General features: G+C 46.9%; 50 protein-coding genes, 1 rRNA gene and 1 pseudogene (2 of these 52 only partly in view). 18 read left to right on the forward strand and 34 right to left on the reverse strand.

All coding sequences use genetic code 11. The features are described from left to right. The 7 genes from DNHGIG_RS07120 to DNHGIG_RS07150 all read right to left on the reverse strand — a co-directional run. On the reverse strand, positions 1–177 hold the 5' portion of the coding sequence (locus tag DNHGIG_RS07120) for an adenylosuccinate synthase (RefSeq protein WP_282199020.1). Its footprint begins 1,107 nt before the window's first position; only the first 177 of its 1,284 coding nucleotides appear in the window; it begins with the start codon at positions 175–177; its stop codon lies off the left edge, out of view. 184 nt (positions 178–361) lie between these two features. Further along, entirely contained in the window at positions 362–1,099 is a 738-nt protein-coding gene (locus DNHGIG_RS07125) for a hypothetical protein (RefSeq protein WP_282199021.1), read from the reverse strand. Further along, complete coding sequence (gene dnaB, locus DNHGIG_RS07130; RefSeq protein ID WP_282199022.1) at positions 1,096–2,433, reverse strand: replicative DNA helicase; 1,338 nt, start codon at positions 2,431–2,433, stop codon at positions 1,096–1,098. Before dnaB ends, DNHGIG_RS07125 begins: the two co-directional genes overlap by 4 nt. Before the next feature lie 26 nt (positions 2,434–2,459). Then, the gene (gene lonC / locus DNHGIG_RS07135) at positions 2,460–4,403 is read right to left on the reverse strand and encodes a Lon family ATP-dependent protease (RefSeq protein WP_282199023.1); all 1,944 of its coding nucleotides are present in this window, start codon (positions 4,401–4,403) and stop codon (positions 2,460–2,462) included. A gap of 3 nt (positions 4,404–4,406) precedes the next feature. Then, on the reverse strand, positions 4,407–4,850 hold the full coding sequence (rplI, locus tag DNHGIG_RS07140; RefSeq protein ID WP_282199024.1) for a 50S ribosomal protein L9: 444 nt from the start codon (positions 4,848–4,850) through the stop codon (positions 4,407–4,409). A 120-nt stretch (positions 4,851–4,970) separates the two neighbouring features. Then, positions 4,971–5,285: a MazG-like family protein gene (locus DNHGIG_RS07145; protein WP_282199025.1), complete on the reverse strand. Its 315-nt coding sequence runs from the start codon at positions 5,283–5,285 to the stop codon at positions 4,971–4,973. Positions 5,286–5,346: 61 nt separating this feature from the next. Further along, the gene (locus DNHGIG_RS07150) at positions 5,347–6,252 is read right to left on the reverse strand and encodes a LysR family transcriptional regulator (protein WP_282199026.1); all 906 of its coding nucleotides are present in this window, start codon (positions 6,250–6,252) and stop codon (positions 5,347–5,349) included. A 201-nt stretch (positions 6,253–6,453) separates the two neighbouring features. Between DNHGIG_RS07150 and DNHGIG_RS07155 the strand changes: the two are divergent. After that, positions 6,454–7,745, forward strand: a pseudogene (locus tag DNHGIG_RS07155) (amino acid permease). Between the two features lie 566 nt (positions 7,746–8,311). Here DNHGIG_RS07155 and DNHGIG_RS07160 read toward each other — a convergent pair. Next, positions 8,312–9,538 (reverse strand): MFS transporter, encoded by a 1,227-nt coding sequence (locus tag DNHGIG_RS07160; RefSeq protein ID WP_282199027.1) that lies wholly within the window; start codon positions 9,536–9,538, stop codon positions 8,312–8,314. A 79-nt stretch (positions 9,539–9,617) separates the two neighbouring features. Here DNHGIG_RS07160 and DNHGIG_RS07165 point away from each other — a divergent pair, with 79 nt between their 5' ends. Together DNHGIG_RS07165 and DNHGIG_RS07170 are read left to right on the forward strand one after the other, a co-directional pair. Then, on the forward strand, positions 9,618–10,487 hold the full coding sequence (locus DNHGIG_RS07165; RefSeq protein ID WP_282199028.1) for a LysR family transcriptional regulator: 870 nt from the start codon (positions 9,618–9,620) through the stop codon (positions 10,485–10,487). A gap of 197 nt (positions 10,488–10,684) precedes the next feature. Then, positions 10,685–12,061 carry a dipeptidase gene (locus DNHGIG_RS07170; RefSeq protein ID WP_282199029.1) on the forward strand — a complete coding sequence of 459 codons (1,377 nt, stop codon included), beginning with the start codon at positions 10,685–10,687 and terminating at the stop codon, positions 12,059–12,061. A gap of 75 nt (positions 12,062–12,136) precedes the next feature. Here DNHGIG_RS07170 and DNHGIG_RS07175 read toward each other — a convergent pair whose 3' ends face one another. Beyond that, positions 12,137–12,904: an HpcH/HpaI aldolase family protein gene (locus tag DNHGIG_RS07175; RefSeq protein ID WP_282199030.1), complete on the reverse strand. Its 768-nt coding sequence runs from the start codon at positions 12,902–12,904 to the stop codon at positions 12,137–12,139. Between the two features lie 277 nt (positions 12,905–13,181). Here DNHGIG_RS07175 and DNHGIG_RS07180 point away from each other — a divergent pair, with 277 nt between their 5' ends. Continuing rightward, positions 13,182–14,588 carry a peptide MFS transporter gene (locus tag DNHGIG_RS07180; protein ID WP_282199031.1) on the forward strand — a complete coding sequence of 469 codons (1,407 nt, stop codon included), beginning with the start codon at positions 13,182–13,184 and terminating at the stop codon, positions 14,586–14,588. A 179-nt stretch (positions 14,589–14,767) separates the two neighbouring features. Here DNHGIG_RS07180 and coaA read toward each other — a convergent pair whose 3' ends face one another. From coaA to DNHGIG_RS07225, 9 genes are all read right to left on the reverse strand, one after another. Next, on the reverse strand, positions 14,768–15,733 hold the full coding sequence (gene coaA / locus DNHGIG_RS07185) for a type I pantothenate kinase (protein WP_282199032.1): 966 nt from the start codon (positions 15,731–15,733) through the stop codon (positions 14,768–14,770). A gap of 187 nt (positions 15,734–15,920) precedes the next feature. Beyond that, positions 15,921–16,412, reverse strand: a complete 492-nt coding sequence (locus tag DNHGIG_RS07190) for a single-stranded DNA-binding protein (protein ID WP_282199033.1) — start codon at positions 16,410–16,412, stop codon at positions 15,921–15,923. A gap of 79 nt (positions 16,413–16,491) precedes the next feature. Further along, positions 16,492–17,592 (reverse strand): redox-regulated ATPase YchF, encoded by a 1,101-nt coding sequence (gene ychF / locus DNHGIG_RS07195; protein WP_282199034.1) that lies wholly within the window; start codon positions 17,590–17,592, stop codon positions 16,492–16,494. Positions 17,593–18,383: 791 nt separating this feature from the next. Then, positions 18,384–19,280 (reverse strand): phosphogluconate dehydrogenase (NAD(+)-dependent, decarboxylating), encoded by an 897-nt coding sequence (gene gnd, locus DNHGIG_RS07200; RefSeq protein WP_282199035.1) that lies wholly within the window; start codon positions 19,278–19,280, stop codon positions 18,384–18,386. Positions 19,281–19,430: 150 nt separating this feature from the next. After that, on the reverse strand, positions 19,431–19,676 hold the full coding sequence (locus tag DNHGIG_RS07205; RefSeq protein WP_282199036.1) for a DUF3892 domain-containing protein: 246 nt from the start codon (positions 19,674–19,676) through the stop codon (positions 19,431–19,433). A 139-nt stretch (positions 19,677–19,815) separates the two neighbouring features. Beyond that, positions 19,816–21,837, reverse strand: coding sequence for a molybdopterin-containing oxidoreductase family protein (locus tag DNHGIG_RS07210; RefSeq protein ID WP_282199037.1), 2,022 nt, complete (start codon positions 21,835–21,837; stop codon positions 19,816–19,818). A 5-nt stretch (positions 21,838–21,842) separates the two neighbouring features. Then, the gene (locus DNHGIG_RS07215; RefSeq protein ID WP_282199038.1) at positions 21,843–22,046 is read right to left on the reverse strand and encodes a DUF951 domain-containing protein; all 204 of its coding nucleotides are present in this window, start codon (positions 22,044–22,046) and stop codon (positions 21,843–21,845) included. Positions 22,047–22,353: 307 nt separating this feature from the next. Further along, positions 22,354–23,244, reverse strand: a complete 891-nt coding sequence (locus tag DNHGIG_RS07220) for a mechanosensitive ion channel family protein (protein WP_282199039.1) — start codon at positions 23,242–23,244, stop codon at positions 22,354–22,356. Positions 23,245–23,313: 69 nt separating this feature from the next. Further along, on the reverse strand, positions 23,314–23,892 hold the full coding sequence (locus tag DNHGIG_RS07225) for a CvpA family protein (protein ID WP_282199040.1): 579 nt from the start codon (positions 23,890–23,892) through the stop codon (positions 23,314–23,316). Positions 23,893–24,035: 143 nt separating this feature from the next. On the opposite strand from DNHGIG_RS07225, the gene yyaC reads away from it, so the two are divergent. Both yyaC and DNHGIG_RS07235 read left to right on the forward strand, forming a co-directional pair. Next, on the forward strand, positions 24,036–24,689 hold the full coding sequence (gene yyaC, locus DNHGIG_RS07230) for a spore protease YyaC (protein ID WP_282199041.1): 654 nt from the start codon (positions 24,036–24,038) through the stop codon (positions 24,687–24,689). Positions 24,690–24,753: 64 nt separating this feature from the next. After that, positions 24,754–25,011, forward strand: coding sequence for a YkuS family protein (locus DNHGIG_RS07235; RefSeq protein WP_282199042.1), 258 nt, complete (start codon positions 24,754–24,756; stop codon positions 25,009–25,011). Between the two features lie 148 nt (positions 25,012–25,159). Here DNHGIG_RS07235 and DNHGIG_RS07240 read toward each other — a convergent pair whose 3' ends face one another. The 5 genes from DNHGIG_RS07240 to DNHGIG_RS07260 all read right to left on the reverse strand — a co-directional run bounded on the left by DNHGIG_RS07240 (position 25,160) and on the right by DNHGIG_RS07260 (position 29,848). Continuing rightward, positions 25,160–25,663 (reverse strand): DUF4446 family protein, encoded by a 504-nt coding sequence (locus DNHGIG_RS07240; RefSeq protein ID WP_282199043.1) that lies wholly within the window; start codon positions 25,661–25,663, stop codon positions 25,160–25,162. 117 nt (positions 25,664–25,780) lie between these two features. Continuing rightward, the gene (locus DNHGIG_RS07245) at positions 25,781–26,479 is read right to left on the reverse strand and encodes a DUF554 domain-containing protein (protein WP_282199044.1); all 699 of its coding nucleotides are present in this window, start codon (positions 26,477–26,479) and stop codon (positions 25,781–25,783) included. 550 nt (positions 26,480–27,029) lie between these two features. Then, positions 27,030–28,166, reverse strand: coding sequence for an aminotransferase class V-fold PLP-dependent enzyme (locus DNHGIG_RS07250; protein ID WP_282199045.1), 1,137 nt, complete (start codon positions 28,164–28,166; stop codon positions 27,030–27,032). 84 nt (positions 28,167–28,250) lie between these two features. Next, positions 28,251–29,093: a ParB/RepB/Spo0J family partition protein gene (locus tag DNHGIG_RS07255; RefSeq protein WP_282199046.1), complete on the reverse strand. Its 843-nt coding sequence runs from the start codon at positions 29,091–29,093 to the stop codon at positions 28,251–28,253. Beyond that, entirely contained in the window at positions 29,090–29,848 is a 759-nt protein-coding gene (locus DNHGIG_RS07260) for a ParA family protein (protein WP_282199047.1), read from the reverse strand. Before DNHGIG_RS07260 ends, DNHGIG_RS07255 begins: the two co-directional genes overlap by 4 nt. Before the next feature lie 1,174 nt (positions 29,849–31,022). On the opposite strand from DNHGIG_RS07260, the gene DNHGIG_RS07265 reads away from it, so the two are divergent. Continuing rightward, a complete protein-coding gene (locus tag DNHGIG_RS07265) occupies positions 31,023–32,237 on the forward strand; it encodes an MDR family MFS transporter (RefSeq protein ID WP_282199048.1) in 1,215 nt (404 codons plus the stop codon). 95 nt (positions 32,238–32,332) lie between these two features. Here DNHGIG_RS07265 and DNHGIG_RS07270 read toward each other — a convergent pair whose 3' ends face one another. Beyond that, positions 32,333–33,604 carry a dicarboxylate/amino acid:cation symporter gene (locus DNHGIG_RS07270; RefSeq protein WP_282199049.1) on the reverse strand — a complete coding sequence of 424 codons (1,272 nt, stop codon included), beginning with the start codon at positions 33,602–33,604 and terminating at the stop codon, positions 32,333–32,335. Positions 33,605–33,813: 209 nt separating this feature from the next. Here DNHGIG_RS07270 and DNHGIG_RS07275 point away from each other — a divergent pair, with 209 nt between their 5' ends. Genes DNHGIG_RS07275 through DNHGIG_RS07285 form a run of 3 tightly spaced genes read left to right on the forward strand, consistent with a single transcriptional unit; the run spans position 33,814 to position 37,111 of the window. Then, positions 33,814–34,824 (forward strand): DctP family TRAP transporter solute-binding subunit, encoded by a 1,011-nt coding sequence (locus tag DNHGIG_RS07275; RefSeq protein ID WP_282199050.1) that lies wholly within the window; start codon positions 33,814–33,816, stop codon positions 34,822–34,824. Continuing rightward, positions 34,821–36,431 (forward strand): ATP-binding protein, encoded by a 1,611-nt coding sequence (locus DNHGIG_RS07280; RefSeq protein ID WP_282199051.1) that lies wholly within the window; start codon positions 34,821–34,823, stop codon positions 36,429–36,431. Before DNHGIG_RS07275 ends, DNHGIG_RS07280 begins: the two co-directional genes overlap by 4 nt. Beyond that, a complete protein-coding gene (locus DNHGIG_RS07285; protein WP_282199052.1) occupies positions 36,431–37,111 on the forward strand; it encodes a response regulator in 681 nt (226 codons plus the stop codon). Before DNHGIG_RS07280 ends, DNHGIG_RS07285 begins: the two co-directional genes overlap by 1 nt. 131 nt (positions 37,112–37,242) lie before the next feature. Here DNHGIG_RS07285 and noc read toward each other — a convergent pair whose 3' ends face one another. The 9 genes from noc to rpmH form a co-directional block, all read right to left on the reverse strand. After that, a complete protein-coding gene (noc, locus tag DNHGIG_RS07290; RefSeq protein ID WP_282199053.1) occupies positions 37,243–38,082 on the reverse strand; it encodes a nucleoid occlusion protein in 840 nt (279 codons plus the stop codon). 864 nt (positions 38,083–38,946) lie between these two features. Then, complete coding sequence (rsmG, locus tag DNHGIG_RS07295; protein WP_282199054.1) at positions 38,947–39,684, reverse strand: 16S rRNA (guanine(527)-N(7))-methyltransferase RsmG; 738 nt, start codon at positions 39,682–39,684, stop codon at positions 38,947–38,949. After that, positions 39,662–41,560, reverse strand: coding sequence for a tRNA uridine-5-carboxymethylaminomethyl(34) synthesis enzyme MnmG (gene mnmG, locus DNHGIG_RS07300; protein ID WP_282199055.1), 1,899 nt, complete (start codon positions 41,558–41,560; stop codon positions 39,662–39,664). Before mnmG ends, rsmG begins: the two co-directional genes overlap by 23 nt. A 77-nt stretch (positions 41,561–41,637) precedes the next feature. Then, positions 41,638–43,017: a tRNA uridine-5-carboxymethylaminomethyl(34) synthesis GTPase MnmE gene (gene mnmE, locus DNHGIG_RS07305; protein ID WP_282199056.1), complete on the reverse strand. Its 1,380-nt coding sequence runs from the start codon at positions 43,015–43,017 to the stop codon at positions 41,638–41,640. Positions 43,018–43,696: 679 nt separating this feature from the next. After that, positions 43,697–44,320, reverse strand: coding sequence for an RNA-binding cell elongation regulator Jag/EloR (gene jag / locus DNHGIG_RS07310; protein ID WP_282199057.1), 624 nt, complete (start codon positions 44,318–44,320; stop codon positions 43,697–43,699). After that, complete coding sequence (locus DNHGIG_RS07315) at positions 44,317–45,051, reverse strand: YidC/Oxa1 family membrane protein insertase (RefSeq protein ID WP_282199058.1); 735 nt, start codon at positions 45,049–45,051, stop codon at positions 44,317–44,319. Before DNHGIG_RS07315 ends, jag begins: the two co-directional genes overlap by 4 nt. Continuing rightward, a complete protein-coding gene (yidD, locus tag DNHGIG_RS07320; protein ID WP_282199059.1) occupies positions 45,051–45,302 on the reverse strand; it encodes a membrane protein insertion efficiency factor YidD in 252 nt (83 codons plus the stop codon). Before yidD ends, DNHGIG_RS07315 begins: the two co-directional genes overlap by 1 nt. After that, positions 45,295–45,669, reverse strand: a complete 375-nt coding sequence (gene rnpA / locus DNHGIG_RS07325; protein WP_282199060.1) for a ribonuclease P protein component — start codon at positions 45,667–45,669, stop codon at positions 45,295–45,297. Before rnpA ends, yidD begins: the two co-directional genes overlap by 8 nt. Before the next feature lie 95 nt (positions 45,670–45,764). Continuing rightward, positions 45,765–45,899, reverse strand: a complete 135-nt coding sequence (gene rpmH / locus DNHGIG_RS07330; protein WP_282199061.1) for a 50S ribosomal protein L34 — start codon at positions 45,897–45,899, stop codon at positions 45,765–45,767. Between the two features lie 647 nt (positions 45,900–46,546). On the opposite strand from rpmH, the gene dnaA reads away from it, so the two are divergent. From dnaA to gyrA, 7 genes are all read left to right on the forward strand, one after another. Beyond that, a complete protein-coding gene (gene dnaA, locus DNHGIG_RS07335) occupies positions 46,547–47,902 on the forward strand; it encodes a chromosomal replication initiator protein DnaA (RefSeq protein WP_282199062.1) in 1,356 nt (451 codons plus the stop codon). Positions 47,903–48,099: 197 nt separating this feature from the next. Further along, positions 48,100–49,236 carry a DNA polymerase III subunit beta gene (gene dnaN, locus DNHGIG_RS07340; RefSeq protein WP_282199063.1) on the forward strand — a complete coding sequence of 379 codons (1,137 nt, stop codon included), beginning with the start codon at positions 48,100–48,102 and terminating at the stop codon, positions 49,234–49,236. A 33-nt stretch (positions 49,237–49,269) separates the two neighbouring features. Further along, positions 49,270–49,488 (forward strand): S4 domain-containing protein YaaA, encoded by a 219-nt coding sequence (gene yaaA / locus DNHGIG_RS07345; protein WP_282199064.1) that lies wholly within the window; start codon positions 49,270–49,272, stop codon positions 49,486–49,488. Between the two features lie 7 nt (positions 49,489–49,495). Continuing rightward, the gene (gene recF, locus DNHGIG_RS07350) at positions 49,496–50,620 is read left to right on the forward strand and encodes a DNA replication/repair protein RecF (protein ID WP_282199065.1); all 1,125 of its coding nucleotides are present in this window, start codon (positions 49,496–49,498) and stop codon (positions 50,618–50,620) included. 5 nt (positions 50,621–50,625) lie between these two features. After that, complete coding sequence (gene remB / locus DNHGIG_RS07355; protein ID WP_282201375.1) at positions 50,626–50,895, forward strand: extracellular matrix regulator RemB; 270 nt, start codon at positions 50,626–50,628, stop codon at positions 50,893–50,895. Between the two features lie 191 nt (positions 50,896–51,086). Then, entirely contained in the window at positions 51,087–53,003 is a 1,917-nt protein-coding gene (gene gyrB / locus DNHGIG_RS07360) for a DNA topoisomerase (ATP-hydrolyzing) subunit B (RefSeq protein ID WP_282201376.1), read from the forward strand. A 61-nt stretch (positions 53,004–53,064) separates the two neighbouring features. After that, the gene (gyrA, locus tag DNHGIG_RS07365) at positions 53,065–55,527 is read left to right on the forward strand and encodes a DNA gyrase subunit A (RefSeq protein WP_439647765.1); all 2,463 of its coding nucleotides are present in this window, start codon (positions 53,065–53,067) and stop codon (positions 55,525–55,527) included. A 484-nt stretch (positions 55,528–56,011) separates the two neighbouring features. On the opposite strand, the gene lepB is transcribed toward gyrA, so the two are convergent. Then, positions 56,012–56,590 (reverse strand): signal peptidase I, encoded by a 579-nt coding sequence (gene lepB, locus DNHGIG_RS07370; protein ID WP_282199067.1) that lies wholly within the window; start codon positions 56,588–56,590, stop codon positions 56,012–56,014. Positions 56,591–56,928: 338 nt separating this feature from the next. Between lepB and DNHGIG_RS07375 the strand changes: the two genes are divergently transcribed. Continuing rightward, positions 56,929–57,671: ribosomal RNA gene (locus DNHGIG_RS07375) — 16S ribosomal RNA — on the forward strand; it runs 807 nt beyond the window's last position.

Raw genomic sequence — 57,671 nt, forward strand, 5'->3', positions numbered from 1 at the left:
AATTCCGGAGGGAATTAAATGCAATTTGAATACCTTGCCGCTGATCGATATGGTGTGACCTGCGTTATTCCCGCCTTGATAACGGGCAACGACATCCGCTTTCTCGGCGAGAAAATCGGTAATCTTCCCTTTTCCCTCGTCTCCCCATTGTGTGCCGACGACCACTACTGTTGCCATCCTCAAGACACCTCCATATATTTCATAAGTTCCCCCAAGCAGGGACACTTTTACTCGCACCTTGAAACTACAGATTGAGTGTAACAAGGGGGAGAGCTCCTGTCAATAAAAAACCGAACATTTCTTATTCCTAAAAAAATTTTGTTCGTATTTTAAATCATGATGACAAGAAAAAAGCGACTCCCTAACGAGAGCCGCGATAATACCTCCACACGACACGGCTGGGTGAATCCACGATGATGCGATACTCTCCTAATCGTTCATAAAACTCGCGCATTTCTCCCGCATTGGAAGGATTGCCGTATGAAGCAAGGTCAAAGAAAGGCGGCCCGAACCACCACGTTTTGTAAACCACATACCCATCCGCTCGGGCAGCGGCCATCGAATCGGTGAACGCGGATGGGATATCGTACACATATGCAAATTTCGCCCAAAATATGAATGCCAAAGCAAGCGGAACGGCGATCAGCACGAAGAGCGAACGCCGGAGAAAACGTGTCCAGGCCGAGCGTGTCGTTCTGCTTTCCCGTTCAGACCCTCTTTTCTTCGTGCGAGACGTTCTGCTTAAACTTCCCGTCGTCTTGACATCGACCGCAACCGAAACGGAAATCTCGTTGGCAGACGAGGCCATTTCCAGAAGCGCTTGCTTTTCTTCTTCCGTCAACAAGTCCTGTACAGTGACGGTAAGCAACGGGAGACCCGACGTTTGAACGGACTCGTCTGACAACTCCCTACTGAGGGAATCTTTCTGTTCAGGCCGCCGCCGTACCGATGTCTCTGTTCCGGCGGTTTTCACTTCTTTCTTCCAAATCCATTTCCACCATCGCCTGTTTCGCTTGCGTCCGTGTGTTTCCTTGCGAGAAGGCAAGGGCATCCCGGGCTTCCAGACCATCAGGCGCTCTTCTTGAACATCTTTGCTCATGCCGGTGTCCTCTCCAGGGAAACGAACTTATTAAAGTTCTTCAAAAATACCAGTTCCACTTTGCCTGTTGGGCCATTCCTCTGTTTAGCGATAATAATCTCGACGATATTTTTCTTTTCCGATTCCGGATCATAGTAATCATCGCGATAAAGAAAAGCGACGATGTCCGCATCCTGTTCGATAGACCCCGACTCACGCAGGTCTGACATCAACGGGCGTTTGTCCTGCCTTTGTTCGACTGAACGGGATAATTGCGATAACGCGATCACAGGCACGTTAAGTTCACGGGCGATCATCTTGAGCGTCCGTGAAATCTCGGAGACTTCTTGCTGACGGTTATCCCCTTTTCCGCGCCCTTGAATCACTTGCAAAAAGTCCATCAAGATCAACCCCAACCCGTGTTCCGCCTGCAATCTTCTACATTTGGAACGGATCTCGCTCACCGTAACGTTTGGTGTATCGTCGATGAAAATCGGAGTTTCCGACAAGGTTGCGATCGCCATCGTCAATTTGGGCCAATCATCCTCTTCGAGGAAACCGGTGCGCATCCGCCCTGCATCCAGATTCGCCTCCGCACAAATGATCCGTTGCACCAACTGCTCTTTCGACATCTCCAGAGAGAAAATCGCAACAGGATAGCCTGCCTTGGCGACATTTTGCGCCACGTTCAAGGCAAACGCGGTTTTCCCGACGGACGGGCGGGCAGCCACGATGATAAAATCGGATTTCTGCCACCCGCTGGTCATTTTATCGAGATCGGGATACCCCGAAGGAATGCCGCTGACACCGCCCCGGTTGTTGTAAAGATATTCAATGCGCTCGAACGTGGTCATGAGAATATCGCGGATGGGGGTGAATCCGCGAGTGGTCGTCTTTTCTTGTGCGATTTCAAATATGCGCCGTTCTGCATCATCGATCAATTCGCTCACGGTTGAACTGCCATCGTACCCGCTGGAAGCGATTTGTGTCGCCACGCGAATCAAACGGCGCAAGACCGCTTTCTCATGAACGATGTTCGCATAGTAATCGACGTTTGCGGAAGTCGGAACCGCATTGGCGAGTGTCGCCAAATAGGAAACACCGCCGATCTCTTCAAGCTGATTGTTGTCTTGCAAATAGGCGGTTACGGTCACCAGATCCACCGGCTCTCCCTGGTCGCCAATGGCACACATCGCCGAAAAGATCCGCTGATGGCTCGTACGATAAAAATCTTCCGGCTGCAGAACCTCCGTAACGGTTGTCAATACATCCGGGTCGATAAGAATGGCCCCTAGTACCGCCTGCTCTGCTTCTATATTTTGGGGTGGTACGCGCTCAATCAATGCTTCTTCCATCTGACCGCCCCCTCTGCCATTCCCATTCAGCTTGCCTGTACCATGCTTTCCCCAAATACAATCTGTAAGACTTCTTCGATCTCCTTGACAGCGAAGACTTCCAAGCCCGATGTATCGGCTGGGACATCCCGTTTGTTCTCAAAAGGAACGAGTACATGCGTCATGCCCGCCTGGCGTGCAGCAAAGATTTTCTCAAAGACGCCGCCCACAGGTTTGATTTTCCCTTGAATGGAAATCTCTCCAGTGACCGCCAGATTGTGCGGGATCGGTTTACCAGTGATCGCGGAATAAATGGCGAGGAAGATCGCCACGCCCGCCGACGGCCCATCGATGCGGCCGCCGCCCACCGCGTTCACATGGATGTCATAATCGGATAGTTCAACTCCAGAGACGAGCTTCAATACGGCCGCCGCATTGAACACGGAATCTTTCGCCATCGAACCGGCCGTATCATTGAATCGCAATCGCCCTTTTCCTTTTTCCGTTGCGTGAAAAGCGACCGCTTCAATCTCGATCACGGAACCTATAAAACCGCTCACTCCGAGTCCGTTCACGCGCCCCACTTCGAACCGGACAGACGGCTCCTGCGGCACATACGGATGCAAGCGACTCGCACGAATCACCTCTTCGAGATCTTTTACACCAACTACGATCCGGTCTTCACCCCGTTCTTCTTTCAGGCGATACAATGCCAAACTGTGCGCATCTGCAAGGAGGTTGACCGCCTTTCGCCCTTCGATCGTGTATTGGGCAATCAACTTTGCGACCCCGTCTTCGAGTTGGACATGCAGCCTTTCCGCTGCACCTTGGACGATTTTCTCCACCTGTGCAGGCACGAGCGGTTCGAAGAAGATTTCGGTGCAACGGGAGCGCAAAGCAGGATTGATCTCATGGGGAGCACGCGTGGTTGCTCCGATCAAAATAAAATCTGCCGGCGCTCCCTCTTCGAACAGCTTGCGAATATATTTGGGGACATTCGGATCATCCGGATCATAATAAGGCGAATCGAAATAGACCCGCTTGTCCTCTAACACTTTCAAGAGCTTGTTTTGCAGAATGGGATCCATTTCCCCAATTTCATCAATGAAAAGAATGCCGCCATGCGCCTCGGTCACGAGCCCCAGTTTCGGTTCTGGAATGGCCGTGTCGGCTAGATCCCTCCGCGCACCCTGATATATGGGATCATGCACGGAACCGAGCAAAGGGTTGGTGATATCGCGGGGATCCCAGCGGAGCGTTGTTCCGTCAACTTCCACAAAAGGGGCGTCTTCGGAGAAGGGCGATCCCGAATGTTTGGCAGCCTCCCGCAATGCGATTCGTGCCGCCGTCGTTTTTCCGACTCCGGGCGGGCCGTAGATCAGAATATGCTGCGGATATGGAGAGCAAAGCTTCGATAACAAAGCGCGGAGCGCCTGTTCCTGTCCAACGATCTCGCGGATCTCTTTCGGACGCATCAATTCATACGTAGTCTTGGCGAGTTTGGTCTGCTCCAGCTTCTCCAGTTGCGCATATTTTTTCAAGGTCTGTGCGTTTTCCGGCCCGTTCGATTCTTTTAATACCTGCGAACGGATTTCCTGAATATATTCTTCATGACGTTCCTGCACCCGTTCGTTCACGCGTTTCTCAAGCTGCTCCTCCACCGTTTTGCGGGCGAGAAGATCTGCGATCGCCTCTTCGATCTCATTGAGTATCTCGGGTATCTTGTCTGCCTTGGGTTTTTCTTCAAGTGTCGGGTTTTCAAAAACGATGCGCTGAAGTGCAAGCACCCGATCCTCTATATGTGACGATCGCATCAACGTTAACGCATCCAAACGGCCGGCGCGAAGAACCAGCTTATCCGCTCCGTATAACGAACTAAGCACTCCGAATAAGGCGGTTACCTGCCGGCGTACAGCCTCTTCATTCGCCAGTTTTTCATGCAGTTTGCTGTTCGGAATGATCATGAGCTTCTGCAGTAACTTTTTTAACATGACCTACTCCGCCTTTACGTGCACACGCAATTCCGCCGTCACTTCCGGATGCAATTTCACAGGAACAATTGTGGTTCCGAGCGCTTTAATCGGTTCATCCAGTTGAATTTTGCGCTTGTCGACCTGAAGATTCATTTTCGAGAGGGCTTCGGCGATCTGCTTCGCCGTCACTGAACCGAACACACGGCCTCCTTCTCCCGCTTTCGTAGAAATGGTGACAACCGTCTCGGCGAGAACTTTGGCCAAACGTTTCGCATCTTCCAATTGTTGTGCAGCTCGTTTCTTTTCATGTTCCGCTTGTGCTTTCAATTTATTTAGATTGGCCGGTGTCGCTTCAACAGCCAATTTTTTCTTAAACAGAAAGTTCACCGCGTATCCTTCGGAGACTTCTTTGATTTCTCCTTTTTTGCCTTGACCTTTCACATCTTCAAGAAAAATAACTTTCATGTCAAACCCTCCCCAACATCACGTCAACACGATTCCAGAAATCGTGCCATCTATCCATACTAACAGTTATACCATGTACGAAACGAGAAGACTTCAAGGAAATAGGTCCAAACCTTGCATTCATCGCCTGTTTTGGAAGTGTTCTTCAAGCTGCGATAGCTCTCCGTACCATTCTTCCAACTGATGGCCGGTCTCTTTGCTCTGCGCGAGCTTTTCCAATATTCGACGGTCCAATTGCGCGAAGCTGATGCCAATCCGTTGGGCCAAAAGGTAAGCGGATATGACGATATTCGCCAAACACTCCGACAGCAGCGACTCGCTCCCTCTCACAAAACCGCGAAAAAGACCGGACACATTGTCGAGAATCTCCAGTTTCAACCATTCAATCAGCTTTATATTTTTCGCAATATCCATATCCTGCTGGATGTCACGCATACAATGCCCCCTCACTTATCTCCTACCTATTCCACATCAACGGGCAAAATCCTGCAGTATTTTATGACTTTGCTTGCCTCCAGGTTTCCGCATGTCGGCGGACGAGAGCGATAAATTCTCGCAAAGCGGGAGACATCCATTTTCCTTTGTGATAGATCATCTGGGTGGCGATCTCGTACGTACTGTCATCCCAAGCCAATGCGGCAATCTTCCCGTCACGCAATTCATCCGCCACAGTGATCAAAGGAAGAAAGGAAATCCCGAGCCCGCACATCACACAATTCTTGATCGCTTCTATATTCCAAAACTCGAGACTGGTCACCGGATGAACCCCGTTCTGCTTTAAATGCTGTTCAAAGAGATCGCGATAACTGCATCCCTGTTCCGTATGCAGGATCGTTTCCTCTTTCAAATCATTGGGTTCGACTCTAGCTCTTCGCGTTAATGGATGATCCGGCGGACCAATGAGCGTCATCTTCTCGATCACCAATGTCTCCTTATGCAGATCCGGCGAAGGAGACTCCGGTTCAAGGAGAAAGGCAACATCGATTTGTCCGTTGCGAATCTGGTTCGGTAATTCCCAGCACAATCCGGGCTTTAACACAATTTTCACTTGGGGAAAAAGCTTCCTGTATTCTCGTATGACTTGCGGCAAACGGTAAGCCGCCAATGACTCGGGAGCCCCGATCGTCAATACTCCAGTAGGGTGTGTATAGGCATGCACCTCTTCGATAGCCGTTTGATGCAATTTCATCATCTCCCGGGCGTAAGGCAGAAGTCGTTGTCCCGCTTCGGTCATTACAATTTTTTTACCGAGTCGATCAAATAGCGGCGTGCCGAGCTCCTCTTCAAGCGCCTGAATCTGTGCGGTTACACTGGACTGCGCATACCCGAGTATCTCGGCGGCACGCGTAAACCCGCACACTTCGGCGACCACCATGAACGTGTTGAGTTGTCGCAACTCCATAAACCATAACCCCCACTGTCATTCGATGACTCGCTTGTTTCGAAACGGATGCTTTCGGATGGAAAAAACACCGCTCGCAAACATATCTTCCATCGAAAAAAGCGATTATTTTTATCGAAATCATTCATTTCCTTAATACATTATAGCTCTGATAAGATGAACGCAGTGAAAGCAAATTTTTGACGAATGGGGTTTTTACAGATGGAAAAACGTACACATTTGCATGCGTCGATCGGATTACCTCAAGCGATCGCTCTCTATATCGGGGCCGTTCTCGGTTCCGGTGTCTTGCTTGTCCCCGGTCTCGCTGCAGAAATCGCCGGTCCGGCTTCCTTGCTGGCATGGGGATTGATGGCCGTCTTTGTTTTGCCGATGGCTCTGTCGATGGGATTACTGGCTGCCAAGTTCCCCCATTCGGGCGGTGTATCCCATTTTGTGACAAAAGCATTTGGGGCCAAAGCGGGAACGTGTGTCGGCTGGTTCTTTCTCATGTCTGTGCCCATTGGTGCTCCCGTTGCCGCATTGACGGGTGCCGGTTATTTATGTGCAGCCATGGGATGGGGAAGAACGTACAGTTGGGGATCGCCATTGTCATTGTCGTTATCGGGTTGGTCACCAATCTCGTCGGCATGAAAATCGCTGGACAAATCCAGATCGCCGTCGTCGCCTCGATCATCGCGGTCTTGGTCACGGCGGTCGCCGGGGCCGTTCCTCACATGAAAACGGCCAATTTCACCCCTTTCCTCCCTCATGGATGGATCAGTGTAGGGCAGGCTGCCGCGATTCTTTATTGGTGCTTTATCGGTTGGGAGGCCGTTTCCCATATGTCCGAAGAGTTCGTCGATCCGGAACGGGAAGCGATCCGTGGAGTCACGATCGCGTCCATCATTGTCAGTGCGCTCTATTTTCTGACCGCACTGGCGACGGTGGGAACGCACAGTTACGGAAAAGCGACATCCAGCGCCTCTCTCGTCCTTGTCATCGAACGAATTTTCGGCACGGGCGGTGCTCTTATCGCTGGAATGACCGGTGTGTTTATCTGTACAGCGACCATCATCGCCTATATCGGTGCCGCTTCTCGTCTCGCCTGCTCGTTGGCGCGAAGCGGGAACGCTCCAAGAACGCTTGCCGTCCTCTCCGCGAAATACCGTACTCCCCTTGGCGGGATCGCTTTTTTAGGCATTTGTTTCGAGATCGTCTTTACACTATACGGCAGTGGATTCATCTCTTTGACCACATTGATTCAACTTCCAAATGCTACGTTTATTCTTACATATCTCGCCGGATGTGCGGCAGGAATCCGTCTCTTGAAGGGACATCCTTGGGGCGTATGGATCAGTTGGCTTTCCTTTTTATTGACCGCCGCCATCTTTCCTTTTGTAGGCTGGGCGGTCTTCTACCCGCTCTTGATCGTGGCATGCCTCATTCTTGCAAATATGGGAATCAAGAAAAAACGAGGGATCGTTGGAAATGAAAGCCCATTCGGCCAATAGAGTAAGAATCTTTGGCCGGGTGTAACACTTTGCGTGAAACAGCGACTTTGAAAACGAGTGCTTGGGTGGATGTATCGCTTTGCGCTTGGGTTCGGAGAAGGTCGTCTTTGAGGTATATGCTTTGCGCTCATGCTCCGTGAAGGTCGTCTCGCATGGAATATTATTCAAATGTTGCGAGACGACCTTCAAAGTCGCTATTACGCGCAAAGCATATACCCCTTTACGAGAGCAATAGGAAGCGGAACGACCTTCAACTCACCTCTGCGCTGCAAAGCGATACATCCACCCAAAAGCCACTCTGTTGTATTTGGCAGCTTTAAATCTCTCATCCTGTACAAGAATTTTTTCATTTTCTGATGGCGTCGCCGCTTGCGGCATGGGGGACTACTTTGAAGGTCGTTTCGACTCCTTTGGAACGTTAAATGGGCATATGCTTAGCGTGTATCAGCGACCTTCACGGAGCATGAGCGCAAAGCATATACCCAGCAAGACGACCTCCACGAAGAATGAACGCATCGCATATATTTCGTACAAACAATGATATCGTTTGGCGGCACTATCTTTGTTTAGGAAGTACGGCGGCCAAGGAGACATGCCGCGATGATCAAAAGCACGTCTAAAGAAACCCACGCGATCCGATATGAATGCCAATCGACGACGAGACCGAATAAAACCGGTGCAAGAACAATCGCAAATTGATTGAGTGTTAAGGCGTAACTGACGGTCAACCCCTCCGCGCCTGGAGATGCGTGTTCCGTCACAGCTAAAAGAAATGAACTGAACCAGCCGATACCGAAGAACCCCAGCCAGGCACAAAGGAACATGAAGAACCATATAGGGGTTCCGGGAGGTATGAAAACGAGAACGGTTACCGCTAAAATGGAAGCCCAAATGGATGCTTGCAACGAGTAACGATAATGACTTCCCCAGAATGTATCGCATATCCAAGCGAGGATCACGCGCCCCGCCATGCCAAACAATAATGCCACCGAAAGTGCTTGCCCCGCTCTCAAAACAGATAGATGCAGTTGGTTTATACAATAAGGCATCAGGTGACCGACAAGAATCATTTGAAGGGAGACCAGAATGACTCCTGTTATGAAAAGGGGCAGGAGTTGTTTGTTCTTCATGATCATGAACAACTTTTCTTTAAATGAATAGGGTTTCCTCTTCTGTTTTGACAATTTTTTCGGGGGATCACGGTACATCAACAGAAAGAGAAGGCCTCCCAAAATGGAGAGAATCGCTTGAACATATACAGCTCTTTGCCATCCGAAGTGCAGAGATATATAAGGAATGAGAGCTCCCGCCAACGCACCTCCTATAGGAATACCCGCTTGTCGTATTCCCATGGCTAATCCTCTTTCCTGTTTTTCGAACCAAGTGATGACAACTTTACTTCCTCCAGGCTGGGCTGTTCCATACCAGATTCCGACCGCTCCTAATAGAAAGAGAATCCCTATATAATTCTGTATAAAAGGGATCGAAAAGGCTGTGAATCCGAGAAAAATCGAGCCGAGGCCGATCAACAGGCGTTCGCCGTATTGGTCAAGAGCTTTCCCCACCAACAACATGGAGAGAATGGGACCAATTTGAACCGAAGAAAGTAACAGACCCACTTCTGTAGAAGTTAAACCCGCTTCACTTTGCCAGATTGCAGACAACGGACTGATTCCATATGTCACGAAAGTGGCGGACGCTTGTGCCCAGGTCGCTATGGCTAAAATGATCCATCGGTATGATGGAATTGACGCTTTCTTATTGGAATCGAAAACTTTCAGACGCACTTTCACTTGAATCTCCTTCTCTTTTCTCTTAATTCTCGATTCGTACGCGAGTCATAAACGATGATTCAAAAAAGGGGATTTCCATATGGATATCAATGACCTTCGTATCTTTTACGCGGTTGCTAAACATTTAAGCATGACAAAAGCAGCTGAAGAACTGAATTATGTGCAATCGAACGTGACCAACCGCATCCATATGTTAGAAAAAGAAATTCAAGCCCCTTTGTTTTACCGTCACAATCGTGGTGTGACATTAACATCGGTAGGAGCAACATTGCTCTCTTACACCGAAAAAATCTTATATCTCTTAGATGAGGCACATAAGGCGGTCATGAATTCTGCTGATCCCTGTGGTCCTTTATCGATCGGGGCATCGGAAACCACATTGGCTGTACGACTCCCCAGGGTTTTGAACGATTATCTTCAAGCCTATCCAAAGGTAGATGTATCGGTAATGACCGGAACCACGGATGAACTCATTGATCGAGTGCTTACTTATCAAATCGATGGCGCTTTTGTTGTCGGGCCTGTTGAACACCCTGCTATCTTACAAAAAGAGATTCTGAAAGAAGACCTGGTTCTCATTCAATCTTCGCAACTTCAACAGACTTGCGAAACGAATCTGAGCCAAAAACCGATGATCGTCTTCGCTCGAGGTTGCACGTACAGGGCCCTCTTGGAACAGTATTTACGTCACTTGGGAATCCGCCCCAAAAGAATTATGGAATTTACCACGATTGAAGGCATTCTTAGTTGCGTAAAATCGGGGCTCGGGGTTTCTATCGTAGCGAAATCCCTTGTGAAAGGTCTTGAAAACGACTTGACGATTCATCCCATGCCTGCCCCATACTCGTGTGCGACAACAGTTTTTATCCGGCGTCATGATTCTTACGAGAGCCCGGCATTGAAAGCATTTCTTGAACTCGTGGATCGACATTTTCATTCTTCCAATTAATCAAAAGGAGACATTCCCCTCCTCTGCATTAATTACTTTCTGAAAAACATGGTAATCGATCAGAAACTTTTTTAAAATTTATTGAAACTGATGCCCGGTATCATTACGAATGAACCCGTGATACTGCAAGAGAACCCACGCATCAAGGATAGAAAAGAAAGAAAGGTATATAATGGAGTCGAAGGAGGTAGAATTGAATGGATCCACGTATTGAAGAGTACCTTAGCGAAAATCGGGAACATCATCTCGATGAACTCAAGCAACTCCTTGCTATCCCAAGCGTCAGCGCGCTTCCCGAACATAAGCAAGATATACAACGAGCGGCTCAATGGTTGGCGGAATCGTTGAAACGGGCTGGAATGGAACAGGTAAAAGTGATGCCGACAAAGGGCAACCCTGTCGTTTATGGAGAATGGTTGAAAGCGGAAGGTAAACCGACGGTGCTCATATACGGACATTATGACGTTCAGCCTGTCGATCCTCTTGAACTGTGGGAAACACCTCCGTTTGAACCGGACATTCGCGATGGGCAAATCTTCGCCCGTGGAGCGAGCGACGACAAAGGACAAACTTTTATGCACATCAAAGCTTTGGAAACGATTCTTCGGACGACGGGTTCTCTTCGGTTGAACTTCAAGTTCTGCCTGGAAGGAGAAGAAGAGATCGGAAGTCCCAATCTCGAGGAATTTGTAGCTGAACATAAAGATCTTCTCGCAGCGGATGTGCTCGTTATTTCTGACACGTCTATGCTCGGCAGAGGAAAGCCGGCCATCTGCTACGGGCTTCGGGGCCTTTGCGGCCTACAAATCGACGTAACAGGAGCAAAAGCGGATCTCCACTCCGGACTCTTCGGGGGAGCCGTACAAAACCCGATTCATGCTCTCGTCGAATTGTTGGCATCCATGCGCAACAAAGACGGGCAAATCACCATCAACGGCTTTTACGACCGTGTACTGCCTTTGACGGAAGAGGAAAAAGAGGCGTTCCGCGCCTTGAATACCGATGAAGAGCAAACCCGTAAAGATCTCCAGGTACCTGACTTGTTCGGCGAAAAAGGATACACGATGGTAGAACGTACCTGGGCGCGTCCCACCCTGGAAATCAACGGGATTTATGGCGGCTTTCAAGGGGAAGGAATCAAAACGGTGATCCCCTCACAGGCGCATGCAAAGATCACATGCCGTCTTGTACCCGATCAAGACCCAGAGGAAATTCTCGCTCTCATCGAAGAACATGTTCGTACACATACACCCCCCGGGGTTACCGTCGAAGTCAAGCGGTTTGACAAAGGGCGCCCTTTCATAACCCCGATCGATCATCCGGCGATCCAGGCGGCTGCACGCGCATATGAAAAAGTATTCGGTGTCACACCCGCTTTCACGCGTATGGGAGGATCGATCCCGATCGTGGAGACATTCGACCGCCTTCTTCATCTCCCGATCGTCCTTATGGGATTCAGTTACCCGGACGATAACTTCCATGCTCCGAATGAGCATTTCCATTTGGAATGCTTCGATAACGGCTTGAGAACACTCTGCTATTATTGGTATGAACTGGAACAGGCGATCGGATGAACCCTTTTCGCTATACAAGATCGCGAATACCAAAAAAAGTGACGGGAAAACCCCGCCACTTTCTTTTTTATGAAATTAACCTTCCTTCAGTTGTTCCGCCAATTCCTTCGCCCCTTTCACCAGAAGCTCGATATCGATGGAACAATTGATGTATTGAATCCCCAACGCGGCAAACTCTTTCGCCGCTTGTACGCTCGCTGCGTGAATCCCCAGAATTTTACCGCGGGAACGAACGCGCTTGACCACCCATTGAAGCGTTCTTTGGAACAGAGAATCATCAAAGTTTCCAGGAATACCTAATGATTGTGAAAGATCCGCTGGCCCAATGTAGAACACATCAACCGAGTCGCCCGATATATCCAAGATCTCATCCAATCGTTCAACCGCTTCTTTTGTCTCGATTTGTAACACAAGCAATGTCTGTTCATTGCTGACAGAAGCGAATTCGTGAAAACCCAGTTTTCCATAACCATCCGCACGGCATGCTCCCCCCATTCCTCGCTTGCCGAGCGGATGAAAACGTGCCGCTTTAATGACTTGTGCCGCTTCTTCTCCATTATTGACTTGCGGTATGATCACGCCGGAAGCCCCCATATCTAGTGTCCGACCGATCAAACTCCCTTCTTTTCCCGGTAACCTGACAATCGCCGGAGTATTAACCGCTTTCGCCGCCAATAACAGATTCCCTAGTTCCCCCGTACCGATTGGCCCATGCTCCATATCTACATGGATGAAATCAAACCCGCTTTGCCCTAAAACTTCCATTACGATCGGATGGGGAATCCTCAGCCATGTCCCGTATAACGTTTCTCCTGCACGGAGTCGTTCTCTGATCGCATTCATCGTTCGAACCTCCTTTGTTAAGTAATGAAAATTTCATTTTTTAATAAGTTTCGATTTACTTATTCTATACCAAAAACGATTGCTGCAAGTATTTTTTATTCAATTAACTTATATTTTCAGTTAAAATATTTATGTATTTATGTTATTTTTTTAGTATAAAAATTGTAAAGTTTTTTTGTTAGGATATGAAGGAGGAGACTACATTCCAATATCTCTGTCTCATGTATCAAAAAATGTATTAAAAAGTTGAACGAAAACGCAGTAAGGGGGCAATGAAATGGAAGCAGCTTTAAAACTAGAACCGGCAGGGCAGCAACAGATGGAAGAGCAGCCATCAAAAAAGAAACATCCGCCGGGATTATACTTACTTTTTTTCACCGAATTATGGGAACGATTCAGTTACTACGGAATGAGGGCACTGCTCACTCTCTATCTGACGACAGCGTTGGTCAGCGGTGGGCTTGGATTTAAAGAAAGTACAGCCGTAAGCATTTATGGATTTTATACGGGCTTCTGTTATTTCACACCGTTAATCGGAGGTTATTTGACCGACCGTTTTATTGGCAGGCGAGTGGCCATTACCATCGGCGGTATCATCATGGCACTCGGTAACTTTGCTTTATTTGCGGAACACAGCAAATGGGGCTTGTATTTGGGACTTCTTTTATTAATTATTGGAAACGGATTCTTTAAACCGAACATTTCCACTCTCGTTGGAGAATTATACGAAGAACATGACAAGCGTCGAGATGCCGCGTTCACAATTTTCTACATGGGAATCAATGTAGGCGCATTTTTTGCACCGCTCGTTTGCGGATATCTGGCGGAAGATTACTTTAAAACAACCGTGAATGGAATTGTACAATACGGTTTTAAATACGGTTTCTTGGCTGCATGCATCGGAATGATCATCGGACAACTGTTATTCAATCTTCTCGGCGATCGTTACCTCGGCGACATCGGTAAAGTTTCAGCCGGTACATCCGCGAAAAAGAAGATGTCCGGATCTACAGCGAAAACGCCTTTAACAAAGAAAGAAAAACAAAGAACAGCCGTGATCGTCATTTTGACTTGCTTCGTCATCTTCTTCTGGGCAGGTTTTGAACAAGCGGGAAGCTCTCTAACCATTTATACGGAGAAATTTGTGAACAGACACGCATTCGGTTGGGACGTTCCAACATCCTGGTTCCAGTCATTAAACCCGTTATTTATCATCTTGCTGGCACCCATGATCTCTGCTTTGTGGGTGAAACTTTCAAACTCGAAAAAAGGTGATTTAAAAATCCCCACAAAAATGGGCCTTGGCATGATCCTGCTTGGTTTGGGTTACATGGTGCTTCTTCTCGCGGTGATGCGGACGGGAAGTGACGAACAACATATCATCATGAAAGCCAATATGTTGTTTATCGTGTTTACGTATTTCTTTCATACAGTCGGCGAATTATTCTTGTCGCCCGTAGGCTTATCGATGGTCAGCAAACTCGCTCCGGTACGATACGCTTCTCTTTTGATGGGGGTCTGGCTCTTAAGTACATTCGTCGCTAACATTCTTGGCGGTCAATTAGCTTCCTTCACGCAATCTTTAGGGTATTTCGAAATTTTCAGCCTCATCGGATTCATGGCGATGGGTCTCGGCGTGATCCTATTGTTGATTTCAAACAAGTTGACAAAAATGATGGAGTAGAAAGAGAAGGGCGGGATACTCTCTTTTCAAGAGGTATGCCCGCCCTATTCGTTTCCATAACTGAAGCTTTTTTCATGGCGACGTTTCATCCAATCATTTTTAACGGAAGCAAGAAGTGGATACATGAAAGCGCACACAAAAAAGGCCACAGCATGTCTTTACGATGGCTAGACATTCGCTCATAACTTGCGCAACTTCACTTCTTTGACTGAATGATCCGGTCCTTTTTCCAGGATTAAATCTGCCCGGAACCGCGTAGGAGAAATATTTTCCCGCAAATTGACACCGTTAATCTCGTTCCAAATCTGCATCGCCACTTCATCGACTTCTTCCATGGCAAGATTCGCATAGCGATGATGAAAATAAGAATTCGGATTTTGGAACGCGGTTTTCCGCAACACTCTGAACCGCTCAACGTACCAACGGGTGATATCGTTTTCATCTGCGTCAACGTAAATGGAGAAGTCAAAGAAATCGGATACAAACACACTTGGCATATGCCGTTGATTTCCGTATCCTGCTGTTTGTAAAACGTTCAGTCCTTCGATAATCATGATATCAGGCTGCCGGATGACCTGCACTTCATTCGGTAATATATCGTACGCCAAATGAGAATATACAGGTACGGTGACTTCCGGTACCCCCGATTTCACGTCTGCTACAAACCGAATCAAACGTTTGAGGTCGTAACTCTCAGGAAAACCCTTTCTTTTCATCAAACCTTTTTCTTCCAGTATGCGGTTCGGATACAAGAAGCCGTCAGTCGTTACAAGATCGACTTTCGGATGATTCGGCCAATGTGACAGCAACGCTTGTAAAATTCGTGCCGTGGTGCTCTTGCCGACGGCTACGCTTCCCGCAATACCAATGATATAAGGAACTTTCTGGTTCTTGTTCCCGAAAAACGTATTGGTTGCATCATACAGGTTTTGCGTTGCGGCCACATAAAGATTCAACAACCTGGAAAGTGGAAGATAGATGTCTGAAACCTCTTCTATCGATAGATTCTCATTAATTCCCTGTAATTTAAGCAAATCCGCTTCCGTCAGCGACAGGGGAGTGGATGCACGCAACTCCTTCCATTCTTCGCGGCTGAAGGTGATAAATGGGGAGAATTTTTCGTCTTTTGTAGGAACCTTAATCATGTTTCTGCTCCCCTTTCAAGGACACTCATTTACGATAGCTCTAATTTACAACTAAAAACAGATGACGTAAAGTCCATTCCAGGATTGGGATATCGTTTTTTTAGTAAGACCCCCAGATCTTTTAAAAATAATAGCCCTTGTGACTCAAGGGCCGAATAGATAGGATCGATTTCACGCTGTATGTTCTTTAAAACGGCAAATCATCATCCGATATATCGATCGGCTTGCCGTCATCGACAAATGGATCGTTGTAATGAGGTTGTTCACGTACCGGAGGGCGACTTGTCCCGTAACCTGTACCTCCACCCATTCCTGGTTCGTCCATTCCGAATCCCATACCGCCACCGCTCATCGACGATTCAGCACGATCGAGGAAACGGATATTGTCGGCGACCACTTCTGCGACACGAACACGCTGCCCTTCCCGGTTTTCATAACTGCGGATTTGCAGGCGGCCTTCAACGGCAGCCAGACGCCCTTTGCGCAGATATTGCGCCGCCAATTCCGCCAACTTTTGCCAGGCGACGATGTTGATAAAATCGGTTTCACGCTCTCCCATCTGGTTTGCACGCGGACGATCGACGGCGAGAGTGAAGGAAGCCACCGCGGTACCGGAAGGCGTATAACGCAACTCAGGGTCAGCCGTTAAACGTCCGATAAGAATGATCCGGTTTAACATGTTAATCCCTCCTTTATATTATAAGTATAGTCCCGGAGATCAGCCGGTACAAGAGTTTTGTATAGAAAATGCGTAATTTTTATACATTGAAACGAAAATGCATGATATCCCCGTCTTGTACGACATAATCTTTTCCTTCGAGACGCAAGAGTCCTTTTTCCTTTGCGGCATTCATGGAACCCGCGTTGATCAGATCATCATAAGCGATGACTTCCGCGCGGATGAATCCCCGTTCGAAATCGCTGTGGATGACGCCGGCTGCTTGCGGTGCCTTGGTCCCGCGGCGGATCGTCCAAGCCCTGACTTCCTTTTCGCCCGCTGTGAAATAAGTGATTAAGCCTAGAAGCTTATAAGCAGCTTTGATCAAGCGATCAAGACCGGATTCTTGCAGTCCCAACTCGGAGAGGAACAACTCGCGGTCTTCTCCTTCCAATTCGGCGATTTCCGATTCTACCTTTGCCGAGATGACAACCACCTCAGCTCCCTCTTCCGCCGCAAAGGAACGCACCTGTTTTACATACGGATTTTCATCCGGATTTCCGACTTCAGATTCGGCCACATTCGCCACATAGAGTACCGGTTTGATTGTAAGCAGATGCAAATCACGGATCATCATCCGTTCTTCTTCGTTCAAATCCAAGGTGCGCGCCGGTTTGCCCGCTTCAAACGCTTCTTTTATCCGCTCAAGCAGCTTCAATTCTTCCAACAGTTTCTTGTCACCGCTTTTGGCAGCTTTGCGTGTTCTCTCGATGCGGCGATCCACCGTTTCCATATCCGCAAGAACCAACTCTAAATTGATCGTCTCAATATCGCTGAGTGGATCGACTTTACCCGCCACATGGGTTATATTGCTGTCCTCAAAACAACGAACCACATGGGCGATCGCATTCACTTCACGAATGTGCGCAAGAAACTTGTTGCCGAGTCCTTCTCCGCGGCTGGCCCCTTTCACGAGTCCCGCGATATCCACAAACTCAAACGCTGTGGGGACGACGCGTTGGGGATTTACGATTTCAGCCAATCGATCGAGACGCTCGTCCGGTACTTCGACAACCCCAACATTTGGATCAATCGTGCAGAAGGGATAGTTGGCGGCTTCGGCTCCCGCACGTGTAATCGCATTAAACAAGGTAGATTTTCCCACGTTCGGAAGACCCACAATTCCTGTCGTTAAAGCCATTCAGGCACACCTCCATCGTTCATCCGTACACATGATAAAAAGGCTTCAATCGAAGAGGATCATACGGAAAGCCTTTTTTGACGTCCGGAAAGGATAAAATGCGGTGAAAATTATATCACATTTTATACTTTCCTACACGTGAACAAAAAACAAAGAGGCCTTTCGACCTCTTAGCATCTATCTTGAAAAAAGTGTAGTTTGGTGGGCGTATGCTTTGCGTTCGCGCTCCGTGGAGGTCGTCTCGCATGGAACAATGATCAAATGTCGCGAGACAACCTCCAAAGTCGCTGTCTCACGCAAAGCATTACGCCCACTCGAAGACACTTTTCATCCTCTGATGGCGCCGCCCATGCGGCATGGGGGACTACCTTGAAAACTAGTGTTTGGGTGGATGTATCGCTTTGCGCTTGGGTTCGATGAAGGTCTTGCGGGCATATACTTGGCGTTCATGCTCCGTGGAGGTCGTTTCAACGGGTATATGCATTGCGCTTATGCTCCGTGAAGGTCCTCTCGCATGGAATCATAATCATATGTTGCGAGACGACCTCCAAAGTCGCTTTTTCACGCCAAGCATATGCCCTTTAACGTTCTAAAGGAAGCGGAACGACCTTCAACTCACCTCTGCGCCGCAAAGCGATACAACCCACCCAAAAGCCACTCCGTTTCTTGAGATAGCCTTATACTTCTTCCCTCACAAGAAACTTTTCATCCACTGATGGCGCCGCTTGCGGCATGGGGGACTACCCAAAAAATCCTGTTTTGCTTATACCATTCCGCCGAAAGACTGTCCGTTATTTCTTAACCACCGCATGTCCACCAAACTCGTTGCGCAGAGCGGCAACCACTTTTCCGTGGAACGTGTCTTCTTCCAATGAACGATATCGCATCAGCAAAGACATGGCGATCACAGGGGTAGCCACTTGCAGATCCAGAGCGGTTTCCACCGTCCATTTTCCTTCGCCAGAAGAATGCATGACACCTTTGATCGATTCGAGCTTCGGATCCTTAGAAAACGCTCGTTCCGTGAGATCCATCAACCAAGAGCGGATCACCGAACCGTGGCCCCATACACGGGCGACCTTCTCATAATCGAAATCAAACTCACTCTTATGCAAAACCTCAAAACCTTCGGCAATCGCCTGCATCATTCCATACTCAATACCGTTATGTACCATCTTGAGGAAATGACCAGCACCGGGCTGACCGGCAAAATGATATCCATGCTCAACCGAGATATCACGGAAAAGCGGTTCGACGATCTCCCATGCCTCGGGGTCTCCGCCGATCATCGTACAAACACCGTAACGCGCACCTTCGACACCGCCGCTTGTGCCGCAATCAAGGAAATAGACGCCTTTCTCTTTTAAATGCTTATGTCGGCGCAAAGACTCTTTATAATGAGAGTTGCCTCCTTCAATCACGATATCTCCGGCAGATAGGCGAGGAACCAGAGTTTCCAATACATCATCCACCGGTTTCCCGGCCGGCACCATCAGCCAGACGATTCTTGGAGCCTCAAGACGCTCGACGAGTTGTTCGATACTCGATACTCCGTCTACACCTTCAGCGGTTATTTTGGCAACGCTCTCTTCATTCACGTCATACGCAACCACATCGTGTCCATGATCTTTCAGATTCATGACGAGGTTATAACCCATCTTGCCAAGACCGATCATTCCAATCTTCATTCACTTGTCACTCCTTTACGAACTCTACCATACCACACATCCTCGTGAGCCTGAAAGCCCTTCTGCCAGAAGTGTTCTTTTACAAGTATAGAGGCGGTGGTTTCCACTGAACAAGAATCAATCGAACGGAAAAAATCATCATCGAATGTTCTAAAATTCGGGTAGGATATCCAGATTGCCTCCCCGTTCCGGTGCGTCTGTTCCCGCGCTGTGTCTGATATACCAATTCCCTTCCTTATCAATCGCTTGTAATGAGTCATATCGTCCTTCCCGTGCTTCTTGTATCGCTTGTTCAATCGGGACGATTCGTCCCGTATGTGTTTTTATCATCTTTATGTCACCATTTTCATCTTTGCGAATCGCGATGATCTTTTCGCCAAAACCCGTATTCATCATTCAGTTCCTCCCGCAACAGTATCGTCAGCAACCGATGATTCAAAGATTTGAGCCATCTAATGGTAGTGTATCCAAAAAGAAAAACAGGATGCCGCTCCGCGAATGGATGGCCCTGTTTTCCTCTTTCGTCGACACATTCCTAAAGCACCTTATTCATGGAATCGATTTTCTCAATATTGACAAGGCAATCATACTGTGCACTCGCCGCTTTTCCAAGATCCGCGTGGTGATTGGAAGTCAAATCATTGATTCCTCCCCCCATGCTCCGCGGACGGCCTTGCTCAATCTTAATGACATGCGGATGCATCAAGGGGGTGATTTTAAGAATCCCCGTGATCGCTCCACGTTCGTTAAATACGCGAACCCTATCTCCTTCTGAAAGCCTCTTTTTCCGCGCCAAATCGGGGCTGACCTCAACCCATGGCTGCTCCGAAGAAACGAGATAATGCTGGGTATTGAGAGAACGCCGCGGATGAACGGATAACAGATGATAGGGATACTTAACAGCAAGATCCGGTTGCCGCACCGGGCTTTCCAACGGTTCCTTGTATTCCGGTAGAGCGCTCGCCCCATCCTCCAGAGCCCGTCGCGAATAAAATTCATATTTTCCGGAAGGAGTAGGGAACTGATGATCAGAAAAGGGAATCTCTTCACTGGGAACGGTTGCAAATCCCTCTTCCTGCAAGCGTTCTAACGTCACTCCCAACTCCTTGAGGGGAGCGATCACCATCTCCATCCATTCATGAATCGGGCGCATAAATTCGTCGGCAAAACCGAGATGTTCCGCCAAACCGGCGAAGATTTGCCAATCCGGTTTGGCTTTCCCTTGTGGCGGAACAACCGGATGGATATAACTGATGGTCGAATGCCACATCGATGAGTAAAGAATGTCTTCTTCTTCAAATACCGTGGTACAAGGGAGAAAATAATCAGCATATTCCGCCGTATCGTTTAAAAACATATCAATAACGACCACTGTACCGATTTTTTGGTACGCTTCTTGTGTTCGTTTGGAATTCGGGATCTGGGATATCGGATTGGAGCGGGTGACAAACAGGATCTCGACGGGCGGATCCGCCTGCAAAATCTCTTCGGCCTGCCGTACAACCGAGAATACACGGTGTGCTGTTCTACGTTCCGGCATCGTTAATGCGTTCATGTCGAGGAGAGGTCCCCAAATGCGGTTCGCATATTGTACGCCGCCTCCCGGTTTTCCTACTTGGCCGCTCATGGCACAGAGCGCATCGATCGCGCGAATCGTGTTTCCGCCATTGCCATACCGCTGCAACCCTATGCCAAGCAATGTGGAAACGGGACCGTTCTCATAAAGTTCCGCCAATTGTTCAATCTCGGAAACCGGTACGCCTGTTATCTCAGAGACACGTTCGGGTGAAAACTGTTGCAAATAGGAAGCGAACTCCGAAAATCCCACGGCGTGTTTCTCCACAAATTCATGGTCATATGTGCCGCGTTCATAAATGATTCGCGCCACTCCAAGAGCGAGCGCACCATCTGTTCCCGGGCGCGGGCGAATTTGGAGATCGCAACGGGAGGAGAGGTCTGTTGCCAGCGGATTGACGAGAACGAGTTTGGTGCCGCGTTTCAAAGCTTTTTTGATAAAAGGCATCATGTGCATATTGGTGACAGACACATTGCGACCCCAGACGACAATCGCACGGGCATTCACCAGATCGTTGGGATGATGCGAAAGGGGAATGCCGAAATCGTACGTTTGCGCTTGCAGCCCAGCTTCCCAACAAAGAGAACCGACGATCTCCGTATAACCGCCGAACAGGTTGAAAAATCGTTCTTCGAGCGCTTTTAGCATCCCACCCGAACCATAATCGTACATATGCATGACGGCAGTCGGTCCGTATCGCAAAGATGCTTCGCGCATTTTCGCTGCGATTTCACGGAACGCTTGCTCCCATTCGATTTCGATCCATTCACCGTTGACCTTTTTCAAGGGAGATAATATCCGTTTCGGGTGATACAAGCGATCGACCAACCGCTTTCCTTTCACACATAGACTTCCTTGGGTGATGGGGTGATCCGGGTTTCCCTCCACTTTGATCAAACGTCCATCATGTACATAAGCCACCATGCTGCAAGCATCCCAGCAATCCAAAGGACAAGCCGTTAACACTCTGTGTTCCGCCATGACATTTAATTCTCCCCTTCTGCATGCCGCACGACTTTTTTCATATCTTTCTCAAATTGTGATCGGGGAAGAAGGACACTTCTGCCACATGTTTGGCATTTGATGCGAATATCCATTCCCATGCGGATGACTGCCCACTCATTGCCTCCGCACGGGTGCGGTTTTTTCATCTGTACGATATCTCCCAAATGAAACACTTTCCGTTCCACATTCATCCACCTCTCTATTCCAATTCAATAGTTGTTGCAAATTGCACTATTCCGAAAGCAGCGCCATCAAAGGATGATTTTGTTTCCTGTGTGAAAAGAAAAGTATAAATCTCCCACAAGCAACAGAGTGGATTTTGGGTGGATTGTTTTGCTTTGCGGCGCAGAGGTGAGTGGAAGGTGGTTCCTCTTCCTTAAACCATAGTGAGGGCATATGCCTCAACGAACGACCTTCATCGAAACGAACCCAAGTGCAAAACGATATACCCACCCAAGCAGCAATAACTTTAGAATGGAAGCCGTCATCCCTTCACGCGTTCAAACCTGTAGTTGGAGCTTTCTCCCCCACTGGTTGCGCTCCGGCTAACAAAACCTGTTTCGGATAAGGAATTTCGATCCCTTCCTCGTCAAACGTCACTTTGATTCGTCTGCGCAACTCTCGGGCTACTGGCCCGCTTTCTGTCGGCTTGCATTCGGCGATGATTCGAATCACCACTTCTGACGGTCCTAAATTTTGCACACCGAGAACTTTCGGATCACCCACGATGGAAGGCATCTCGTTTTTCGCTTGCTGCAACACGCGCTGCAAAACAGATGTGACATACTCGATATTCTCTTCGTAAGCAACCCCTACGTCCAGCACAGCGAGAGAATTCGCTTTCGAAAAATTGGTCACGTTCGTGATTTGTCCGTTGGGAATGATGTGGACTTCTCCCGTCCAGGCGCGCAGTTTGGTAACACGCAATCCGATCTCAGTCACAGTCCCCCGATAATTCCCCGTTTGGATTTCATCTCCGACCGCGAATTGATCTTCAAAGATAATGAAGAACCCGGTGATCACATCTTTGACGAGGCTTTGCGCGCCAAATCCGATCGCCAATCCGGCAATCCCCGCACCAGCGATCAATGTCTCCACATGAAAATCTAGCTGTTCCAAAACCGACAAGATAACAAAAAAATAAACGGCATAGCGCAAGATATTCGAGGTCAAGGAGGTTAACGTTTTGCTTCGTCTCTCATCCAAACGAACTGTACGATGAGCAAACACGCGTTCAAGAGCGACCGTGCCAAATCTGATCATCAGTTTTGCGGCGGTCAGCAACAAGATAATCTTCAAGAGAATCGCGATTTTGCTGATATAAAAATCTGGATTTGTAAGCTCCGTGACAAGCGACGTATACAAGTTTTTCAATTGTTGCATCGAATGACTCCCATCTTGTAATAAAGTTATCAACATTATACTCAACTCCCTTTATCCTCTCAAACCGCTTCAGAAATACCAGGGAAGCCATCGTACAAATACAGAGACGAGCACCGATTCGCTCAAGTGTTCATCCAAAACTTCCATCCCCGAAAACCAGGAAAGCATGCCCAGTCCATTAATCAGAAACAGTACGATAAATATCCCGAGAAACAGCCCCACTGCCATGCCGAGTCCACTATTTGCCCGCGTGCCTCGCGGGGGTGTCCAAACCGTTTCATAGACTTGTAAAATCAACTGAATCCCCATGATGAGAGCAAAAGCGGATACACTGATCATGATCATCTCATAGATGCGCTCCGCTAAAAATGCTTTCGAGGATGTGATCTGGGCCCCCGCAGGAATGCTCCCCTGCTCTACATGCAGGAAAACGGTGTGGTGATCGCGCAACCGCAGTTGAATCCAATGTTCAAACCCCAATCTCCATGCCCCGTCGATGATCGAGTCTTTTAATATGGGAACAGAAATCGTCACAAAAAAAACAGCGATCAAAGTAGAAACTGCATCTAACAACGCGCGATACATGCCGCGCATCCACCCGATCATCCCTGCCCACGCGATAACTGCTATCAATATCAAATCAATCATATTGTTCCTCCCCTGACAAGCCCTCTCTGAATATCTATGTGGGGAAGAAACGCATTTTTCCTCATTGTTGTCCTGTTATGTATAAAATCAGACGATTTGCCCATATACTGATAACACTCTTTTCTTATAGGCGGGGGAAGCCCATGTTTAAAAAAGAACTACGGACGAACGTTCCGTTCAAAATCGATCACACACATCCGCAAGCACTCGATCATTTGAGTCAACATCTGCATGAATTGATAAGTGAGCGCTCTCACGAAAGTCAAATCGTACTTGTATGTATCGGTACGGACCGTTCAACCGGTGATGCTTTGGGTCCACTTGTCGGTTCTCGCCTGTCTTCACTGTCTCTCGAACACATATGTTATGTATTTGGTACTCTGGATCAACCGGTCCATGCTGTCAATTTAAAAGATACACTCTACGAAATCGAAAGAAAGTTTGAGAATCCGTTTGTCATAGCGATTGATGCATGTCTTGGACAACTCAGTTCCGTTGGACAGGTGACTGTTGGACGCGGACCTTTAAAGCCAGGGGCTGGGGTGAATAAAGATTTGCCCGAAGTCGGAAACATTCATATCACGGGTATTGTCAATGTTGGTGGATTCATGGAATACTTCGTTTTACAAAATACACGTTTGTCTGTCGTTATGCGCATGGCAGAATGCATTTCTCAGTCTTTGGCAGCCACACTTCTAAAAATACCAGAAACTACCCATCAAAGAAACCATGCTTGTTTGCCTCACGTTCCTTTTCAAAGTCATCACAGCTTATTTGTCCAGTTGAAAAAACGCTAAGGTATACTCCCCCCTGTTCGGTAACATAATACAATTGAATTCCATTATAGGGGGGTACCTTATCATGAAAGTAGCAGTTGAAGCTAACCTATCTCCAGTTCGCGAATATCTAAGCCGGCAAGGCTATCAAGTTGACACATTAGATGCGAATCAATTAGAAAACCTCGGCGAAACGCAAGCGAACTATTCGGCAGTCGTGATCTCCGGAGCTGACCAAAACCTGACGGGAATCCAAAACGTTGTCGTCAACTGTCCGATCATTAATGCGCACGGAATGACACCCGAGGAAATTCATCAACGGATCCAGGCGGCAGGGAAATAAGTTCTTCGGGGTAACATTTCATCAGTTACTTCCATGGATTTCTCTATTGATCGAAAATAATCCACATGGTATATGATAAAAGCGCCCCCGAGGGCGCTTTTGCTCTTAGCTCCGTTATAACATGCTTCAATCGAATCATTTATGTATTTTATGACTCCATTTTTTGAATCGCCTGTTTTACCGCTTCCTTTTCTTCATCACTTAACAAATAAACGGAAGAACCATTTTCAATCGGCTTTGCGTATGTCCGTTGTTCTTCCCGACCATAGATACTGGAGATCACCACACCGTTTTTTTGTCCGTTTAAGATCGCAACGGCGAAACTTAAATCTCCCCCCATCTCATCAAATGCATTAAAGCGTACGATGCCTACGGGACCAACATTTTTTTGCGTCAGCCTCTTTTGCTCTTCCATTTCCGCAAGGATCTGATGAATTTTTTCATCCAGTTGCTTCAACTCATCTTTGTAAGTAAGTAAAGCGTCTTCCAAATTTGCGGGAACCTGCCCTTGCACCCACTTTTTCTGCCGCTTTTGAATGCGTGAAATCCGCCTGGCAAGCATCCAGATCCATAGCCATGATAAGATAAGAAGACCGACCATCCCGTAGATAACCACAACCAAATTTGACTGTATCCATGTTACTGCATCCATCTATAGCCTCTCCCTTGTTTAAAGCTCTCCTTGCCGAAATGAACCAAACCATCGCTCGCTTCGATAAAATTCTTTTTTATCGGTCCCCGAAAACCGCAGAGAATAATAATCCACTTCTTAGTTGAATAGGCGAATTTGCAACCATTTTAACAGAGCGGCTATAAAGATAGAAGGGAGCAAATTCGCCACATGGATCTTTTTAACTTCGAGGATTTGCAGAGAGATTCCCATAATTAAGATCCCTCCTGTCGCGGTCATGGTATTGATGACGGAGTCCTGTAACACACTTCGCAACCATTCCGCACAAAGAGCGATGGACCCCTGATAAAGGAACACCGGGATCGCCGACATCGCAACACCGATGCCGAGCGTTGAGGAAAAAATGATCGAAGAGATACCATCGATCATCGCTTTTGTATACAACGTGGTATTCTTTAACGTCAAACCGCTTTCCATCGCTCCAACGATCGCCATAGCTCCAATGACGTACACAAGAGAAGAAAAGACGAACGCTTCCGCAATTTTTCCTTTTCCATATCGTTTGAGTTTCTTTTCCGTATACTTACCGATAGCTTCAAGCTTCCCCTGAATATCCATCCATTCTCCGAGAAAACCGCCAAGTACGACCGAAATAATCACGAGGAGGATATCTTCTCCGGCCTTCATTCCCATGGAAGCACCGATAATAAATACGGCGAGCCCGATCCCATGCAGGACGGTTGCTTTCAAGCGTTCAGGTATGCCGCTCAAAAACAACCCGAGAATCGAGCCAGCCAGAATCGATACGGAATTGACGATTGTACCCAGTAAAACCAATGTTGTACCTTCTTTCTAACGCGATCTCTCAAAATATGTGGTCTGGCGGTTTATGTCTTACATTCGTAGTCGCGGAGGTCGTCTTAGCAGGCATATGCTTTGCGCTCATGCTCCGTGAAGGTTGTCTCAGCGGGCGTATGCTTTGCGTTCGTGCTCCGTGGAGATCGTCTCGCATACGAATAAAAATTCAATTGTTTCGAGACGTTCTCCAAAGTCGCTATTACGCGCAAAGCATATACCTCATAACTCCCAAATGGAAGCGGAACGACCTTCCACTCACCTCTGCGCTGCAAAGCGAAACCATCCACTAAAAGCAACTCTGTTGTTTATGACAGCTTTAAATCTCTTTTCATGCACTACAAACGTTTCGTCCACTAATGGTGCCGTTTGCTGGATGGGGACTATCTGATCAAAGCATGTAACCCTTTAATTTTAATAAGGAAGCGGGGTCCTCCGTGCTCTCCGCGCAAAACCTCACACCCGTACAAAGGCAGTTTCCACTCGTCGGTTTAAGCAACTTGATGCATGATGAGCGGTCTTGAAAAATGGTCTATTGCAGAATCTCCCTTATCGCTGCGGCAAACTCAAGAATCTCATGTTTTGTGTTAAAGAAACCGATACTCGCCCTCACGAGACCTTCTGGACTTGTACCCAGTGTTTCATGAGCGAGAGGGGCACAGTGCAACCCCGTCCGTACAGCGATGTTATAATGCTGATCCAAGATAAAACCTAACTCTGTAGAATCAAACCCTTCAACAACAAAAGATACGATGGGAGACCTATCGACGTTCGGGGGTGGACCAAAGATTCGAACATCCGGTATCGCTTGCAGTTCTTGCAGTAAAAGAGCAGTTAATTCTTGCTCATGTTTGCGAATCCGATCAATTCCCTCTTTCTCCAGAAAGGTAAGACCTGCACCTAATCCTGCAATACCAACGGTATTCCGAGTCCCCGCTTCAAAACGATCCGGACGGATTGAAGGCATGTCAATCAATTCGGAATGTCCACCGGAACCACCGTGCAACAGTGGAATGAGATCGATATCCGGGTGAATATATAAACCTCCCGTTCCTTGGGGGCCGTAAAGACTCTTATGTCCTGTGAACGCAAGCATGTCGATCCCCATCGATTCCACGTCAATAGGAAATAATCCTGCCGTTTGCGCTACATCCACAAGCAGCCGTATCCCTCGCGCACGTGTGAGTTTGCCGATCTCTTCAATTGGAAGGATCGAACCTGTAAGATTCGAACCGTGTGTGATCACAACTAAACGTGTATTCTCTGTTAATGCGTCTTCAATCTTCTCGGCTGAGAGGATCCCATATGAGTCAGCTTGTACATATGTGATCTTAACCCCTTGTTTACGCATATATTCAAGAGGACGGCGTACCGAATTATGTTCCAAGCTCGAGGTGACGACATGATCTCCGGGTCGCAAAAATCCCTTGATGGCCAGATTCAGTGACTCCGTTGCGTTTTGTGTAAAAACAATATCAGAGGGATTCGTAACTCCAAACAGCTTTGCAAGCTTATTTCTTGTATCAGAAACGATTCGTGACGCTTTCAGTGAAAGTTGGTGACTTCCTCTGCCAGGATTGGCGGAAGAAGATTCCAAGCATTCCATCATGGCATGAACGACTTCAGGAGGTTTCGGCCAAGTAGTTGCCGCATTATCCAAATAGATCATCTTTCATCCCTCTCCCTCGACAGCAGAAAACGGAGAGCCCTGTATCCTCTCCGCCCATCCTCTGATCTTCATTTCCTATCCAGTTTATTCGAACATACTTAGGATTCTTTCGAGGTCATCATAAGAAAAATATTCGATCTCGATTTTCCCTTTCTTCTTGCCCTGCTGAATCCGTACCGCGGTTCCGAGTTTTTCACGAAACCGTTCTTCATATTGACTGATGACTTTCGATTTAGTGACTGTTGTTTTTTTTGTTTCACGTGGAACAGTGGAATTGAGACGGGAAACAAACGCTTCGACTGTTCTTACATTTAAATCTTCTTCAATGATTTTTTTGGCTAAAAGAATCATCTGCTCCTTGTCTGTCAACCCAAGCAAAGCTCTTGCATGCCCCATTGATAATGTTCCACGTGAAACATAATCGCGAATTTCTTTCGGCAAGTTAAGTAGACGAAGAAAATTGGCTACATGTGAACGACTTTGTCCCACTTTCTTCGCGAGTTCTTCTTGAGTGAGATTGAATTGATCCAACAGTTTTTGATAAGCATCCGCAATTTCAATGGGATTCAAGTCTTCACGTTGTAAGTTCTCAATCAAAGCGATCTCCATCATCTGCAGGTCGGAAAACTCTTTGATCACAACAGGAACCTGTTCAAGACCCACTTTTTTTGCTGCCCGCCAACGTCGTTCACCAGCCACAATTTCATAGCCGCGTACGCTTTTTCTCACAATAAGCGGTTGTATGATCCCGTGCTCACGAATCGAATCGGCCAACTCATCCAGCTTTTCATCATCAAAAGTCATTCGCGGTTGATAAGGGTTGGCACGCAATTGACTGATCGAGACAGTTGTTACAGGATCTTCTTTCGAGACTTCAGGCAACAACGCACCGAGTCCTTTTCCCAATGACTGACGTTTCGTACTCATGATCCGCACACTTCCTTTGCCAGATCCATGTAACTTTCCGCCCCTCTCGACCGAGGATCATACTGAATAATCGACAGTCCGTGGCTGGGTGCTTCGCTTAAACGAACATTTCGAGGAATAATCGTCTGATAGACTTTTTCCCTGAAGTATTTTTTAACGTCTTCAATGACTTGGAGACCCAGGTTCGTACGCGCATCAAGCATGGTAAGTAATACTCCCTCGATTTCCAAGGAAGTATTTAGATGTTTCTGTACAAGGCGAATCGTATTCAGAAGTTGACTCAATCCTTCAAGTGCATAATATTCACATTGGATTGGTATCAACACGGAATCGGATGCTGTTAATGCGTTCACCGTGAGCAATCCCAATGAGGGAGGACAATCAATAATTATATAATCGAACTGGTCTCTGATCGATTGTAACGCATTGCGAAGACGCACTTCTCGTGAAATCGACGATACGAGCTCAATCTCGGCGCCCGCTAACTGAATGGTAGCGGGTATGATCTTCAAGTTTTCAACTTCCGTTGGTAGGATCACTTCTGCTGCAGCCAGATCGTTAATGAGTATGTCATAAATACACGCTTGCACGTCCGCCTTATCAATGCCGATTCCGCTTGTGGTATTCCCTTGCGGATCTATGTCAATGAGAAGCACTTGTTTTCCCAATGTAGCGAGACAGGCTCCGAGGTTGACAGACGTGGTCGTTTTACCCACCCCGCCTTTCTGATTGGCTACAGCGACAATTCTCGCCATGTACTCACCTCGTTTTTGAAAATATATGTACACTGGTTATTCGTTCAAATGATTCTGTGTCTATCATTTTACAGGAAAGGTAGTTGAATTGGAATAATAGAAGAAATGCTTGACCATGGATAAAGTAATTTCTCCCATTTCAAGACAATCATTTTTCTACAAACTGATTATTTGACATTTTGCAAGATGCTGTATATTACCTAGAAAAAGTGTAGTTTGGAGGAAGTTTCTTTCGTTCGCTCTTCTTGGAAGTCGTCTCAGAGGATATGCTTGGCGTTCATGCTCCGTGGAGATCGCTATCTCACGGAAAACATTACGCCATCAAAGACACTTTTCTTCCACTGATGACGTTGATTTCAGCATGTGAAGCACTCTTGAAAACTAGTGCTTGGTTGGATATATCACTTTGCGCTTGGGTTCGATGAAGGTCGTTCCGCCCGCATTATAAACAGATGTTGCGGAACGACCTTCAACTCACCTCTGCGCTGCAAAGTGATAACATCCAACCAAAAGTCACTATGTCTCATGTGGCGGGCTTAAATCTCACTTCCAACACAAGAAACTTTTCATCCTCTATTGATGCCGTTTTGCAGCATGGAGATCTCTCTTGAAAAATGTGTAGTTTGGCAGACATATGCTTTGCGTTCATGCTCCGTGGAGGTCGTGTCAGCGGGTATATGCATTGCGCTTATGCTCCGTGAAGGTCGTCTCGCATGGAATCATAATCAAATGTTGCGAGACGACCTTCAAAGTCGCTATTACGCGCAATGCATATACCCTTTTACATCCGAAAGGAAGCGAGACGATCTCCAGAGTCGCTGTCTCCCGCAATGCATTACGCCAACCTAAAGATGTTTTTCATTTCTGATGGCGCCGCTTGCATCATGAGGAGGTATCTTGAAAAACTAGTGATTGGGTAAGAGGAATTATTTGCAAATTTCCAGTGTATATGTATAATATTATCAAAATATGCAAAATACTCTCCCAAACGCACTCTCATGCGAATCATCACGTACACCAAGTGCCGTTTTTGTCCTCTGATGAATGTGGATGAAAAACTCATGGAACGAATTTGGAATGGTAGACAGAGAAAATACGTGTGAGGGCAGTTTGTTTCAACTATCCGCTTTTTTGTTTTATAGGAGGGAACCATCTGGGAAAGATTCAAACGTTTATGCGTTCATACCATCCGATCGTACATTCCCTGATTATTGGTACAGTGTTGGCCAGGGCTGCCGCTTCCATGAGCCTCCCGTTTCTCGCCATCTATCTTTTGCATACATTGGGCATCACGCCTTCGTTAATTGGGCTGACCATAGGAGTGGGAGCACTGGCAAGCACCATTGGCGGATTTGTGGGTGGGGCGTTGTCCGACCGCATCGGCCGAAAAAAAGTCATGATGAGCGCGCTTTATACATGGGGAATCGTTTTTATTGGTTTTGCTCTGGCTTCTCATTTATGGATGTTCATCCTGTTAAGTTTCTTGAATGGGTTATGCCGCTCGTTTTTTGAGCCTGTTTCACAAGCGTTGATGGCCGATCTCACGAAACCGGAAAAAAGGCTGCACGTCTTCTCTCTGCGATACATGGCTATCAATATCGGTGTAACCTTAGGACCGCTCATCGGTGCGTATTTTGGACTCGTAGCCGGTTCGCTCCCCTTTATCGTAACAGGTATCGTATATTTTCTGTATGCTTTTTCCTTACAGCTTTTATTCAATCACTTTGGAATTCGAAAGATAGAAGGAAAATTGAAAAGGGGAGTGACCTTTCGGGAAGCATGGAATGTTATTAAAGAAGATGTATCGCTACGTTACTATATCTTGGGTGGCATACTGGGGTGGTTCAGCTATTCTCAAATGACGGTCACCTTATCCCAATATGTAGAAGGGAATTTTTCTGATGGGCTGCACCTGTTTGCCTGGTTGATGAGTATAAACGCTCTTACGGTGATTCTCTTGCAAATCCCTTTAAGTAAATGGGGCGAACATCGATCACCCCTATTCAACATTATCATTGGAAGTTGTTTCTATGCAATGGGTAATATCGGGTTTGCACTGTCAAGAAGTTGGACTCTGATCATCCTATCCATGATTATTTTTACTCTCGGTGAACTTCTCACCTTTCCTTCCGGAGATGCCTTCATCGATCAACTGGCTAAGGAAGGTATGCGGGGAACCTATTTTGGCGCGAAAACTTTCACCAATTTCGGTCAGTTTATCGGTCCATGGATCGGCGGTTTGCTCTTAACTGCTTATGGAGGGACCGCTTTGTTTCTTACGGTGGCTATGATTTCCCTTGCTTCGATCTACTTCTATTGGCATGGTGCGCGAATATGTGCATTGCAAAATAGGATATCCCTTCCTTTAGCGCAAAGCCGAAAAGTATGACATGTCCCACATACCAAAATGATTAATCCCTTTCACCGCATAAAAGACGGTGAAAGGGTTTTGTATTGTCGTCAATACCCCCATATTCCGCATGATCACGTCGAAAATGCCCGGTCTTTTTCATGAACCGGTTTTTGTTGCGCAAACTTCGTTTCATCAAAATCTTTCTCCATCTTCGATACAACCACAGTGGCAACTCCGTTCCCAATCAAGTTGATAAGCGCGCGCGCTTCTGACATGAAGCGGTCGACCCCTAAGAGCAATGCGAGACCTTCCACAGGCACAAAGTGGGTCGCAGACAGAGTGGCTGCCAATGTGACAAAACCACCTCCAGTCACTGCTGCTGCACCTTTCGATGTTAACATCAGGACGGCCATGATTGTTAATTGCTGCATGAGATCCAAATGAACGTTATAAACCTGTGCGATAAAGATGACAGCCATCGATAAGTAAATGGAGGTGCCATCCAAGTTGAAGGAATATCCTGTCGGAAGAACCATACCGACTACCGGCTTCGAGCACCCGTACTGTTCCAGCTTATCCATCATGCGTGGAAGAACCGATTCGGATGAAGAGGTTCCTACAACGATAAAAATTTCTTCTTTTAAATATTTAATCAAATTCCAGAGACTGAACCGATACATTTTTGCAATCGATCCAAGCACGACCATCACGAATAGGATCATGGCCGCATAGACACAAATCATCAATTTCCCCAATGGAATCAGAGCGGTGATACCGAATTTGCCGATCGTGTATGAGATGGCGGCAAATGCCCCCAAAGGAGAGAGTTTCATCACAATGTTCACGATATTAAAAAATACCTCTAAACACTTCTCAAAGAACTGGACGACCGATTTTCCTCTTTCACCAAGCAATGATAATGCAACACCAAACAAACAGGAGAACAGCAAGACCTGGAGCAAGTCTCCTTTCGCAAATGCATCGAATGCATTGCTTGGAACGATATGAAGGAAGAACTGTACCCAGTCTGTCTCCGCAGCCGCCTTCGTGTACTGACTGATATCCCCCTTTTTAAGATCCGCCAGATGTAACCCGGAGCCCGGTTGAAGCAAGTTCACTACGAGTAATCCGATCGCAAGGGCAATAGTGGTCACAATCTCAAAGTAAAGAATCGCTTTGGCACCTACACGTCCCACTTTTTTCATATCTCCCATATTCGCGATTCCTATCACAATCGTCAGAAACACGATGGGGGCGATCACCATCTTAATCAGATTGATAAATAAATCTCCGAGTGGCTTCATTTGCGCTCCGGTTTTCGGAAAAAAGAAACCAAGAGCAATTCCCAGAACCAATCCGATCAGCACCTGAGCCGTAAGTGAGAATTTGAACTTTCCTTTCACGATAGATCCCCTCCGGAAATCGCTTACATTCAAATGAATGTGTAGTCAAAAGATTTTGTCAGAAAAATGATTCTTGCACGTCAATTAAATCACGTTTAATCCATCGCAGGAAGAATTAGAACATATCGTTTATTTTGTTCATTTTGTTCTTTTGAACGGAACGTAAGATTGTGAGAAGATTACATATGGGGAATCGGAGGTTGAATGGGTTGAAGAACAAGATCTTATCGGTTATCAGCATATTTGCACTAACATTTCTGACGGCTTGTACTCCGAAAGCGATCGATTATGAGCAAGTCAGTGAAAAGGAGAAAATCGTCATTCGCTTCTCTCATGTGGTCGGCGAAGATACCCCGAAAGGACAAGCCGCCCGGTTATTTGCGAAATTATTAAAAGAGCGCACAAACGGTAAAGTGGAGGTTCAAGTATTTTCCAACGGATCACTTTACAAAGATACGGAAGAACTGAACGCTCTTGCTGAGGGGCATGTCCAAATGGTTGCACCTGCAATTTCGAAACTGACGGATCTCATCCCGGAGTTGGGCGTTTTCGATTTACCCTACCTGTATCCGGATTTGAATGGTTATCATCAAGTATTAGACGGAACAGCGGGAAAATCGATCGCTGAAAGGCTAAAGAAAAATCATATGATACTTCTTGGTATTTGGGACAATGGTTTAAAACAATTTACCAACAATGTTAAACCCATACGCGCCCCAGAAGATCTGGCCGGTCTCACCATGCGCATCATGCCTAGTACTGTCCTTGATCATCAATTCAAAATGCTGCAAGTTAGACCCGTCCCCATCAATTTCAATGACGTCTATCTCGCTCTCGAAGAAGGAAAAATCAACGGCCAGGAAAATACGATCTCCAATATATACACCAAACGGTTTTATCAAGTGCAACGATATATGACTTTAAGCAATCATGGTTATCTGGGCTATCTCGTGATTATGAACGAGAGCTTCTGGAACCGATTGCCTTCCGATATTCAAAAGGATATTACCGATACGATGAGAGATGTAACGAAATGGGAAAGGGACGAGGCTGTCAAGATTGAACAGGAACAACTGAAAGAAATCAACAAATGTTCTTGTATCCAAATCGTCCAGCTGAACGAGGCTGAAAAGGAGCGATGGAAGCAATTTTACCAGCCTCTCTATCAGGAAATGAAGCAAAAATTCGGTCCGGGAATTTTCGAGGAGTTTGGTTTATGAAACAAGCTCGGTTAACCATGCGCACAAAAATCGCCATTACGATCTCAATCATAGTCTTTTTCTCAGTCATTAGCGGGAGTTTGATCATAATTCATCGCATGGCAAGTTTATATGAACAGGAATTAGGAAAAAAAGTAATGGCAATCGGACAATCTCTTGCACAATCTCCGATCATTCGGGAAGGGTTGGGAAAACCCGAAGGTTGGAAAATCATCCAACCTTTCGCCGAACGTGTACGACTCGCTACCGATGTAGAATATGTGGTTGTCTTCGATATGAACAAAATACGCTTTTCTTCACCCATTGAAGATCGAATCGGTACCCGATTTGTCGGTGGCGATGAAGATCCTTCTTTGACTGAACAATCGTATGTTTCAAGAGCACACGGGGTGAAAGGCGACTCGATCCGCGCTTTTGTTCCGGTGATGGATGAAGAAGGAGATAAACAGCTCGGTGTTGTGGTGATTGGTGTACTCATTCCTTCTTTTCTTCAATTGGTGTGGGATTATCGGTTGGATTTAACGATCTCATTACTCTTAGGGTCGATTTCGGGTATTTTGGGGGCCGTATGGGTAGCTAACCGGATCAAGCGGCAAATGCTTAATATGGAACCTTTGGATATCGCACATCTATTTAAAGAACGTGAAGCGGTTATCGAATCGATTGCCGAAGGAATTATTGCTATTGATTCAAATGAGCGTATCACCGTCTTCAATAAACAGGCGATGCGCATCATGGCGATTACTGAAGACGTAATCGGTAAACCGATTCGAGAAGTGATACCGGATAGCCGTCTTCCGGAGATACTCAAGGAAGGAAATCCGCAATACCATCAACTTCGACGCATTCATAAAACGGTGATCCTGGTCAATCGAATTCCGATCATTGTTAACGGAAAGATTTTGGGCGCTATGTCCACTTTTCAGGATCGAACGGAAATCGATCAGCTCGCAGAAGAATTGACAGGAGTCAAAAAATTCATAGATGCCTTACGCGCCCAAAACCATGAATATTTAAATAAATTACATACGATCGCGGGTCTGATCCAATTACAGCGTTATGAAGAAGTCATGGAAAAGATTTTGAGCTTTAATCAAGAGAAAGAAGAAGAGACACATTTTTTGACGAGCCGCATCAAGGATTACAGCATCTCGGGATTAATTCTCGGCAAAATCAGCCATGCCAAGGAACAAGGAGTAGAATTGAAAGTAGATCCCAGAACCTCCTTGCCGGTTTTACCAGTGAATGTTAAGGAAGCGGATGTTTTAATGATCGTTGGGAATCTCCTTGAAAACGCCATCTATGCAACTGCCCATTCCTCTCAGACGGAGAAAACAATCACTCTTTTCCTCGAGGGAAATGAAGACGGTATCGAGATTGAAGTCATCGATAACGGGATTGGCATGAATCCTGATACGCAAACGAAAATCTTCGATTACGGTTTTACGACAAAAGGCTCCCATGGACAAGGAATCGGGCTCTATCTAGTTAAACAATTTGTCGATCTGCTTGGCGGTGAAATCGAGTGTGAGTCAAAAGTTGGTGAAGGAACCCGGTTTGTTGTCATTCTTCCAGGGCCGGAATGGGATATGGAAGGTGAATCTTGATGGAACTCATTCGCATGCTCATTGTCGAAGATGACCCGATGGTCATGGAAATCAATGCGGAATTTATATCGCGGATTGGTGGATTTCAACTTGTGGGGAAAGCCTTTAGCGGAACAGAAGCCTTCCGGTTGATCCAAGAGACAGATCCGGATCTTGTTTTATTGGATTATTTCTTACCGGATATGGACGGACTTGCAATACTGAAAGAAATCCGTCTCCAAGAACTTACTGTGGATGTCATTCCTGTAACAGCCAATCGTTCTGCTGAACATATTCAGCAGATCCTGCGTTACGGTGCTTCTGATTATATCTTGAAGCCATTTCGTTTTGAACGACTGCAAACTGCTCTCGAGCAATACAAAATAACATACAAAAAATTGCGTATGAATGATCAACTGGAACAAGTGGATATGGATTTGATCACCGGCATGCGAAGCCAGAAAGCGGACACGACGAATCGTATGCTTCCCAAAGGATTAAACCCACATACTTTACAACAGATCATCGATTATTTACAGGAACAAAAGAAAGCCATGTCAGCCGAAGAAGTAGCCTCTGGAACGGGACTTGCTCGGGTTACTGTCAGGAGATATCTTGAATATTTACAAAAAAGAGGAGATGTACAACTGGTCGTCAAATACGGCTCCATCGGTCGTCCGGTGAATCGCTATCGATTATGAAAGAGGATGGTAAAAAAAGTGCCTCCCCTTAACAATTGGGAGGTCTTTTGCTGCAGCCATTCATCTTCGTGATCAGTATTCGTTACTTTTCACATTGAAAGCTTGAAGAAGAAACAATTGTTTCGCGTTCTCTATGATTTCTTTTTGGGAACTCGGATTACAATTTGATAATAATCTTCAAAATCCTCTTCTTCCGTCGCAACGGATAATCCGCTTTTTTGAATCATATCTAAAGATTGCCGAATTGTATTGACCGCAAGACGAACGTCCTTGGAGAATAAGACACGTTTTTTCTTAGGTTTCGCTTCAGATTTTTCGAGCAATTGTTTGACTCGTGCTTCCGTCTGCTTGACGTTCCATTCTTTCTCCATGATTTCGGTCAGAACTTTTAATTGAAGCTCTTCCGTCGAAAGGGCTAAAAGGGCGCGGGCGTGTCTCTCTGTAATCTGGCGTTTCAACAGAGCGTCTTGTACCGCTTGCGGCAGATTGAGCAAGCGTAATTTGTTAGCAATCGTCGATTGCCCCTTGCCTAAGCGTTGAGCCAAACTTTCCTGTGTCAATTGATGGAGCTCGATTAACTGTTGATAGGCGATCGCCTCTTCGATAGCCGTAAGTCCTTCCCTTTGCAAGTTTTCGATCAAGGCAACAGAAGCGGCATGCGAGTCGCTCATTTCCCGAACAATAGCCGGAATCGTCTTTAAACCTAATTTCTTGGCAGCTCGCCAACGACGTTCGCCGGCAATCAGCTCATACGTATCCCCTTTTTTCCGTACAACGATCGGCTGAATGAGTCCATGTGTACGTATGGTTTGACTTAACTCTTCGATCCGTTCATCATCAAATACGCTTCGGGGTTGATACGGACTTGAGACGATCTTATCCGTCTCCAGTGCACGAATCTCTTCTGATGATTCGTTCGACACATCTTTTTCTCCGAAACCGAAAAAACGCGCTAGCGACAGCTCTCTCATACCCGGTTTCACCCCACCCTACCCGTGTTCACATTGTAATATGAAGTATTTCTCCATCCTTTTTCGCAAATCCTGCAAATCGTAGAATCCTGTTACATTTTCCCTATTGCGCAATATCGAAAATGTGTGGTCTGGCGAGCGTATGCTTTGCATTCGCGCTCAGTGGAGGTCGTCTCAGTGGGAATATGCTTTGCGCTCATGCTCCTTGAAGGTCGTCATTGCGGGCATATGCTTGGCGTTCATGCTCCGTGGAGGTCGTTTCAGCGGGTATATGCATTGCGCTTATGCTCCGTGGAGGTCGTCTCGCTTGGAATATGTTTAGTTGTTGCGAGACGACCTCCAAAGTCGCTGTTTCACGCCAAGCATATGCCCCTTTAACGTTCCAAAGGAAGCGAGACGACCTTCAAAGTCGCTATCATACTCAAAGCATTACGCCCCCCAAGATACTATTCACTCTTGTAGTAGTACCGCTTGCGGCATGGAGGGCTATCTTGAAAACTAGTACTTGGGTGGATGTATCGCTTTGCGCTTGGGTTCGATGAAGGTCGTTCCGCTCGGATTCCTAACAGAAGTTGCGGAACGACCTTCAACTCACCTCTGCGCCGCAAAGCGAGAAAACCATCAAAAACTACTCCATTGCTTCGTTGCAGCCTTAAGCCCCTCTTCCGCACAAGAAACTTTTCATTCTCTGATGACGCCGCCTAAGCGGGATGTGGGCACAACATTGCATGAAAAGGTAAAGTTCTTCCCAAGGCGTTCGCTCTGCGTTCTTAAGCCGTCTCATTTTCACACTTGCAAGAATTGAGACCTTTGAAAAATGCTTTTCTTGCAGAACATACGCCTTCATAATGATTCTTTATCGACCTAAACCAGCGGTTTTCTTGAAGGCGTACCCGCTTTTCTCGGAAAATTCTTTGGTGTTTGCTGTACTTTTTCAATGACGACAATCGTACGTGTTCCGTAACCTCCTGGTATTTCGGTTCTTTTCAGTTCGCGAACGGCTCCCCCCAGCTTGACGATCGCCTTTTCCGCTTCCCGAACTTCCGTTTCAGCTTCGGGACCTTTCAAGGCAAAGAACCAACCGCCAACGCGCACGAACGGCAAGCAGTATTCACTCAATACATTGAGTTTGGCAACCGCCCTTGCCGTTACCTGATCGTATGCTTCCCGCCACTCTTCTTTCTGTCCGAAATCTTCCGCACGTCCATGAACAGGATAGAAGCGGGGAAGTGAGAGATGTTTCCCCAACTCCTCCAGAAACGAGATACGTTTTCCTAAAGAATCTAACACGGTGAGTGAAAGCTCCTGACATACAAGGTGAACGGGTACACCCGGAAAGCCTGCCCCCGCTCCAACGTCCAACATTCTTGCATCACGGCAAAAGTGATTAGCCGTCATCAAAGTCAAGGAATCATAAAAATGTTTGAAATACACTTCTTCTCGTTCAGTGATGGCCGTTAAATTCATTCGTTGATTCCATTCGATGAGCATCTCATAATACTGTTCAAAGCGATGGATCGCTTCTTCTCCGATCTCTATCCCCAATGCGGCCACATGTTCTTTGAAACGAAGCTGCAACTCATCCAGCATGTTGTTCACCACGTCCGCGTTCCCTGCTTTCCAAATATACGAGTAGAATAGAAATGTCTGCTGGCGTAACACCCGAAATCCGGGAAGCTTGGCCAATCGAGCGAGGCTTGATTTTGGACAGTTTTTCTCTCGCTTCCATCGCCAGGCCATTGATACTCATATAATCGAGATCTTCAGGCAAAAGTTTGTTTTCCAGTTTTTTCTGCCGTTCGATTTGCTGATTTTGCTTCTCGATATATCCGGCATATTTAATTTGGATCTCCACTTGTTCCTTGACTTCCGGATGAAGAGGAGTATCAGAAGGAGCCAGTTCTTCGATGATCTTGTAATCGACTTCAGGACGTTTCAACAATTGATCTAATGTCAAAGCTACATCTTTATCCAACGGGTGAGAACCCAGACGCTCCAATACCGGGTTTGCTTCCTCCGCTTTCACGCGGATTGAGGAGAGGCGTTTCTTTTCATATGCAATACCCGCTTTTTTCTCAAGATATCGTTCGTATTTCCTGGGTGATAACAATCCGATCTTATGGCCGATTTCCATGAGGCGAAGATCCGCATTATCGTGACGCAAAATCAGCCGATACTCAGCACGTGAAGTCAATAAGCGATAAGGTTCATTCGTGCCTTTCGTCACCAGGTCATCAATCATCACTCCAATGTAACCTTCAGAACGATCGATGATCACCGGTTCTTGACCTTTTACCTGTAATGCCGCATTGATTCCTGCAATAATCCCCTGGCCGGCCGCTTCTTCATAACCGGATGTGCCGTTAATCTGACCTGCAGTGTAAAGTCCTTTGACAGCCTTGGTCTCAAGTGTTAATTTCAATTGCGTGGGTATGATCGCATCATATTCGATCGCATAACCCGGACGCATCATTTCCACGTTTTCGAGTCCCGGAATGGTTCGAAGCATCTGGAATTGTACATCTTCCGGCAGCGAAGTAGAGAGGCCTTGCACATACCATTCAGCCGTATTTTTCCCTTCAGGTTCCAAAAAGATCTGGTGAGCGGGCCTTTCTGCAAAACGCACCACTTTGTCTTCAATGGAAGGACAGTAACGCGGTCCTGTTCCTTGAATCTCTCCTGAATACATGGGTGCACGGTGAAGGTTTTCCTGAATGATCGCATGTGTCGTCTCATTCGTATAGGTAAGCCAGCAAGGTACCTGCTCACGAGGTTTCACATCATCCGAAAAAGAAAAATGCAACGGTTCCGGATCCCCAGGTTGCGCAACCATTTTGTCAAAGTTGATGGTGTGTCTGTTCACGCGGGGCGGCGTTCCCGTTTTGAACCGAACCAATTCAAATCCGAGATCGATTAAAGAATCCGTTAATTTTAACGCAGGCATTTGTCCGTTCGGGCCGCTTTGATACGATACATCACCGATAATGATACGCCCACGAAGATAAGTTCCCGTCGTCAAAACAACCGCTTGCGCATGATATTCCGCACCCGTTTTCGTCACAACACCTTTTATGGCACCGTTATGCGTCAATAATTCCTCCACCAATCCTTGGCGCAACGTGAGATTGGGAGTGTTTTCGAGTGTGTGTTTCATTGTTAATCCATAAAGCGCCTTGTCTGCCTGCGCCCTCAACGCATGCACCGCAGGCCCCTTACCTGTATTCAACATGCGCATCTGGATATACGTTTTGTCGATATTGACAGCCATCTCACCGCCAAGCGCATCAATTTCTCGCACAACATTTCCTTTTGCAGGTCCACCGATCGCGGGGTTACACGGCATGTAAGCGACTGTATCCAGATTGATCGTGAGCAATAACGTCTTACATCCCATTCTCGCGGCAGCCAGTGCCGCTTCACATCCGGCATGTCCGGCACCGATGACGATGACTTCATATTCACCAGCAAAATACCTCAACGTATAAAACTCCTTTCTCATACATGCTTTGTTTCTAATTGGTTGTGCTCCTTGCACCCGGAATGAAACCCGACCTTCTACTTACCCAGACAAAATTGAGAGAAAATCTGATCCAACAAGTCTTCTCCGACCGCTTGCCCGATCACTTCCCCTAAGGTTTCCCAGGCATTGCGAAGATCAACGGCAACCAGATCGAGCGTCAAGCCCATGCGTGCGGAAGAGAGCGCTTCTTCCAATTGTCGTTTCGCTTTTTCAAGAAGAGAAATATGGCGCGCATTCGATACATATGTACCTTCTTTGCCTTCAAGTGCGCCGGCAAAGAATAGTCGCTCCACTTCATCCTCCAGAGCATCAATTCCCCTTCCCTCTTTGAGCGACATTTCGATGATAGGCGCGTCATCCGTCAATTGAAGGATCTCATCCGTTTTCACTTTTCGCGGCAAATCCAATTTATTGAGAATCACGATCGTCGGATACTTGCGTACCTCTTGCAACAACTCTTTATCGATCCATGTCAACTCGCGGCTGGCATCAATCATGAACAGTACGAGATCCGCTTCCTGAAGCGCTTCACGGCTCCGTTCCACTCCGATCCTCTCGACGATATCCTCCGTTTCTCGAATGCCGGCCGTATCAATAATATGAATGGGAATCCCTCGCAAACTGATCTGCTCTTCCAGAATGTCGCGTGTCGTCCCGGGAATATCCGTTACAATCGCCCGGTTCGTACGGGATAAAGCATTCATCAATGAAGACTTGCCAACATTCGGCCGCCCTAGAATGACCGTCCGTAAACCTTCACGAAGAATACGCCCAGTTTGAGCCCCTTTCAAAAGCTGTTCGATCCGCTCGACAACCTTTTCACCCTCCACAAGGATATGGTGAGTCGTTACATCCTCCACATCATGCTCCGGATAATCGATCGTGACTTCCACATGTGCGAGCAATTCGATCAACTTTTGTCTCAATTCGCGAATCTCTTGCGACAAGCGCCCCTCCACCTGGCGCATCGCCAATTTTTGCGCCTGATCCGTTTTCGAGCGAATGAGATCAATGATCGCTTCCGCTTGAGGCAAATCAATCCTCCCATTGAGGAACGCTCGTTTCGTGAATTCTCCCGGTTCCGCCAAGCGCGCGCCATAGCGAAGCACCAATCGCAAGATCCTCTGTACGGCAATAATCCCTCCGTGACAATGGATCTCCACAACATCTTCCCGTGTATAACTGCGCGGCGCTCTCATTAATGCGACCAAGACTTCATCCACAACTTCTTCCGTTTGCGGATCCACGATATGCCCATACGTCAATGTGTGTGTATCTTGTTCGCTCAGTCTTTTTCTCGATTTAAAAATTCTATCTACAACGGCGATCGACTCCGGACCGCTCAAGCGAACGATCGCTACGCTTCCTTCGCCCAGCGCCGTGGCGATTGCCGCTATCGTATCGACTTCATGCATATTCGTACCCCACTTTGTACGTCGTTTAGCTCTTAGTTTGTGCACATTTCATTGTACCACAGTCATGCATACAAGAAAAAAGTATCCACATGTGAATAAAACATTTTTATTTTATGTATCCACATGTGGATAGGGCAAGCTTTTTAACAAATTAACTTTCTTATGAAATAAAAAAGGAGCCTTCTTCTGGCTCCTGTTTATCCACAGACTACCTTGAAAATGTGTAGTTTGGCGGGCGTATGCTTTGCGTTCGCGCTCCGTGGAGGTCGTCTCGCATGGAACAATGATCAGATGTGGCGAGACAACCTCCAAAGTCGCTGTCTCACGCAAAGCATTACGCCCATTCGAAGACACTTTTCATCCTCTGATGGTGCCGCTTGCGGCATGGGGGACTACCTTGAAAACTAGTGCTTGGGTGGGTGTATCGCTTTGCGCTTGGGTTCGATGAAGGTCGTCCCGCTGGGATTCTTTACAGAGGTTGCGGAACGACCTTCAACTCACCTCTGCGCCACAAAGCGATACACCCACCCAACTGCACAAGAAACTTTTCATCCTCTGATGGCGCCGCTTGCGACATGGGGAACTATATAGTTTTCTTCACACAAGGCAACAAAAGTATCCGATCGCCACCAAAATCAACAAAAAAGCCGTACTAGAAGTACGACATGATCATCTCTATTTATCTGGGTAAAATGATCACTTTTCTGTAGGGTTCTTCTCCTTTTGAGAGGGTAGTCACATGCGGATGAGATTGCAAAAAGCTATGAATGATTTTTCGTTCATGCGAAGGCATAGGTTCAAGAACGATTTCCCGTTTTGTTCGCGCCACTTTCTGCGCCAAACGGGAAGCGAGATGTTCCAATGCTTCTTTTCTCTTACTACGATAATCTTCCGCATCCAAAGTGATGCGTACATACGTATGACTGTATTTGTTAGCAACAATGTTCAATAGGTATTGCAGGCTGTCCAAAGTAGCTCCATGACGGCCGATTACAACGCCGATATTGGGACCACGCAGATGAAAACTATGATTTTTCTCATCTTCCATTCGATGCTCCACTTGAATCTCGGAAAGATTCATCGTACGAAGAACGTCCAGCAAAAACTTTTTCGTGTCTTCGATCGGATCGGGAATCACTTCGACTTCCACTTCCGCTTCCCTCACTCCGATCAAACCGAACAATCCGCGAGAAGGCTGCGTGAGAACACGCAGATGAACCCTCTCGCGCGGGACGCCAAGCTTTTGCAAGGCTACTTGAACCGCTTCTTCTACTGTCTTGCCCGTAGTAATCACTTTCTTCATTTATTGGTACCTCCCTGGGGTACAGGGCGCAGGGATTTTGTGAAATATGTCTGTGCGATCGTGAACAAGTTACTGAATACCCAGTAAAGCGAAAGGGCTGCCGGGAACGAATAGCTGAAGAAGAAGATCATTGCCGGCATAATATAAAGTAGCATCTTTTGATTGGGATCCTGGGCATTCACGATCATCATTCTCTGTTGAACATAAGTAGTTAACGCGGCCAGAACCGGGAGAATGAATGTATGGTCAGGCAGCCCTAAAGGTATCAATCCCAAAAAGGCGTGTTTTTTTATCTCGATATTCGTATTGATCGCTTGATAAAGCGCGATCAGAATGGGCATCTGCACGAGGATCGGCAAACATCCGGAAAGGGGATTGAGCTTGTATTTCTGATACAACTTCATCATTTCTTCGTTCATCTTCTGTGGATTCCCTTTGTGGGTTTCCCGGATCTTTTGCATTTCAGGCTGTACTTCCTGCATCAGTTTTGAATAGCGCAATTGTTTGAACATCAGCGGCAGGATCAAGATGCGAATGATGACGGTAACTATCAGTATCGCGAGACCGTAATCGTGCACTTGCCGGGCGAAGAAATCGATCGAATCGGAAACAAAACCGACAATTTGCCCCCAGAAAGTAGAACGATTTAGCGTCGCTCCTGGAGCCGAAGCACATCCAGTCAACGAAAAGACCACGAGAAGTGTAAACAGCAACATTTGAAGTCTTCGCACTACAACGTACCCTCCTTATGAGATCCCTTCTGTTCCTTCAACGGCACCGGGTCAAATCCTCCCGGGTGCCAAGGACCACATTTAAATAATCGTTTTACAGAAAGCAGAATCCCAGTCAGCGGTCCATACCTTTCGATCGCTTCCACTGCATATTGGGAACAGGTGGGATAAAATCGACAAGTAGGCGGTTTCAAGGGAGATATCCACTTTCGATAGAACGCAAGCAGAAAAAGCATGATGGACTTAATCATCCGCTCCATCCTTTTTCGTGATTGCCCCTTTCTTGATAACACCTGACTTCTTCAATACATGCACAAGGCTCTTCTTCATCTCTTCATATGTAAGATCAGCCGCCAAAGGTCTTGCAACCACGACAAAATCAATGCTCTCTTCGATCGCTTCTCCTTCCAGACGAAAAATTTCGCGCAATAATCGCTTTACACGATTGCGCACGACCGCATTGCCCACTTTCTTTGAAACGGAGAAACCGACACGATAAGTGTTACCTTCATTGTTATATCGATAATACAAAACGAGATATCGATTCGCACAGGAACGACCTTGCTGAAATACCTTCTGAAAGTCTTTGGAATCCTTTAGGCGATGGATCTTCTTCATGATGCACCTCTTCCGACTACCTTCACTAGTATTTACGAAGCAAAGGCCGCTATAAACGTATCGTTTTTATAAGAAAAAGGCCACGTAGTGTGGCCTTAGGCGGACAGTACTTTTCTTCCTTTACGACGACGAGCTGCCAACACTTTACGACCATTTTTGGTGCTCATACGCTTGCGGAATCCGTGCACCATTTTGCGTTTACGATTATTCGGATTAAAGGTTGGTTTCACGTATCACACCTCCTTGAGGATCTCCGCAGATCAAAACCCAATTGAAAAAGACATTCCCAATCATTATAAGCGATCAAGGCAATCGTGGTCAAGTTACAAGGAGCTCCCTCTCTCTAAGAAACATTTTATCTTTTTAGCGATGAATACAAACGACGTGCATCAATCGAATCTTGCATGGAACAACCAACGGGCTTGTACAACATTTGTATAACTTGTACAAAACCTGTTGACATATTATCCTTTGATACGACGTTGTTCGACCACTTTCAACATAGCAGCGAACATTTTTCCACAATCCACAATACCGTGTATAAGCGAACTTGAAAAGTGTTGGCATTGTGGATAAGTGCAAGAAAATCCATTGCACATACAGATAGTTTTTTGCTATCATAGATTTGCTGAATTTTGTGTGGATAACTCAACTTATCCAAACATTTATCCACAGTTGTTGATAACTTTGTGGATAGTTATTCAGGGTGGTGGAGAACTTCTCCACATTGTGAGTTTTGTTGTTACCATCGTGAAACAATTCTATACAAGGTCGACGTTCTTTTATGTATTGAGCCCACAGTCGATGCTGCTACGACACCCTGGCTGTGGGTTTTTCTTTGTCCTGAACAATTCTCGCAGAAAGGAGCCTAAGCGAAATGGATCGGCACGCCACTCGCCTATGGCAGCAGACCTTAGCAATTTTAGAAACTCAGCTATCGAGGCCAAGTATTGAGACATGGTTTAAATCAACGAAAGCCGTCTCTTTGGATGCCAATATGCTGGTTATAGGCGTGCCAGGTGAATTTGCACGGGACTGGCTGGAATCGAGATACTCTGCAATCATCAAAAAGACGCTGTTTGAGATCACGGGAACACCGATTGAGATCAAGTTTGTCATCCCTCAAATTCCGGACGAAAGCTTTTACGAGCCGTCCACCGGGAACACTGCCGTCAAGGAATTGAAAGATACGGCGGATGACTTCACGCCCACTCAATTGAACAAAAAATACACATTTGAGACATTCGTCATCGGTTCCGGCAATCGTTTTGCACACGCGGCCAGTCTCGCTGTTGCTGAAGCACCGGCCAAAGCATACAATCCCTTGTTCATTTACGGGGGGGTTGGACTCGGGAAAACGCACCTCATGCATGCAATCGGTCATTATGTTCTCGAACATAATCCGAACATGCGAGTCCTCTACATCTCATCAGAAAAATTCACGAATGAATTCATCAATGCGATCCGAGATAACAAAACGGTTGATTTTCGCAATAAATATCGCAACATTGATGTCCTGCTGATTGATGATATTCAGTTTCTCGCTGGAAAAGAACAAACACAGGAGGAGTTCTTCCATACATTCAATGCATTACATGAAGAAAATAAGCAGATCATCATTTCGAGCGACCGGCCCCCAAAGGAAATTCCTACTTTGGAAGACAGGCTGCGTTCACGCTTCGAATGGGGACTGATCACCGATATACAACCTCCCGATCTGGAAACGCGCGTAGCGATTTTAAGAAAAAAAGCGAAAGCGGAAGGATTCGATATTCCGGAAGACGTCATCACGTATATCGCCAAAAAGATCGATTCGAACATTCGGGAACTCGAGGGTGCGTTGATACGGGTCGTCGCATATTCTTCCATGATCAACCGTGACATGTCAGCAGAAATGGCTGCCGAAGCATTGAAGGATATCATTTCCCCGAACAAACCCAAAAAGATAACGATCTCTGAAATACAGAAAGTCGTCGGTGAACACTTTGATTTGAAATTGGAGGATTTCAAAGCGAAGAAGCGGACAAAAGCGATCGCCTTCCCCCGACAAATCGCCATGTATCTGGCAAGAGAGTTAACCGATTTTTCTTTACCGAAAATCGGGGATGAGTTTGGAGGGCGCGACCACACGACGGTGATCCACGCGCATGAGAAGATCGAGAAAGAAATGCAGAACGATTTGAACTTGCGTCAAACGATCGAAACACTCATCGAGAAGATCAAAAACATGTGAATAACAACCGAAAAACCGCCGACATTGAATATGTGGACACTTCTGGTGTATTTCTACACATGATATCCACAAGCGATATTTCAATCGATCGGCGGCTTCTTTGCTGTTATCCACATATTCAGCGCACTTATTACTATTACTGTTATTTCTATTCACATTCTATATAGATTATGATCCTTCAAGGAGGAGCCATTCCTGTGAAGATTTTTATTCAGCGAAACGCACTATTATCAGCTATTCAACATGTTCAAAAAGCAGTCACGTCAAAAACGACCATTCCGGTACTGTCAGGGATTAAATTGAGCGTAGACAGAAACGGTTTGCGCATGACAGCGACTGACCTCGAAATCGGAATCGAAACGTTTGTTCCTGCATACATGGACGATGAGGAAATCGTAAAAGTTGAGGAGGAAGGATCCATTGTTCTTCCTGCACGTTATTTCTCGGAAATCATCAGAAAACTTCCCTATCAACAGATTGAGCTGGAAGTGAAAGAAAACTACTTAACGACGATCTGTGGAGGTACGAGCGAATTTAACCTTCTCGGATTGGATGCGGAAGAATTTCCGAGACTTCCTCAAGTCATGGGCGATCGAATCTTCTCGATCTCCAGCGATGTATTCAAGGAGATGATTCGCCAAACCGTTTTCGCCACTTCGACAGAGGAAATCCGCCCGATCCTGACGGGGGTCGTGCTTTCTTTAAAAGACGGGTTATTGCGCCTAGTGGCTACCGATTCACACCGCTTGGCTCAAAGGGAAGAAACCGTTGAAGCGCCGGCCGACTTGACATTGTCAAACGTGATTATTCCCGGAAAAAGTCTGAATGAATTAGGTCGTTTATTACCCGATGACGATCAACTGGTAGATATCGTCGTGGCTAACAATCAGATTCTTATAAAGATGGAAAACACCCAATTTTATTCCCGTTTAATCGACGGGCAATATCCGGATACATCGCGCCTTTTTCCTACAACCTTTAAAACCAGTATCCTTGTAAACACAAAAGAACTGTATAATGCGATCGAACGTGCTTCTTTGATTGCCAGAGAGAATAATAATAATATCGTCCGCTTTATGATCACTCCTGAGCAGATCAAGATCACTTCTACATCGGCTGATGTCGGGAAAGTCACGGAAACGTTTATTCCAAAAGAAGTCAAAGGGGAAGAACTATTACTCGCTTTTAATGCAAAATATATAATGGATGCCCTTCGTGTGTTTGACGCGGAAGAGATCCTTGTGGAATTCACCGGATCGATGAGCCCGTTCATTCTCAAAATCCCGGGAGAAACGAAAATCATGCAACTGGTTTTGCCGATACGCATGAACTGACCGTTCAGTTAAATCATAGGGGGGTTGGCGAAAATGGAACAGGAAGTGAAGCTTCATACGGATGAAATTACGTTAGGTCAATTATTGAAATTCGCGGATATCGTAGGATCGGGAGGGGAGGCACGTATCTTCCTGGATGAGCACAAGGTTCTTGTAAACGGTCTGCCGGAAAACCGCCGCGGGCGTAAATTACGTCCGGGTGATCATATAGATATTGAAGGAGTGGGAAGGATACTCCTTACAAAGGTATGAGGCATTCATGATCTTGCATGAGTTGGAAGTCCGTGATTTTCGGAATTACAAATCGTTACAGCTCACTTTATCTCCTGACGTAAACATTTTTGTCGGACAGAATGCACAGGGAAAGACCAACATTCTGGAGTCAATTTCTATGCTTGCTTTGGCGAAATCCCATCGTACGCATAGGGATTCGGAAATGATTCGTTGGGAGGCGGAGCGGGCATATATCGCAGGACGCTTGGCGAGGGACGAACGAACGTATACGCTTGATCTTACGATTTTGCCGAAAGGGAAAAAAGCGCGTGTCAATCAGGTGGAGAAACGGAAAATCTCCGACTTTGTCGGTCATTTGAACATCGTGCTGTTTGCTCCCGAAGATCTCATGCTGGTCAAAGGAGGGCCACAAGCCCGCAGAAGATTCCTAGACGTAGAAATAGGGCAAGTGAGTCCGCATTATTTGTATAATCTTACACAGTATACAAAAGTATTGTTGCAACGCAACAACTTGTTAAAAGAAGCAGGAAAAGGAAGCGCAAAAAACGAATTGATACAAATGTTAGCGATCTGGGATGAGCAAATGTCTGTGTATGCAGCGAAAATCATCAGCAAGCGCGTTTCCTTTTTGCAAAGATTGCAAGAATTCGCCAGTGAGATTCACAGCCGTATTACAGGGGAGCAAGAGGAGTTACAACTGCATTATCAATCGGCACTTTACCGGGAATGTCCGTCTCCGGCTGAACTTCCCGCTTATATTTTCGACGAGTTACAAAAAAAACAGAAATACGATCTACAGCGGGGGACGACTTCGATCGGACCTCACCGCGATGACATAGAAGTTTGGATTAACGGACGAAACGTGCATACGTATGGGTCACAAGGTCAACAGAGAACGGCAGCTTTGTCCATGAAATTGGCGGAAATCGAACTGATTCGCCATGAAGTGGGCGAATACCCTGTACTTTTGTTAGACGATGTACTGTCTGAATTGGACGAGAGCCGGCAACTCCATTTGTTGCAAAGTATGGGGGAACGTGTGCAAACGCTGATCACCACGACGACAACCTACGGGATTGAACAATTTATGCGTGAAAAAGCGCACGTTTATCGTGTTCGAGAGGGTGTAATTACAAGAGAAGGGTCGTGAATGAAATGTTCATCCATCTTGGTGGAGATGTGATGGTGCCTAGCAAAGAAGTGATTGCGATTTTTGATATAAAAATGAAATATTCCTCAGAAAGCACGAAGGAATTTCTTGAAGTTGCAGACGAAGAAGGTTTTGTCGTGACGATCGACCCGAACGAAAGCAAATCATTCGTTTTGACTACAAAGCATGTCTATTATTCACCGATTTCTTCCTTGACACTCAAAAAACGAGCAGGTTTTCTGGATGAGCTTGATGAGAGCAAACGAGAACCGTAAGTTCTCCACGCATGTACGCGTGGCTTTTTTCTTTCTCTTAACATAAACCATATGATGCGCTATTTGCTTGGTCGAATGTGCTTCGTATGGAAGCTTTTTTATCGCTAGTACTTCTGTTATCATAAAACTGACTAGTTGTTGCATCGTGAGGGAATACTTTTTAAAAAAAAGAATTTTTTACGTGTGAGGGGATTTCATTGGCTCAAGAGACGAAACATGTATACGACGAATCCCAAATTCAAGTTTTGGAAGGTCTTGAAGCCGTGAGACTTCGGCCCGGCATGTATATCGGTTCCACCAGCGAACGGGGATTACATCATCTCGTTTGGGAAGTTGTCGATAATAGTATCGACGAAGCTCTGGCCGGCTTCTGCACCGAGATTTCTGTCTTCGTGCATCCGGACAACAGCATCACGGTTGTGGATAACGGGCGCGGGATCCCCGTCGGCATTCATCCGCAAATGGGCCGGCCTACCGTGGAAGTGGTGCTTACGGTTTTGCATGCGGGGGGAAAGTTCGGCGGAGAAGGGTATAAAGTTTCAGGTGGATTGCACGGTGTCGGCGTCTCTGTAGTCAATGCTCTTTCCGAATGGCTTGAAGTTGAAGTAAAACGGGACGGGAAAATTCACAGACAAAGATATGAACGGGGCGTTCCTGTGACAGACTTAGAAGAGGTTGGGGAGACGGAGGAAACAGGGACGATCATAACGTTCAAACCGGACGCGGAAATTTTTACGGAAACGACCGTATATAATTACGATATCCTGGAAAAGCGGCTAAGGGAACTCGCCTTCTTGAACAAAGGCATTCTCATACACCTGATTGATGAAAGGGAAAACCGCAAAGAATCGTTCCACTATGAAGGTGGTATCCAATCGTTTGTCGAATACCTGAATCGGAATAAGACGGTACTGCATGAGCCCCCCGTATATGTCATGGGGGAAAAAGACGGGATCACCGCCGAAGTGGCGTTGCAATATAACGTCTCTTATAATTCAATCATCTTCTCCTTTGCGAACAATATTCATACCCATGAGGGCGGATCGCATGAATCTGGATTTAAGAGTGCGTTAACTCGTGTCATTAATGATTATGCGCGTCGCCACAATTTGATCAAAGATAGCACGGGAAACTTGACAGGTGATGATGTAAGAGAAGGGTTAACGGCGATCATTTCCGTGAAAATCCCAGACCCTCAATTTGAAGGTCAAACGAAAACCAAACTGGGCAACAGTGAAGTGAGGGGAATCGTCGAATCGCTCTTTGCCGAACGTTTTTCGACTTTTCTCGATGAGAATCCGTCAGTCGCCAAGAAGATCGTCGAGAAATCGATCAGTGCGGCAAGGGCGAGGGAAGCGGCACGGAAAGCAAGGGAATTGACGCGGCGGAAAAACGCGCTCGAAGTCAGTTCGCTCCCAGGTAAGCTCGCTGATTGTTCGTCCCGCAATGCGGAAGAAAGCGAGCTTTTTATTGTGGAAGGGGACTCGGCGGGAGGTTCCGCGAAACAAGGTCGTGACCGCAATTTCCAAGCGATTCTTCCGTTAAAAGGAAAGATTCTGAACGTGGAGAAGGCAAGGCTTGATAAGGTTCTTTCCAACAACGAGATCCGAGCGATCATCACTGCGATCGGAACGGGGATCGGGGAAGATTTCGATATCGAAAAAGCGCGTTATCATAAGATCATCATTATGACGGATGCCGATGTGGACGGTTCTCATATTCGCATTCTTTTGCTGACATTCCTTTATCGTCATATGCCTCAATTGATCGAACAGGGTTACGTCTATATCGCACAGCCTCCTCTCTATAAAGTGCAAAAAGGGAAGACCATCCGCTACGCGTACAATGACGCGCAACTGGAAGAGTTGTTAGAGGAGGTGGGCCGTCAGGGCGTGCAGATTCAACGTTATAAAGGTCTCGGAGAGATGAATGCGGAACAGTTATGGGAGACGACCATGGATCCGGAATCGCGGACATTGTTGCAAGTTCACATTGAAGATGCGGAATTGGCCGATAAATATTTTGATGACTTGATGGGAGATGACGTGGAACCACGCAAGCGGTTCATCGAACGTCATGCCCGTTTTGTGCGCAATTTGGATATTTGATTGGTTGATATAAAAGCTGTGCTTCTTTTTTTGTAAGCGTTGATGCTTATCTGGAGGTATGATGATGCCGGAAGCGGAAAATAGGCAGAATCTCATAGATATCAGTAAGGAATTGCAGAGTTCGTTTATCGACTATGCGATGAGTGTCATCGTCAGCCGTGCCATCCCCGATGTACGGGACGGGTTGAAGCCCGTGCAAAGGCGGATTCTCTATGCGATGTATGAAGTAGGGATGACACCCGACAAACCTTATAAGAAATCGGCACGTCTGGTCGGGGATGTCCTCGGTAAATACCATCCGCACGGAGACAGCGCAGTATACGATGCGATGGTGCGGATGGCCCAGGATTTTTCGATTCGCTATATGCTCGTTGACGGTCACGGCAACTTCGGTTCGGTAGACGGCGATTCGGCGGCCGCTATGCGTTATACGGAGGCGCGCTTGTCACAGATCGCGTTGGAGCTGCTGCGTGACATCAACAAGGAAACGGTCGATTTCGGTCCAAACTACGACGGCAATGAGAGGGAACCGCTCGTTCTTCCTTCCCGCTTTCCCAATCTGCTTGTGAACGGATCGGCGGGGATCGCCGTCGGGATGGCCACCAACATTCCTCCACATAACCTGACAGAGGTTATCAACGGCGTATTGACTTTGATCGACAACCCGGACGCGACTGTAGCCGACCTGATGAAGCATGTCAAAGGACCCGATTTTCCGACGGGCGCGCTTATTCTCGGAAGAGAAGGTATAAGGCAGGCATACGAGACAGGAAAAGGATCTGTCGTCATGAGAGCGGTGGCGAGGATCGAAGAAGGGAAAAATGGCAAATCTCAGATCGTCGTTTCGGAAATTCCCTTTCAAGTCAATAAAGCGCGTTTGGTAGAAAAGATCGCGGAACTTGCACGCGACAAAAAAATCGACGGGATCACCGATTTACGTGACGAATCGGACCGGAACGGTATGCGAATCGTCATTGAATTGCGCAGAGATGTCAAGCCGCAAGTGATTCTCAACAATTTGTATAAACATACGCAACTGCAAACCTCGTTTAGTGTGAACATGCTTGCATTAGTCGGTGGGGAGCCGAAGATGCTCTCACTCCGCGACGCGTTATGGCATTATCTGCAGCATCAAAAAGAGGTGATTCGCAGACGAACTGAATATGATTTGCGGAAAGCGGAAGCCCGCGCTCATATTTTGGAAGGTCTATTGATCGCACTCGATCATATTGACGAAGTGATTTCCTTGATTCGCGGTTCCAAAACGGTCGACGAAGCACGCGAGGGTCTGATGGAACGCTTCTCACTGTCCTACGATCAGGCACAAGCGATCCTCGATATGCGATTGCAACGTTTGACCGGCCTGGAACGCGATAAGATCCAAAGTGAATATGAAGAGATCAAAAAATTGATTGCAGAATTAAAAGCGATTCTTGCCGATGAGAATCTTCTCATGGGCGTAATCCGGGATGAATTGACGGAAATTCGCGATCGGTTCGGTGACGAGCGACGCACGCGTATCGTCGCGGCTGAGGGTGAAATTGACGAAGAAGACCTCATCCCTGTTCAGGATGTGGTCATCACGATTACGCATGCCGGTTATGTCAAAAGGATGCCGGTTTCGGCTTATCGCAGTCAGCACCGTGGCGGTCGGGGAGTATCGGCTCTCGGGACGAGAGAAGAGGATTTCGTGGAACATCTGTTTATTACTTCTTCCCATAATATGATTCTCTTCTTTACGAACAAGGGAAAAGTATACCGACTCAAAGCATACGAGGTACCCGAGTTCGGTCGTGCGGCGAAAGGAACCCCCATTATTAATTTATTGAACATCGAGCAAGGCGAGTCCGTCTCGGCTGTTATTCCGGTCAAGGAGTTTGAAGAGGGTTGTTACCTGTTCATGGCCACGAGGAACGGCGTCGTGAAGAAGACAAGCTTATCTGAATTCGCCAACATTCGCAAAGCCGGACTGATCGCTTTGACAATCAAAGAGGAAGACGAATTGATCGCCGTGCGTCTGACTGATGGAACCAGAGAAATTATCATGGGTACGCGCCAAGGGATGTCCATTCGCTTTCCGGAAGCGGACGTGCGCCCGATGGGCCGTACGGCTGCCGGCGTGAAAGGGATCGATTTGCGCGAGGATGATGTGTTGATCGATATGGATATCGTGCGTGAAGATGCCGATGTACTGGTTGTGACTGCACGCGGATACGGAAAACGTACCAAGATCACCGAGTATCGTACACAATCTCGGGGCGGAAAAGGCATTAAGACGCTTAACGTCACGGAAAAAACGGGTGTCGTTGTCGGACTGAAAGTCGTAGACCAAGAAGAAGACCTCATGATCATCACGCAATCCGGCATTATGATCCGTGTGCAAAATCGCGAGATCTCGGAACAAGGACGGTATACGCAAGGGGTCAAATTGATATCCCTGCAAGATGATGAAGAAGTGTCGGCAGTGGCTCGAGTGATTACAGAAGAAGAGCAGGGCGAAGAAGTGAACGAGGAAAAACAATAGAACCATACGGGAACGGACCGCTTGACGCGGTCCGTTCTTTATATCCAATCACATGATCAGAGCAGTTTCCCATGCTGCAAGCGGAGCCATCAGAAGATGAAAAATTCTTGTATAGGATGAGATATTTAAAGCTGCCAAATACAACGGAGTGGCTTTTGGGTGGGTGTTATCGCTTTGCGGCGCAGAGGTGAGTTGAAGGTCGTTCCGCTTCCTTTAAACCGTAAAAGGTCATATGCTTTGCGTGAGACAGCGACTTTGTAGATCGTCTCGCTTCCTTTCGGATGTAAAAGGGTATATGCATTGCGCGTAATAGCGACTTTGAAGGTCGTCTCGCAACATATGATTATGATTCCATGCGAGACGACCTTCACGGAGCATGAGCGCAATGCATATACCCGCTGAAACGATCTCCACGGAGCATGAACGCAAAGCGATACATCCACCCAAGCACTCGTTTTCAATGGAGCCGCCCATTCGCTTATGTTCACGACAGATGAGCCAAACTGTCCGGGCGGCTCAGCCATTTGATTTGATCAAATGGGTAGACGACCGCTTCAGCCTGTCCGATCACCTGACTGATCTTGATAGGGCCTATCACGCGGCTATCGACACTGACATCTCTGTTATCTCCCATGACGAATAGCTCCCCTGGAGGAACCGTAATGGATGCTTGCGAGGAAGATTTGCCCGTTGGTGTTGCCGCAGGGAAGTCATACGTAGGAGACATCGGGTTATTGATATATGGCTCATCGACTTTCACGCCATTAATATATAATTGTCCATGATCGATCTTGATCTTGTCTCCAGGTAAACCGATCACGCGCTTGACCCAGGCTTCGGTTGGGTTCTCTTGAAAGATGATAATATCTCCTCGCTGAGGATTATGAAAATAGTAAGGAATCTTATTTACGAGCAAACGTTCGTTATTGGCTAGAGTATGGTTCATGCTGGGACCGGATACCACGAAAAACTCGACGATAAATTTTTGTACGAGAAATGCCAAAAGGAGGGCTATTGCGATTGATTTCATCCATTCCCACAGCGTTGCAGCTTTCAGATTCATTCACCCTTTCAAAAAAAGAAGATGAGCTGTTGGTTCGACATTTATTCTATCATTCCTATATCCTTCGGTGTCAAATAAACAGAAAACAAACACTTAAATATCGAAAATAGTTGACGAGTCGGGTATAACGTGATAAGATAACACCTGTTGCCGCGATATGCGGTGTGACAAATGAAACATAAATTACCACTTGCAAAATAGACTGCAGGATGGTATATTAGAGTAGTCGCTGTTGCGACGGTCGCTCTTTGAAAACTGAATCGTGCAGAAGAGAGCCACGATTGAACGATACATGGGCTCTGCAAGAAGCCTCGCTCGCGAGGCGCAGAGCGATACTTTTCTTCGAGAGTTTGATCCTGGCTCAGGACGAACGCTGGCGGCGTGCCTAATACATGCAAGTCGCGCGGATGGAGAGGAGCTTGCTCCTCAAAGTCAGCGGCGGACGGGTGAGTAACACGTGGGCAACCTGCCTGGCAGACGGGGATAACGCTTGGAAACGAGTGCTAATACCCGATACGCTCTTCACGGGCATCCGTGAGGAGGGAAAGGCGCTTCACGGCGTCACTGCCAGATGGGCCCGCGGCGCATTAGCTAGTTGGTGAGGTAACGGCTCACCAAGGCGACGATGCGTAGCCGACCTGAGAGGGTGACCGGCCACACTGGGACTGAGACACGGCCCAGACTCCTACGGGAGGCAGCAGTAGGGAATCTTCCGCAATGGGCGCAAGCCTGACGGAGCAACGCCGCGTGAGTGATGAAGGTCTTCGGATTGTAAAACTCTGTCTTCCGGGACGAACCGATAGGTGAGGCAATGCTCCTATCCTGACGGTACCGGAGGAGGAAGCCCCGGCTAACTACGTGCCAGCAGCCGCGGTAATACGTAGGGGGCAAGCGTTGTCCGGATTCACTGGGCGTAAAGCGCGCGCAGACGGCTTTCTGCGTCCGGGGTGAAAACCCGGGGCTCAACCCCGGGACGGCCTTGGATACGGGAGAGCTTGAGGGTCGGAGAGGCAAGGGGAATTCCACGTGTAGCGGTGAAATGCGTAGAGATGTGGAGGAACACCTGTGGCGAAGGCGCCTT

The sequence above is a fragment of the Collibacillus ludicampi genome (assembly GCF_023705585.1).
Taxonomy (GTDB): domain Bacteria; phylum Bacillota; class Bacilli; order Tumebacillales; family BOQE01; genus Collibacillus; species Collibacillus ludicampi.

Bases quoted from the DNA above. Each gene is read 5' to 3' on its own strand.
- dnaA (WP_282199062.1), top strand. From the start codon at position 46,547: ATGGATCGGCACGCCACTCGCCTATGGCAGCAGACCTTAGCAATTTTA.
- DNHGIG_RS07265 (WP_282199048.1), top strand. From the start codon at position 31,023: ATGCGTTCATACCATCCGATCGTACATTCCCTGATTATTGGTACAGTG.
- DNHGIG_RS07255 (WP_282199046.1), bottom strand. From the start codon at position 29,093: ATGAGTACGAAACGTCAGTCATTGGGAAAAGGACTCGGTGCGTTGTTG.
- DNHGIG_RS07260 (WP_282199047.1), bottom strand. From the start codon at position 29,848: ATGGCGAGAATTGTCGCTGTAGCCAATCAGAAAGGCGGGGTGGGTAAA.
- DNHGIG_RS07225 (WP_282199040.1), bottom strand. From the start codon at position 23,892: ATGATTGATTTGATATTGATAGCAGTTATCGCGTGGGCAGGGATGATC.
- DNHGIG_RS07145 (WP_282199025.1), bottom strand. From the start codon at position 5,285: ATGCGTGACATCCAGCAGGATATGGATATTGCGAAAAATATAAAGCTG.
- coaA (WP_282199032.1), bottom strand. From the start codon at position 15,733: ATGATTAAGGTTCCTACAAAAGACGAAAAATTCTCCCCATTTATCACC.
- DNHGIG_RS07210 (WP_282199037.1), bottom strand. From the start codon at position 21,837: ATGGCGGAACACAGAGTGTTAACGGCTTGTCCTTTGGATTGCTGGGAT.
- DNHGIG_RS07250 (WP_282199045.1), bottom strand. From the start codon at position 28,166: ATGATCTATTTGGATAATGCGGCAACTACTTGGCCGAAACCTCCTGAA.
- gyrA (WP_439647765.1), top strand. From the start codon at position 53,065: ATGATGCCGGAAGCGGAAAATAGGCAGAATCTCATAGATATCAGTAAG.
- noc (WP_282199053.1), bottom strand. From the start codon at position 38,082: ATGAGAGAGCTGTCGCTAGCGCGTTTTTTCGGTTTCGGAGAAAAAGAT.
- DNHGIG_RS07175 (WP_282199030.1), bottom strand. From the start codon at position 12,904: ATGAATGCGATCAGAGAACGACTCCGTGCAGGAGAAACGTTATACGGG.
- lonC (WP_282199023.1), bottom strand. From the start codon at position 4,403: ATGTTAAAAAAGTTACTGCAGAAGCTCATGATCATTCCGAACAGCAAA.
- DNHGIG_RS07180 (WP_282199031.1), top strand. From the start codon at position 13,182: ATGGAAGCAGCTTTAAAACTAGAACCGGCAGGGCAGCAACAGATGGAA.
- DNHGIG_RS07150 (WP_282199026.1), bottom strand. From the start codon at position 6,252: ATGGAGTTGCGACAACTCAACACGTTCATGGTGGTCGCCGAAGTGTGC.
- yyaC (WP_282199041.1), top strand. From the start codon at position 24,036: ATGTTTAAAAAAGAACTACGGACGAACGTTCCGTTCAAAATCGATCAC.
- DNHGIG_RS07240 (WP_282199043.1), bottom strand. From the start codon at position 25,663: ATGGATGCAGTAACATGGATACAGTCAAATTTGGTTGTGGTTATCTAC.
- recF (WP_282199065.1), top strand. From the start codon at position 49,496: ATGATCTTGCATGAGTTGGAAGTCCGTGATTTTCGGAATTACAAATCG.
- jag (WP_282199057.1), bottom strand. From the start codon at position 44,320: ATGAAGAAAGTGATTACTACGGGCAAGACAGTAGAAGAAGCGGTTCAA.
- mnmE (WP_282199056.1), bottom strand. From the start codon at position 43,017: ATGCATGAAGTCGATACGATAGCGGCAATCGCCACGGCGCTGGGCGAA.
- gnd (WP_282199035.1), bottom strand. From the start codon at position 19,280: ATGAAGATTGGAATGATCGGTCTTGGCAAGATGGGTTATAACCTCGTC.
- DNHGIG_RS07285 (WP_282199052.1), top strand. From the start codon at position 36,431: ATGGAACTCATTCGCATGCTCATTGTCGAAGATGACCCGATGGTCATG.
- DNHGIG_RS07280 (WP_282199051.1), top strand. From the start codon at position 34,821: ATGAAACAAGCTCGGTTAACCATGCGCACAAAAATCGCCATTACGATC.
- DNHGIG_RS07235 (WP_282199042.1), top strand. From the start codon at position 24,754: ATGAAAGTAGCAGTTGAAGCTAACCTATCTCCAGTTCGCGAATATCTA.
- DNHGIG_RS07165 (WP_282199028.1), top strand. From the start codon at position 9,618: ATGGATATCAATGACCTTCGTATCTTTTACGCGGTTGCTAAACATTTA.
- DNHGIG_RS07220 (WP_282199039.1), bottom strand. From the start codon at position 23,244: ATGCAACAATTGAAAAACTTGTATACGTCGCTTGTCACGGAGCTTACA.
- ychF (WP_282199034.1), bottom strand. From the start codon at position 17,592: ATGGCTTTAACGACAGGAATTGTGGGTCTTCCGAACGTGGGAAAATCT.
- rnpA (WP_282199060.1), bottom strand. From the start codon at position 45,669: ATGAAGAAGATCCATCGCCTAAAGGATTCCAAAGACTTTCAGAAGGTA.
- DNHGIG_RS07125 (WP_282199021.1), bottom strand. From the start codon at position 1,099: ATGAGCAAAGATGTTCAAGAAGAGCGCCTGATGGTCTGGAAGCCCGGG.
- DNHGIG_RS07170 (WP_282199029.1), top strand. From the start codon at position 10,685: ATGGATCCACGTATTGAAGAGTACCTTAGCGAAAATCGGGAACATCAT.
- remB (WP_282201375.1), top strand. From the start codon at position 50,626: ATGTTCATCCATCTTGGTGGAGATGTGATGGTGCCTAGCAAAGAAGTG.
- yaaA (WP_282199064.1), top strand. From the start codon at position 49,270: ATGGAACAGGAAGTGAAGCTTCATACGGATGAAATTACGTTAGGTCAA.
- dnaB (WP_282199022.1), bottom strand. From the start codon at position 2,433: ATGGAAGAAGCATTGATTGAGCGCGTACCACCCCAAAATATAGAAGCA.
- DNHGIG_RS07205 (WP_282199036.1), bottom strand. From the start codon at position 19,676: ATGATGAATACGGGTTTTGGCGAAAAGATCATCGCGATTCGCAAAGAT.
- DNHGIG_RS07190 (WP_282199033.1), bottom strand. From the start codon at position 16,412: ATGTTAAACCGGATCATTCTTATCGGACGTTTAACGGCTGACCCTGAG.
- lepB (WP_282199067.1), bottom strand. From the start codon at position 56,590: ATGAATCTGAAAGCTGCAACGCTGTGGGAATGGATGAAATCAATCGCA.
- yidD (WP_282199059.1), bottom strand. From the start codon at position 45,302: ATGATTAAGTCCATCATGCTTTTTCTGCTTGCGTTCTATCGAAAGTGG.
- rplI (WP_282199024.1), bottom strand. From the start codon at position 4,850: ATGAAAGTTATTTTTCTTGAAGATGTGAAAGGTCAAGGCAAAAAAGGA.